The sequence below is a fragment of the Acinetobacter sp. 243_ASPC genome (assembly GCF_001054715.1).
GTDB classification, from domain to species: Bacteria; Pseudomonadota; Gammaproteobacteria; order Pseudomonadales; family Moraxellaceae; genus Acinetobacter; species Acinetobacter soli.
On the sequence record NZ_JVOR01000095.1, the window covers coordinates 113,101 to 170,771 of the forward strand.

General features: G+C 44.6%; 53 protein-coding genes (2 of these 53 only partly in view). 27 read left to right on the forward strand and 26 right to left on the reverse strand.

Annotated elements, in window-relative coordinates; all coding sequences use genetic code 11:
* The 8 genes from ADA42_RS12670 to ADA42_RS12705 form a co-directional block, all read right to left on the reverse strand.
* Window positions 1–286, reverse strand: partial view of a helix-turn-helix domain-containing protein gene (locus tag ADA42_RS12670; RefSeq protein ID WP_004932919.1) — the 5' portion only. Its footprint begins 497 nt before the window's first position; only the first 286 of its 783 coding nucleotides appear in the window; its start codon is at window positions 284–286; its stop codon lies off the left edge, out of view.
* Complete coding sequence (gene pilW, locus ADA42_RS12675; protein WP_048765607.1) at window positions 277–1,035, reverse strand: type IV pilus biogenesis/stability protein PilW; 759 nt, start codon at window positions 1,033–1,035, stop codon at window positions 277–279. Before pilW ends, ADA42_RS12670 begins: the two co-directional genes overlap by 10 nt.
* 59 nt (window positions 1,036–1,094) lie before the next feature.
* Window positions 1,095–2,339, reverse strand: coding sequence for a 23S rRNA (adenine(2503)-C(2))-methyltransferase RlmN (gene rlmN / locus ADA42_RS12680; RefSeq protein WP_004932914.1), 1,245 nt, complete (start codon window positions 2,337–2,339; stop codon window positions 1,095–1,097).
* Window positions 2,340–2,460: 121 nt separating this feature from the next.
* Complete coding sequence (gene ndk, locus ADA42_RS12685; protein WP_004932912.1) at window positions 2,461–2,892, reverse strand: nucleoside-diphosphate kinase; 432 nt, start codon at window positions 2,890–2,892, stop codon at window positions 2,461–2,463.
* Between the two features lie 108 nt (window positions 2,893–3,000).
* The gene (iscX, locus tag ADA42_RS12690; protein ID WP_004932909.1) at window positions 3,001–3,201 is read right to left on the reverse strand and encodes a Fe-S cluster assembly protein IscX; all 201 of its coding nucleotides are present in this window, start codon (window positions 3,199–3,201) and stop codon (window positions 3,001–3,003) included.
* A 71-nt stretch (window positions 3,202–3,272) separates the two neighbouring features.
* Window positions 3,273–3,824 carry a phosphatase PAP2 family protein gene (locus tag ADA42_RS12695; protein ID WP_004943680.1) on the reverse strand — a complete coding sequence of 184 codons (552 nt, stop codon included), beginning with the start codon at window positions 3,822–3,824 and terminating at the stop codon, window positions 3,273–3,275.
* A 25-nt stretch (window positions 3,825–3,849) separates the two neighbouring features.
* Window positions 3,850–5,133, reverse strand: coding sequence for a glycosyltransferase family 4 protein (locus ADA42_RS12700; protein ID WP_048765609.1), 1,284 nt, complete (start codon window positions 5,131–5,133; stop codon window positions 3,850–3,852).
* 160 nt (window positions 5,134–5,293) lie between these two features.
* Entirely contained in the window at window positions 5,294–7,477 is a 2,184-nt protein-coding gene (locus tag ADA42_RS12705) for a carboxy terminal-processing peptidase (RefSeq protein ID WP_048765611.1), read from the reverse strand.
* A gap of 232 nt (window positions 7,478–7,709) precedes the next feature.
* Here ADA42_RS12705 and nagZ point away from each other — a divergent pair, with 232 nt between their 5' ends.
* Both nagZ and ADA42_RS12715 read left to right on the forward strand, forming a co-directional pair.
* The gene (nagZ, locus tag ADA42_RS12710) at window positions 7,710–8,729 is read left to right on the forward strand and encodes a beta-N-acetylhexosaminidase (RefSeq protein WP_048765613.1); all 1,020 of its coding nucleotides are present in this window, start codon (window positions 7,710–7,712) and stop codon (window positions 8,727–8,729) included.
* 108 nt (window positions 8,730–8,837) lie between these two features.
* Window positions 8,838–9,695, forward strand: a complete 858-nt coding sequence (locus ADA42_RS12715; RefSeq protein ID WP_048765616.1) for a class I SAM-dependent methyltransferase — start codon at window positions 8,838–8,840, stop codon at window positions 9,693–9,695.
* On the opposite strand, the gene ADA42_RS12720 is transcribed toward ADA42_RS12715, so the two are convergent.
* Window positions 9,692–11,026, reverse strand: a complete 1,335-nt coding sequence (locus tag ADA42_RS12720; protein ID WP_048765618.1) for an alpha/beta fold hydrolase — start codon at window positions 11,024–11,026, stop codon at window positions 9,692–9,694. The two genes, ADA42_RS12715 and ADA42_RS12720, sit on opposite strands and share 4 nt — an antisense overlap.
* 306 nt (window positions 11,027–11,332) lie before the next feature.
* Between ADA42_RS12720 and ADA42_RS12725 the strand changes: the two genes are divergently transcribed.
* Window positions 11,333–12,598 carry a glutamate-5-semialdehyde dehydrogenase gene (locus ADA42_RS12725; RefSeq protein WP_004932889.1) on the forward strand — a complete coding sequence of 422 codons (1,266 nt, stop codon included), beginning with the start codon at window positions 11,333–11,335 and terminating at the stop codon, window positions 12,596–12,598.
* A gap of 121 nt (window positions 12,599–12,719) precedes the next feature.
* Here ADA42_RS12725 and ADA42_RS12730 read toward each other — a convergent pair whose 3' ends face one another.
* The 5 genes from ADA42_RS12730 to edd all read right to left on the reverse strand — a co-directional run bounded on the left by ADA42_RS12730 (window position 12,720) and on the right by edd (window position 19,055).
* The gene (locus tag ADA42_RS12730) at window positions 12,720–14,345 is read right to left on the reverse strand and encodes an NADP-dependent glyceraldehyde-3-phosphate dehydrogenase (RefSeq protein WP_048765621.1); all 1,626 of its coding nucleotides are present in this window, start codon (window positions 14,343–14,345) and stop codon (window positions 12,720–12,722) included.
* A gap of 149 nt (window positions 14,346–14,494) precedes the next feature.
* A complete protein-coding gene (locus ADA42_RS12735; protein WP_004932877.1) occupies window positions 14,495–15,007 on the reverse strand; it encodes a gluconokinase in 513 nt (170 codons plus the stop codon).
* Window positions 15,008–15,023: 16 nt separating this feature from the next.
* Window positions 15,024–16,382 (reverse strand): gluconate:H+ symporter, encoded by a 1,359-nt coding sequence (locus ADA42_RS12740; RefSeq protein WP_004932875.1) that lies wholly within the window; start codon window positions 16,380–16,382, stop codon window positions 15,024–15,026.
* Between the two features lie 163 nt (window positions 16,383–16,545).
* Window positions 16,546–17,175, reverse strand: coding sequence for a bifunctional 4-hydroxy-2-oxoglutarate aldolase/2-dehydro-3-deoxy-phosphogluconate aldolase (eda, locus tag ADA42_RS12745; RefSeq protein ID WP_004943699.1), 630 nt, complete (start codon window positions 17,173–17,175; stop codon window positions 16,546–16,548).
* A 32-nt stretch (window positions 17,176–17,207) separates the two neighbouring features.
* On the reverse strand, window positions 17,208–19,055 hold the full coding sequence (gene edd / locus ADA42_RS12750; protein ID WP_048765623.1) for a phosphogluconate dehydratase: 1,848 nt from the start codon (window positions 19,053–19,055) through the stop codon (window positions 17,208–17,210).
* Between the two features lie 1,366 nt (window positions 19,056–20,421).
* Here edd and ADA42_RS12755 point away from each other — a divergent pair.
* Window positions 20,422–21,627 carry an acetate/propionate family kinase gene (locus ADA42_RS12755; protein WP_004932868.1) on the forward strand — a complete coding sequence of 402 codons (1,206 nt, stop codon included), beginning with the start codon at window positions 20,422–20,424 and terminating at the stop codon, window positions 21,625–21,627.
* A 41-nt stretch (window positions 21,628–21,668) separates the two neighbouring features.
* The gene (gene pta, locus ADA42_RS12760; RefSeq protein ID WP_004943707.1) at window positions 21,669–23,831 is read left to right on the forward strand and encodes a phosphate acetyltransferase; all 2,163 of its coding nucleotides are present in this window, start codon (window positions 21,669–21,671) and stop codon (window positions 23,829–23,831) included.
* Between the two features lie 68 nt (window positions 23,832–23,899).
* Here the strand turns inward: pta and ADA42_RS12765 are convergent, their stop codons facing one another.
* Entirely contained in the window at window positions 23,900–24,508 is a 609-nt protein-coding gene (locus ADA42_RS12765; RefSeq protein WP_048765624.1) for a class I SAM-dependent methyltransferase, read from the reverse strand.
* Between the two features lie 162 nt (window positions 24,509–24,670).
* Between ADA42_RS12765 and ADA42_RS12770 the strand changes: the two genes are divergently transcribed.
* A complete protein-coding gene (locus ADA42_RS12770; RefSeq protein WP_004943712.1) occupies window positions 24,671–26,197 on the forward strand; it encodes a fumarate hydratase in 1,527 nt (508 codons plus the stop codon).
* A 54-nt stretch (window positions 26,198–26,251) separates the two neighbouring features.
* Here ADA42_RS12770 and ADA42_RS12775 read toward each other — a convergent pair whose 3' ends face one another.
* From ADA42_RS12775 to tig, 4 genes are all read right to left on the reverse strand, one after another.
* Complete coding sequence (locus tag ADA42_RS12775; protein WP_004943714.1) at window positions 26,252–26,965, reverse strand: DUF2846 domain-containing protein; 714 nt, start codon at window positions 26,963–26,965, stop codon at window positions 26,252–26,254.
* Between the two features lie 145 nt (window positions 26,966–27,110).
* Window positions 27,111–28,424 (reverse strand): ATP-dependent Clp protease ATP-binding subunit ClpX, encoded by a 1,314-nt coding sequence (gene clpX, locus ADA42_RS12780; protein ID WP_004943716.1) that lies wholly within the window; start codon window positions 28,422–28,424, stop codon window positions 27,111–27,113.
* Window positions 28,425–28,452: 28 nt separating this feature from the next.
* Window positions 28,453–29,058, reverse strand: a complete 606-nt coding sequence (gene clpP, locus ADA42_RS12785; RefSeq protein ID WP_004932834.1) for an ATP-dependent Clp endopeptidase proteolytic subunit ClpP — start codon at window positions 29,056–29,058, stop codon at window positions 28,453–28,455.
* A gap of 194 nt (window positions 29,059–29,252) precedes the next feature.
* Window positions 29,253–30,587, reverse strand: a complete 1,335-nt coding sequence (gene tig / locus ADA42_RS12790) for a trigger factor (protein ID WP_004932831.1) — start codon at window positions 30,585–30,587, stop codon at window positions 29,253–29,255.
* A gap of 534 nt (window positions 30,588–31,121) precedes the next feature.
* Between tig and ADA42_RS12795 the strand changes: the two genes are divergently transcribed.
* From ADA42_RS12795 to rdgB, 7 genes are all read left to right on the forward strand, one after another.
* Complete coding sequence (locus tag ADA42_RS12795) at window positions 31,122–33,317, forward strand: TonB-dependent receptor (RefSeq protein WP_048765626.1); 2,196 nt, start codon at window positions 31,122–31,124, stop codon at window positions 33,315–33,317.
* Window positions 33,318–33,425: 108 nt separating this feature from the next.
* On the forward strand, window positions 33,426–34,109 hold the full coding sequence (locus tag ADA42_RS12800) for a Fe2+-dependent dioxygenase (RefSeq protein WP_048765628.1): 684 nt from the start codon (window positions 33,426–33,428) through the stop codon (window positions 34,107–34,109).
* A gap of 451 nt (window positions 34,110–34,560) precedes the next feature.
* Window positions 34,561–36,258 carry a 2-isopropylmalate synthase gene (gene leuA / locus ADA42_RS12805; protein ID WP_004943722.1) on the forward strand — a complete coding sequence of 566 codons (1,698 nt, stop codon included), beginning with the start codon at window positions 34,561–34,563 and terminating at the stop codon, window positions 36,256–36,258.
* Between the two features lie 85 nt (window positions 36,259–36,343).
* Window positions 36,344–37,507: a homoserine O-succinyltransferase MetX gene (gene metX / locus ADA42_RS12810; protein WP_048765629.1), complete on the forward strand. Its 1,164-nt coding sequence runs from the start codon at window positions 36,344–36,346 to the stop codon at window positions 37,505–37,507.
* On the forward strand, window positions 37,507–38,100 hold the full coding sequence (gene metW, locus ADA42_RS12815) for a methionine biosynthesis protein MetW (RefSeq protein WP_004932817.1): 594 nt from the start codon (window positions 37,507–37,509) through the stop codon (window positions 38,098–38,100). The genes metX and metW overlap by 1 nt, the downstream gene beginning before the upstream one ends.
* Window positions 38,097–38,684, forward strand: a complete 588-nt coding sequence (locus ADA42_RS12820; protein ID WP_004932816.1) for a tetratricopeptide repeat protein — start codon at window positions 38,097–38,099, stop codon at window positions 38,682–38,684. The genes metW and ADA42_RS12820 overlap by 4 nt, the downstream gene beginning before the upstream one ends.
* 79 nt (window positions 38,685–38,763) lie before the next feature.
* Window positions 38,764–39,396: an RdgB/HAM1 family non-canonical purine NTP pyrophosphatase gene (rdgB, locus tag ADA42_RS12825; protein WP_004932814.1), complete on the forward strand. Its 633-nt coding sequence runs from the start codon at window positions 38,764–38,766 to the stop codon at window positions 39,394–39,396.
* A 30-nt stretch (window positions 39,397–39,426) separates the two neighbouring features.
* Here the strand turns inward: rdgB and ADA42_RS12830 are convergent, their stop codons facing one another.
* Window positions 39,427–40,320 (reverse strand): AEC family transporter, encoded by an 894-nt coding sequence (locus tag ADA42_RS12830; RefSeq protein ID WP_048765631.1) that lies wholly within the window; start codon window positions 40,318–40,320, stop codon window positions 39,427–39,429.
* Window positions 40,321–40,469: 149 nt separating this feature from the next.
* Between ADA42_RS12830 and tatA the strand changes: the two genes are divergently transcribed.
* The 5 genes from tatA (at window position 40,470) to ADA42_RS12855 (ending at window position 46,491) form a co-directional block, all read left to right on the forward strand.
* The gene (tatA, locus tag ADA42_RS12835) at window positions 40,470–40,691 is read left to right on the forward strand and encodes a Sec-independent protein translocase subunit TatA (RefSeq protein ID WP_004932808.1); all 222 of its coding nucleotides are present in this window, start codon (window positions 40,470–40,472) and stop codon (window positions 40,689–40,691) included.
* Between the two features lie 12 nt (window positions 40,692–40,703).
* Entirely contained in the window at window positions 40,704–41,159 is a 456-nt protein-coding gene (gene tatB, locus ADA42_RS12840) for a Sec-independent protein translocase protein TatB (RefSeq protein ID WP_004943731.1), read from the forward strand.
* On the forward strand, window positions 41,156–41,917 hold the full coding sequence (gene tatC / locus ADA42_RS12845) for a twin-arginine translocase subunit TatC (protein ID WP_004932804.1): 762 nt from the start codon (window positions 41,156–41,158) through the stop codon (window positions 41,915–41,917). Before tatB ends, tatC begins: the two co-directional genes overlap by 4 nt.
* A 178-nt stretch (window positions 41,918–42,095) precedes the next feature.
* On the forward strand, window positions 42,096–44,084 hold the full coding sequence (locus ADA42_RS12850) for a PhoX family protein (protein ID WP_048765634.1): 1,989 nt from the start codon (window positions 42,096–42,098) through the stop codon (window positions 44,082–44,084).
* A gap of 220 nt (window positions 44,085–44,304) precedes the next feature.
* Window positions 44,305–46,491, forward strand: a complete 2,187-nt coding sequence (locus ADA42_RS12855) for a PhoX family protein (RefSeq protein WP_048765635.1) — start codon at window positions 44,305–44,307, stop codon at window positions 46,489–46,491.
* A gap of 39 nt (window positions 46,492–46,530) precedes the next feature.
* On the opposite strand, the gene ADA42_RS12860 is transcribed toward ADA42_RS12855, so the two are convergent.
* Window positions 46,531–47,310: an NRDE family protein gene (locus ADA42_RS12860; protein WP_048765637.1), complete on the reverse strand. Its 780-nt coding sequence runs from the start codon at window positions 47,308–47,310 to the stop codon at window positions 46,531–46,533.
* A gap of 92 nt (window positions 47,311–47,402) precedes the next feature.
* Here ADA42_RS12860 and lgt point away from each other — a divergent pair, with 92 nt between their 5' ends.
* The 8 genes from lgt to msrA all read left to right on the forward strand — a co-directional run bounded on the left by lgt (window position 47,403) and on the right by msrA (window position 52,953).
* Complete coding sequence (gene lgt / locus ADA42_RS12865; RefSeq protein WP_004932795.1) at window positions 47,403–48,221, forward strand: prolipoprotein diacylglyceryl transferase; 819 nt, start codon at window positions 47,403–47,405, stop codon at window positions 48,219–48,221.
* A gap of 100 nt (window positions 48,222–48,321) precedes the next feature.
* On the forward strand, window positions 48,322–48,708 hold the full coding sequence (locus ADA42_RS12870) for a hypothetical protein (RefSeq protein WP_004932793.1): 387 nt from the start codon (window positions 48,322–48,324) through the stop codon (window positions 48,706–48,708).
* Window positions 48,701–49,069 (forward strand): hypothetical protein, encoded by a 369-nt coding sequence (locus tag ADA42_RS12875; protein ID WP_048765639.1) that lies wholly within the window; start codon window positions 48,701–48,703, stop codon window positions 49,067–49,069. The genes ADA42_RS12870 and ADA42_RS12875 overlap by 8 nt, the downstream gene beginning before the upstream one ends.
* Window positions 49,070–49,179: 110 nt before the next feature.
* Entirely contained in the window at window positions 49,180–50,022 is an 843-nt protein-coding gene (gene thyA / locus ADA42_RS12880; RefSeq protein ID WP_004932789.1) for a thymidylate synthase, read from the forward strand.
* 12 nt (window positions 50,023–50,034) lie between these two features.
* Complete coding sequence (locus ADA42_RS12885) at window positions 50,035–50,544, forward strand: dihydrofolate reductase (protein WP_004943751.1); 510 nt, start codon at window positions 50,035–50,037, stop codon at window positions 50,542–50,544.
* A 27-nt stretch (window positions 50,545–50,571) separates the two neighbouring features.
* Window positions 50,572–51,630, forward strand: coding sequence for a DUF4105 domain-containing protein (locus tag ADA42_RS12890; RefSeq protein ID WP_048765643.1), 1,059 nt, complete (start codon window positions 50,572–50,574; stop codon window positions 51,628–51,630).
* 206 nt (window positions 51,631–51,836) lie between these two features.
* Window positions 51,837–52,325 carry an META domain-containing protein gene (locus ADA42_RS12895; protein WP_048765644.1) on the forward strand — a complete coding sequence of 163 codons (489 nt, stop codon included), beginning with the start codon at window positions 51,837–51,839 and terminating at the stop codon, window positions 52,323–52,325.
* A 106-nt stretch (window positions 52,326–52,431) separates the two neighbouring features.
* The gene (msrA, locus tag ADA42_RS12900; protein WP_004932778.1) at window positions 52,432–52,953 is read left to right on the forward strand and encodes a peptide-methionine (S)-S-oxide reductase MsrA; all 522 of its coding nucleotides are present in this window, start codon (window positions 52,432–52,434) and stop codon (window positions 52,951–52,953) included.
* A gap of 55 nt (window positions 52,954–53,008) precedes the next feature.
* On the opposite strand, the gene ADA42_RS12905 is transcribed toward msrA, so the two are convergent.
* The 5 genes from ADA42_RS12905 to ADA42_RS12925 all read right to left on the reverse strand — a co-directional run bounded on the left by ADA42_RS12905 (window position 53,009) and on the right by ADA42_RS12925 (window position 56,783).
* A complete protein-coding gene (locus ADA42_RS12905) occupies window positions 53,009–53,413 on the reverse strand; it encodes an ExbD/TolR family protein (protein WP_004932775.1) in 405 nt (134 codons plus the stop codon).
* The gene (locus ADA42_RS12910; protein WP_004943757.1) at window positions 53,413–54,036 is read right to left on the reverse strand and encodes a MotA/TolQ/ExbB proton channel family protein; all 624 of its coding nucleotides are present in this window, start codon (window positions 54,034–54,036) and stop codon (window positions 53,413–53,415) included. The genes ADA42_RS12905 and ADA42_RS12910 overlap by 1 nt, the downstream gene beginning before the upstream one ends.
* Window positions 54,037–54,055: 19 nt before the next feature.
* The gene (locus ADA42_RS12915) at window positions 54,056–54,835 is read right to left on the reverse strand and encodes an energy transducer TonB family protein (RefSeq protein WP_048765646.1); all 780 of its coding nucleotides are present in this window, start codon (window positions 54,833–54,835) and stop codon (window positions 54,056–54,058) included.
* Between the two features lie 307 nt (window positions 54,836–55,142).
* The gene (gene purU / locus ADA42_RS12920) at window positions 55,143–56,009 is read right to left on the reverse strand and encodes a formyltetrahydrofolate deformylase (protein ID WP_004932769.1); all 867 of its coding nucleotides are present in this window, start codon (window positions 56,007–56,009) and stop codon (window positions 55,143–55,145) included.
* 84 nt (window positions 56,010–56,093) lie between these two features.
* On the reverse strand, window positions 56,094–56,783 hold the full coding sequence (locus ADA42_RS12925; RefSeq protein ID WP_004932767.1) for a TetR/AcrR family transcriptional regulator: 690 nt from the start codon (window positions 56,781–56,783) through the stop codon (window positions 56,094–56,096).
* 118 nt (window positions 56,784–56,901) lie between these two features.
* Here ADA42_RS12925 and ADA42_RS12930 point away from each other — a divergent pair, with 118 nt between their 5' ends.
* Window positions 56,902–57,671 carry the 5' portion of a coniferyl aldehyde dehydrogenase gene (locus ADA42_RS12930; protein ID WP_004932763.1) on the forward strand. The gene runs 679 nt beyond the window's last position, so 770 of the gene's 1,449 nt are visible here — the first part of the coding sequence; its start codon is at window positions 56,902–56,904; its stop codon lies off the right edge, out of view.

Sequence of the window (57,671 nt, forward strand, 5' to 3'; positions counted from 1 at the left end):
CATCAAAACGTTGAATAATGATCGATGCATCCGCATTTAAATACTTTGCATACGAACGATAATAACCTTTGATAAACGTGGCCTCTGGTAGCACTTTATAATCATCGTTTTCAAGTGCCGTTAAGGTTTTTACCGGCATTTTCAGCGCGTCCGCAACGTGCTCGAGCTCCAGCTTTTTCGCAATACGGATTTGACGTAAATACTCACCGGGACGTTGTACATTTCCTAATGCAGAAGTGGGTAAACTTGAGCCAGTTGGCTGCTGTGAATTAGGATTTATTTCCATACGGCCTCAGTACTGTACTGTAATTGCATATAACGTTGATATTCTGGACTATCTGGGTAAAAAATACGAAGCTGATTTACCAATACTTGCACCCCAGTCCGGTCGGCATTCGCTCTCGCGACGCGAATTCCCACCCAAAGTGCACGAGCACTCTGATTTTTCTGCCCAACAGTTCGAACATATTGTTCATACATCTCTGTCGAGGCAGGAATTTTGTGTTGCAAATAATAAATTTCTGCTAACTCTAACATTGAAACAGTTGAATCACGGTTTGCCTGAAGTGCCTGTTTGAACATTTTTTCAGCATTCGAAACACCCCCCAGATGCAAATAAATCCGACCTAAATTTTCCAGTGCCAGATAGCGCTGGTCATATCCTAATGTACTACCGGCGCGTGTCAATTGTTGAATTGCATCATGATAACGTTTCATCTGATACAAATAAGCGCCATAGTTGTTTCTGGCCTGAGCATTCTCTGGATCCAGCGCTACAGCACGTGCAAAATATTCATCGGCTTTTTCAAGATTTGGGCGACTGCCCTCTTGCTGCAACAACACCCCCATCATCATGTTGGCATTGCTGTCTCTCGGTTCGACTTTGAGTGCATGATCTAGCGCACGCTTGGCCGCATCAAGATCACCTGTTTTGATATATTCGGCTGCAAGTTGAGTCCGGACTTTCGCGCCTTTTTGCGAATCTTTTTTTATTGAAGTCGTTTGGCATCCAGATAAAAGAAGCGCCGCCAGCATAGTGGCAGCGAATGACTTTCTAATTGTATAGGCCTTACTCAACTTACCACTCCCAATGCTTATCCTTGTGAGCGCATAATCTCTTGTCGCTGCGCAACTTTCTTTTTCCATTGTTCGGCGCGACGTGTACGGTCAGCTACCTGCCCGACTAACTGGCCACATGCCGCATCAATGTCATCACCACGTGTCTGTCGAATCGTACACACAAAACCGGCATCAGACAAAGCTTTTTGAAACGCCATAATACGATTACGGCTTGAGCGACCATACGGCGCGTGCGGAAACGGATTAAACGGAATTAAATTAATTTTACTTGGTAAATTTTTAAGCAGTTTAATCATCTGCTGTGCATGTTCAGGATGATCGTTTACGCCATCGAGCATCACATATTCGATGGTCACGTGCTTACGTGCACTTTCATTGCCATCTTTGGAAATATAACGCTGTGCTGCCGGAATAAGCTGTTCAAGCGGATATTTTTTGTTGATCGGCACCAACTCATCACGCAGTTCGTTATTTGGCGCATGTAAAGAAATCGCGAGGGCGACATCCAACTCTTCAGCCAACTTATCGATCATTGGCACGACACCCGACGTCGACAAAGTCACACGACGCTTCGACATACCGTAGGCAAAGTCATCTAACATGATCGACATCGAATGAACCACAGGCTTGAAGTTCAATAACGGCTCGCCCATGCCCATCATCACCACATTGGTCACCGAACGGGTACGTTCTGCGACGGGTACATCTTCAACATAAGACTGATTGGCCACCCAAAGCTGACCAATAATTTCATCAGGCGTTAAATCACGCTGAAAGCCTTGTTTACCCGTCGAACAAAACGAGCAATCCAATGCACAGCCCACTTGTGAAGAGATACATAGGGTTTTACGTGAACCGGTTTTATCTTCTGCCGGAATCAGAACGGTTTCGACCAGTGAGCCCTCACCATCCCCCACACGAAACACCCACTTACGCGTGCCGTCTTTAGAATAATGACGATGCACCACATGCGGCGCTTTGACTTCACACACTTGCTCAAGTTTGGCGCGCAGTTTGCCCGAAATATTAGTCATTTCGGCAAAATCGGTAACAAAATACTGATGAATCCATTTCATGATCTGACCGGCACGAAATTTCTTTTCGCCAATCTGTTCAAAAAATTGTTCGAGTTCTTTACGCGACATCCCTAAAAGGTTTAATTTCGGCTTCACGACGTCTTTGTCCACAGCCATTTGAGATGTAGATGAAGAATGCGGTGCGTCTGTATTTGGCACTGAAACGCCTACTGCAGATGTCATGAGATTACCTAAACCAAAATAGAGATGAAATTCGATTGTTTAAAAATAAAACAATCACTTCATGAGAGAATAAAAAAACCAGATAAGTATGATACCACTTATCTGGTTTAATTGCTTTTAATTAGCGAGTGCGCGGGAAGATTTCGTCCGCAGCAAAGAAGTACGCAATTTCGCGCTCAGCAGATGCAACTGAGTCAGAACCGTGCGCAGCATTTTCGTCAATGCTTGTTGCAAAGTCTGCACGAATTGTACCAGGAGCCGCTTCTTTCGGGTTAGTTGCACCCAAGATTTCACGGTGAGCAAGTACAGCGTTTTCGCCTTCAAGCGCAGAAACAACCACTGGACCAGAAGTCATGAACGCAACGAGGTCAGCAAAGAAACCGCGTTCTTTGTGCTCAGCGTAGAAGCCTTCAGCTTCAGCTTGAGTCAAGTGCTTGTATTTAACAGCAACTGGCTTCAAACCTGCTTTTTCGAAACGAGCGATGATTTCACCAATGTGATTTTTACCTACAGCATCTGGCTTGATAATAGACAGAGTACGTTCAATTGCCATGAGTGGCTCCTATACGCTTTAAACGTGAAAAAAATTTGCCGCATTATACCGATGTCCGGGCCAATAATCAGCTTCGAATCGGTAAAAGTTTGGTTTTTTCTGTGATTTTTATCGAACTTCGTCAATCCAGGCCATTTGGATGGCCTCTAACAGTCCTTCTGTCGATTTTTGCGGATCATCATTAAAATCGGGTAAGGCGCACACCCATGCGTGTAGGTCGGTAAAACGAATCCATTGCGGATCGACCTCTGGATGTGCTTCTGAAAGCTCAATGGCAATATCAATGGTGTCTGTCCAACGTAGGCCCATTCGAGGTTCCTGTCTGTTTAAGATGAAGTCTGGTTACTGTAGCAAATTTATAAAACAGAGAGAATCGTTTCTCAAAGCACAACGCCCAACATTGGCGCACAAAAAATAATCATGCCAGCGATTGATGCACCAATCAGTGCGCCGACCATCACATCACTTGGATAATGTAAACCCAAAATCATGCGAGATAACGCCACCAGCAAGGTAAACGGCAGCATGAGCGTTACGAGTACAGGCATAACATAACCCAAGCAGATGGTTGCCATGACCGCGTGTAAGGTATGCCCAGACGGAAAGCTGAAATGATCTAGCGGACGCTCTCCCAGCACAATCACTTGATGCACTTGGTAAGGGCGAGGCCGGGTCGTTTTATGCTTCAAAAATTTGTATAGCGCGGTTCCAATTGAGCTGCCCAGCACGAGGTACACGATTTGTATGCCATAAGGCAAACCTTTTGTTATCCAGACCATCGCCAGCATAGCATACCAAAACGAACCGTCACCCAAACGGCTGACCACTTTAAAAAATGTGGCAACACGCTGTGAGTGTGAAAAATGATTTAGATACACACATCCTCTTAAATCGAGGTCCAGTATTCTTATTTTTGCATTCTTAAAATTCATGGTGTGTTCTCCTCACGCTTAACGTTTAGAATGATGTCATGTAGGGCTCCTTGACCACCCGATATAAGGCTTGTTCCATTTGTTGTACGGGAAATTGCCAGCCATCTTGTTCTACGCGCTGCCGCGCGAGACGTCCCATTTGCCGTAGCATCATAGCAGCAGGCAGCTGACGCATGTTGTGAATAAACGTAGCAGGTTGCCCGACAGGGCTCAACCATCCTGTTACACCGTGTTGCACATATTGATGCGCACAGGCGTAATCGTAAGCCACGACAGGCAGACCACTGGCCATGGCTTCGAGCACCACATTACCAAAGGTTTCTACCTGACTTGCAAACACAAATACATCTGCGCTTGCATAAGCTTCTGCAAGATTCCTGCCACTTAAACTTCCCGTAAATATTACGTCACGATTTTGATCAAGTGCCTGCAATCGTGCTCGGTCTGGGCCATCCCCAACAATCACCAGTTTCTGGCGTACCCGCTCGGTACGCTGCATCGCCAGATAATTTTCAATCAGTAGGTCAATCTCTTTTTCAGGAGACAGACGCCCGACATAAAGCATCACGCATGTATCGGGTGCAGCCTGCCAAGATTGCCTTAAAGATTCGTTTCGATGGCTTGGTGAAAAAAAATCTGGATCAACCCCTCGCCCCACAATCGCTAGCGGGCAGGTTACACCAAATGCACGTAAGGCTTTCTCGGTGTCTTTACTGGGCACACAGGTCATTTGGGTATGATTATGAAACCAGCGTAAATAGCTTTGTATGGGTTTGAGTAAAAATGCCAAATCAAAAAAGCGGCTAAAATCCTGAAACGGCGAGTGAAACCCACTGGAAAGCGGGATTTTTCGGGCCTGCGCCGCATATAACGCACAGAGTCCTAATGGCCCTTCCGTTACAATATGCACCACATCAGGTGCAAAGCTTTCTAAAGCTTTAGATACTTTCAGATACTGTGGCCAGCCGAATTGCAGCTCTGGATATTTAGGAATTTTTTGTGCATGCACCAAACATTCACGATGCGGCGTAAATTCAGTACAAGCCCGTTTTTGTTGTGGTCGAATCAGTAGAATTTTATGACCTTGTGCCTGTAAGCCCTTGCAGAGCTGTAGCAAAGACATGGCCACCCCATTGATTTCTGGCGGCCACGTTTCGGTTACGATCGCAATTTTTAAACGTGGGCGAACCAGCTCATTCAGGCAATCCAGATCCCGTGAAAAAGGATTGAAACGACGTTTAAAATAAAATTTAAAACTTTCTGGAATCTGTTGTTGTTTTAGTAGCGTTGTAGCGGGAAAACCGTACATACAAGCGTCCATTGGCGTATTTATCATAGCTCAAAGTTTAAGCAGCCTCTTTGACACTTTCATGATCTTGATATGACAGTTTTCTGACAACCCTATAAAAAAACCTCCTCACCATCCTTATACATTGATCGCGAGAAGGTTTTTTAAAGCATGTTAAGGCTTATTTTCCTTGGAGCTTTGAGTAGTCTAGCAACACATTCATCGCCTCATTCACAAAAGCCTCTTCTTCAGGAAGCGGCGGACGCTGCGTAGCTTTCATTTTGGCACGCGATTCACTGAGCGCATCCAAAGAAGCCTGATAGGTTTCCCAATTAGCATAAGGCTTCAAACCTGTCGCCGCACGGCGTTTATTTTCCGCATCTAGGGTTTGCTTCTCTAATGCCAAAATTTCAGCCTTGCGTTGGTCGATATCGAGCACAGTACGTTTCTGATCTTTGGTTTCTTGTGCAATCGACTTACGTGTTTCCAAGTAGTTAAATTGCGGATCTTTCGAAACACGTTGCGTTGATAACTGCGCCAATTTAGTCACGTAAGGCTGAATTGAACCTTCACGTTTGAATGGTGCGGTTGGAATGGTATCCCACTTCAATGCATTTTTGGCTTTACGCTCACCAAACTCTTCATCGTAAATATCCACCAGCTTAATGTCTGGAATAACCCCTTTATTTTGGGTACTTCCACCGGTCACGCGGTAGAATTTACGCTGTGTCAAGGTCGCCTGACCGTAGGCCAGACTGTCTAACTGCACCTGTGCAGTTCCCTTACCCGTGGTAGTACTACCAATCACCACGCCACGCTCATAGTCTTGTATGGCCGCAGAGTAAATTTCACTCGCCGATGCAGACGCCAGATTCACCAAAATCGCCAGCGGACCTGCGTAGGTCTGTGCGCCACCGTCGTTGTCTTCAAAGACACTGACATTACCGTTACCATCTCGAATTTGAACCACAGGACCAGATTTAATCACTTGCCCAAGCATACGCGCCACTTCTTCAAGCGAACCACCTGGGTTATTACGTAAATCGATGATAATCCCTTCAACATTTTTGGCAGAAAGCGACTTCAAGGCATTGTTGGTATCCTCAGAGACCGAACGATACTCGGTACCGGCACGACGGGCGCGATAATTTAAGTAAAACGATGGAATTTCAATCACACCGAAGACATGCTTTTTACCGTCACGAGTCAGCTCTACAGTACGCGAACGCACACCGGCATCTTCTTCCTGAATGACATCACGTACCAAAGTCACACTGCGGGCCTGACTCATCTGCGCCCCCGGCCCCAACACACGAATCGTGACTTTGGTACCGCGTTTACCGCGAATCAGCCCTACAATTTCCGAACTTGGCCAGCCAATCACGTCGACCATCTTATCGCCATCTTGGGCCACCCCAATGATACGATCACCAGATTTAATTTGACCCGACTTACTTGCCGGACCACCTTCTACAATGGTTTCAATTTTGGTGTAATCTTCATTGCCACGTTCAGGACGAATCGACACCCCAATCCCTTCAAGCTGTAACGTTGTCTGGCGGTTGAGCTCAATGGCATCGATTGGCGGATAATAATTACTATGTGGATCATAGGTCGCCATCATCGCGTTGAGTGTCTTATCAAGCACGTCATCGCTTTTCACCCGCTTCAAACGTTCCAACTGACGTGTGTAACGTTTCACCAAGGTTTGAACAGGGGTTAAATCATCAGCACTGGCCAAGTCCTGCCCATTTGCAAGTGAAGGATTGTCTTTAAGTGCCTTTTGTTTGGCCAGATCCTCTTCTTTGCTGATGGTCATGTTGATCAACTGCGACACCAGCATTTTACGCCAGTAATCTTGCTGCTCGGCAGCCGTTTTAAAATATGGTGCTTTTTCGCGGTCTGTCTCGATATAGACATTTGGCTGTTTGAGATTTTGCGGCTTTTTCAGCTCATTAAGTACAAACTCGTAAAACGCTTTAAGATGTTCACGGTATTGCGCATGAATGGTAAACGGACCAGATAAATCGCCTGCTTTTAAGGCAGCACCGAAGGTCGGTCCGTATTTTTGCTTATATTGAGCCACTTCAGCAGCAAGAAAAATCGAATGATCCGGATCGAGGCTATCGAGATACATGTCTAAGATGCGGTTCGATGTGGTGGCATCCAGACGCATGTTGAGATAATGCTGACGATCCACCAGCGTTGCGAGTTGGCGCGACACCAGCGCTTGTTCTTTGGTAGGTTGAATCGACTGAGAAACAGAAACAGTATCGGTCGCGGCGATTGCCTCATTAATTGCATGGGAGAAGAAAAAACCGCCAGTTGCGAGCGCAACTGCACATGCGAGTACTTGAAGTTTCATAAATTCTTAATACGTCCTGAGCTTTCCATTATCAGGGTGGATTGCCTAGCCGTTGAAAATGCAATTCACCCCACACGCCGAGTCTTCGATCTTTATCGTCGATTCAACATCTTAATCAACTTAATTTGTGTACGTCGTGTAGTTTTATCATATTCTGTGCTGACAAAATGTAGCAAATCATTGCAAAATTCCGTTATCGTTCTTTAATTCACACCCCAAAACGGATTCTTATATGATTGGCGCATTGATGCTCGACATTGCTGGCACAGAGCTTACTCAAGAAGATATTGAACTCTTGCGCGCTCCGCAAGTCGGCGGCATGATTTTATTTTCAAGAAACATCGAATCACCCGCTCAAGTACGCGCCCTGACCGATCACATGCGTCAAATTCGTCCCGACATTTTAATTGCCGTGGATCAAGAAGGCGGACGTGTGCAACGCCTGAGAACCGGTTTTACCGCACTTCCTGCCATGGGTAAATTCGGTGAATATTATCTTGAGCAACCTGAGCAGGCAGTTGCTCTGGCCGAACAATGTGGCTGGCTAATGGCTACCGAAGTACTGGCTGTCGGAATCGACTTTAGTTTCGCGCCAGTACTTGATATCAATGCCATCAGTGATGTGATTGGCGATCGGAGCTTTGCCAACAATCCGCATGATATTACCGTGCTTGCCGCGGCCTTTATGCGTGGAATGAAACAAGCAGGCATGGCGACCACAGGAAAACATTTTCCGGGACACGGCTCGGTCAAAGCCGATTCGCATGTAGCCGCGGCGATTGACTCGCGTCACTACGATGAGATTTATCGGACCGACATGCAGACCTTTATTCAGTTGATGCCTCAACTGGATGCCCTGATGCCTGCACACGTGATTTATGATCAGGTCGATCCACATCCGGCTGGCTTCTCACCGTTTTGGATTCAACAGGTGCTGCGCAAGCAACTTGGTTTTGATGGCGTTTTGTTTTCAGATGACTTGACGATGCAAGCCGCTTGCGTGGCTGGTGGCGCAGATGCACGCTTAAAAGCGGCACTTGATGCAGGCTGTGATATGGGACTAGTCTGTAATGATCGCGCAGCAGCATGTTTGGCGCTGGATGCCATTTCCACTTATGCACTTCCTAATCAAGATCGTTTAAGCCGCATGCGTGGTCAATGCCCTGAACTGAAAATTTCAAGTGCATTATCGCTCGGAGAAACATGGCAAACGACTAAAAATGCTATTGAAGCGTTTAAAAATTCATTTTAACTTGCATAGAGTAGCAAGGATCTAATCTAAACCAGAAGCTGTACGCAGCTTCTGGTAAAACGCGAGAAGCAAAACACAACGATTAAAATAAAAATGAGTCAGGACGATATGAAGCCATCTCTTTCCAAACATCGACATATTTCGTTTACCGCACATTATACCGGTTACATTTGGTACAAAATGGGTATTTCACATCAGGTGTTTGCCACCCGTAAAGGTCGATCGCTGGTCTCTTTGGCGCACCCACTGGAAACTTGGGCAGAAAAATTTGTGGGCGGCAGCATGCGCAGCACACTCAAACAACGCCATCAAATGCTGGATCAGACACTTGAAGCGCTGATTGCACAACATCCAGACCTTCAAGTACTTGAAATTGCTTGTGGCCTATCACCGCGTGGCTGGCGGTTTAGGCAGCAATATCCGAATATTGAGTTTCGCGAACTGGATTTACCAGATATGGCAGCTGTCAAACAGGCAGCTCTTAAACAACTCGACCCAAATAGTCCGGATGTATTATCGGTGGATCTGTTTACACCTGATTTTGCAACAGTATTTGAACTTTTCGATCCTAAAAAACCGTTGGTGATTATCAGTGAAGGATTGATCAATTATTTTAGCAAAGCCCTGCTGGGCGAATTATTAGATGCACTCTCGACCCATGGTCATGAATTTAAACAATTACATTATTTGACCGACTGGTATCCCGAGCCTACACAAAACAAACTGGCTGCTGTAATTTGGCATAGCAGTAAGCTTCTTAAATGGGTGTCACGCAGTGCATTCAGTTTTCACTTCACTACACCGCAAGAAATTCAGCGCTTTTTTAATCAGCACGGATTTGCGCAGGTTCAAATTCTTCAACCTGCACAATTATCTCAATCATTTAATTCAGTGAATCCAGAACAACACGCACATTTAGGTGATTTGGTCTGGATGGTCCATGCACAACACTTGGCGCAATTCTAGACGACCGCTGCAAAGTGCTGCTGACATTGCTTTTGACGCTCGACATAACGCAATAAGCGATCGGCAAGCGTGAAACTACCATGTTTGAAGATCGCTCTAACTCCAGAGGCTTCAGCTTCAAAGATCAAACATTCAATCTGGAAGCCTCCTTCGTCATCATGTAAATGCAGTGCCAAATCACGAGGTGCATCATTGACTGCATTTAAATCCGTCAACTGCTCTAATCGAAAAAATACCCCAAAAAAACTCAGATCGACAATTTGCACATTAATCGAATGATCGTGTAATCGATGGGTCAGCTTCGTTTTAGACGGATTAACCTGAATGCGAATTTCACCGCGACGCTCCATCATCTGCATCTGATCGCGAGTCATCGGTAAAATTCCGTCTAACTGATGAATTGAACGACCACTTAAAAATGCCTCAAACAGACGCATGGTTTCCTTACGGCGCTGAAGCTGGGGAACATGATCGGCATTGGCAATAAGCGCAAATTGCATATTCGGACATTGCAGTGCAAAGTTGGCATTTTCATAAGGCAAGGTAAAACTATCGAACTGCCCTGCCGCGACCAGTGTTTCGCATGTTGGTACGGGTACATCGGTTAGACGTAGCAAACGCTCACAGTTGATTTGATAGCGTAGTCGTTCAGTGGCATTAAACTCTGACATTTGCTGAAAAAACAAACGTTTTGCTGTAGGTGACATTCGGGTCTGATCTAGCTTGGCATGATTGACCAAATATAAAATCACCGCCTGACCAAATTCAGACATACGGTCTTCTTGCATGAGTTTGAGCGACTCTTCCAAAATCATGCGCCAGCTTTTTCGCGTTTTTTGCATAACTCCCATCAGCACCAAGCGCTCGACCATATCGGGGCGTAAGTCTGCAAAGCAAGAAGCGATCACCGAGCCCAAAGACATTCCCATGACCGAAATTTTACTCAGTTGAACCTGTTCAAGCCACTGTACAAGAATTCGCGCCAGATCAGGCAGCTCCAAGGTTGCCGCCGATACACCGCTGTCACGGTTGGTAATTTGCTGATTTGCGCCCATCGATGGCAGATCGATTAAAATCACAGGGCCGCACTGGAATAACTGTTCGACACAATATTTATAGGAGTTAAAGTTTTGAAAGGCACCGCCAACAATTAAAATCGGCGTTTGATGCGCGGTTTCTGGTGTGGCAATCGCCATGTATTCGACTTTCCAGCCTGCGATCCAAGTTTCTCTTGCTGGCTGTTTAAAGCTATCTCGGTGGTATAAATCAAAAAAACCTGATGACATCCCTTCACGATGAACATCCTCATCCATGCGGATAATGGAATTCATGTTCTCCCTCCTGCTTGCATTGGATTTTTATTTCTACAAGCTATGTTCAACCATTCATTAAAATTTGAGTTTTACAGATAACGCTGTTATTTCACTAAAAAAAAGAGTTAAGTGACCGTGTTTTCATTCTATACAGATGCAGGATTTTTAAGCAATACATTTCACCGCCACTTATCCAGATTCATTTTCAAATAGATTACAAAATATATCGCGCGCTTTTTATGCACGCTTTTTGCATCGCAAGCATTCATTGTTTGTAAATTGCCTGTTACTATGGAAAGTCCAAGAATAATTCTTTGAAAGCGTATGCAAGATTCAATTGAACATTATATGCAGACAGTAGGTCAGCAGGCACGTCGTGCATCTCGACTGCTCTCAAGCGCATCTACGTCCGTCAAAAACCATGCACTGTCGTCGATTTATACAGCTTTGGCAGACCGTCAGAACGAGATTCTTGCGGCCAATGCCATTGATATGAAAAAAGGCCAAGAACAGCATCTTGACAGCGCATTACTGGATCGATTGGAACTTACCCCCACACGCTTTAAAGGAATGCTGCAAGGCTTAAACGATGTCATCGCATTGGTCGACCCCATTGGCGAAATTACCGATCTGGCCTATCGTCCATCTGGTATTCAAATTGGCAAGATGCGTGTTCCGCTTGGTGTAGTGGGCATGATTTATGAGTCTCGTCCTAACGTGACACTAGAAGCTGCTGCACTAGCCCTAAAATCGGGTAATGCGATTATTTTGCGTGGCGGCTCTGAGGCTTTTGAATCGAATAAAGCCATTGCAGCAGCCATCCAGCACGGTCTCAAACGTGCGGGCCTACCAGAAGCAGCCATTCAGGTGATTGAAACCACTGACCGCGCAGCCGTAGGTCAACTCATTACCATGTCTGAATATGTAGATGTGATTGTGCCACGTGGTGGAAAAAGCCTGATCGAACGCATCACCAACGAGGCCCGTATTCCAGTCATCAAGCATCTCGATGGCAATTGTCATGTGTTTGTGGATGTTGAAGCTGATTTGCATAAAGCCTTACCCATCGCACTCAATGCCAAAACACATCGTTATGGCGTATGTAATGCCATGGAAACCTTACTGGTTCATGAGGAAATTGCCGAAGAATTCTTGCCTGGCATTGCCGAACTATATGCAGAAAAACATGTCGAGCTGCGCGGCTGTCATGCAACGCGTAAAATCCTCGGTAGCGGTGTAAAAACAGCGACTGAAGAAGACTGGTATACCGAATATTTGGCCCCTATCTTGGCCATTAAAGTGGTTGCCAATATTGATGAAGCCATTGAACACATTAATAAATATGGCTCGCATCATACCGATGCCATCGTGACCGAAAATTACAGTAAAGTCCGTAAGTTTCTGGCCGAAGTCGATTCAAGCTCAGTGATGATCAATGCCTCTACACGCTTTGCCGACGGATTTGAATATGGTTTAGGTGCTGAAATTGGTATCTCGACAGATAAAATTCACGCACGTGGTCCGGTTGGTTTGGAAGGATTAACCTCACAAAAATGGATTGTGTTTGGCGATGGTCAAATTCGCCATTAAGCCTATAAACCATTTATAACTTTCAATCAAAGCGTCTGATCAATCTCAGGCGCTTTTATTTTTATCTTTAAATGTTTAAATAAAAAAACCAGCCCTCAGGCTGGTTTTTTATATTTAGTGCTTAGAAAATAAAGTCGGTATTTACAAACTTCGAGTAATGCTCAGACACCATAGAAGCCAACATGCCTTTATTGTCGTCGGTTTGTTTGGTTGCAATCATTGAGCGGATAGAGAAGGCACGCAAGGCATCATGCACAGACAAGGTTCCTTCCGCAGAATCTTTACGGCCGCCAAACGGGAATACATCCGGACCACGCTGACACTGGCTGTTAATATTGACACGGCAAACCTGATGCACCAATGGATCGACCAAATGACCAATCTGCTCAGGATCACTACCAAAAATACTCACCTGCTGACCGTGATCAGAAGTTGTGACATAGTCCAGTACTGTTTCAACATCATCATACACACAGATCGGCACAACTGGACCAAATTGCTCTTCACGATACAGTCGCATCTCTTCTGTCACTGGATACACCACGGCCGGATAGAACATGGTTTTACAGTGCTCGCCGCCCTCTGGATTGATTACCTTCGCCCCTTTGGCTTCAGCATCTTCGATCACTTCGGACATATAGGCTGTGCGATGCATACCTGGTAATGGCGTAATAAATACACCTGGTTCCCATGGCATACCGACTTTAAGCTTGCCTAGTTCAGCCGTTAAACGCTGTGCAAATTCATCGGCAATCGAGCGATGTACCATCAACATTTTAAGCGCCGTACAACGCTGACCATTAAACGACAATGCTCCGAGCAAGCACTCTTTCACTGTCAGGTCTAAATCTGCATCTGGCAAAATAATCGCTGCATTTTTGGCATCTAGTCCTAAAATTGAGCGTAGACGATGTGATTTTGGATGTTGTTTTTTCAAGTAATCTGCAACTTTACTCGAACCAATTAAAGCCAGCACATTGATTTTACCCGATGCCAGCAAATGAGGAACCACCAATGAGCCAGGCGCATAGATGGTATTGATCACGCCTTTCGGGAATGAATCACGAAATGCCTCTAACAGTGGTTCGAACAATAAAGTACCAAATTGAGGTGGCTTAAATACAATGGTGTTACCCATCAGCATAGCCGGAATCAAGGTTGCAAAGGTTTCATTGAGCGGATAGTTGTATGGTCCCATACACAACACAACACCCAATGGCGTACGACGGATCTGCCCGATGGTTCCTTCGGCCATCACAAAACGTGAGTTGGCGTTGTCCAGATCTTTTAAGGCATCAATGGTCTGACGCATGTAGGTCACAGTACGATCAAATTCTTTTTCAGAATCTGCCAAGCTTTTGCCAATCTCCCACATGATCAGCTTCACAATCAAGTCACGCTGTTTCACCATACGCTGAATGAAGTTTTGCATGCACACAATGCGCTCGGCCACTTTCATCATTGGCCATTCACCACGGCCATTGCTGTAAGCACGTACGGCTGCGTCTAGTGCTTCATCACTTTCTTTTTCACCCATTAACGGATAGCTACCTAGCTCAACTTGCTGTAGGCTGCCATCTGGCTGCTGTGTCCAGATCGGAGACAATGTGGTCTTGGTTGCTCCTGCCCATGTCTTGAGTTCACCATCGACCAGTGAAACACGTTGATGAATCTGAGGTAGACGCATATTTTCAGGAACGCCGTCTACTGTAGGGAACTTCTGCTGCAAATGATTTGATAAGCCCATTGTTGTTATCTCCAATTAATTATATGTCTAAACCTGATCAATAACGGTCAGATTTAGCTCCTGTAAATACCAGCATTGCAGCTGGTATGGATCTTGGCTTGTACCATAGGGGTCACAAGCCTTCGAGAATTGCATATTTCTAAAAACTACTACCCGCGACAGACACTGTTGCTTATGCCTAATTTTTGGGTCACTTGTTCGATAATTTGTCTCGGTGAAAGCGTGATATCCACAACAATCGCTTCACCGACACTCGGCTCTTCGAGTGTATCTAGCTGGGTTTGCAACAACGATGGATCAAAGAAGTGATCCGCTCGTTCAGCAAGTCGCTTTTGCAAAACCTCGAACGAACCTTTTAAATAGACGAACCGCACATCTTGATCATTCGCGCGCAAGATCTCGCGATATGCATGTTTAAGCGAAGAACAAGTAAACACTGCGGTCTGGCCCATCTGCTGTTTTTGCTCGATTGCCTGACGAATGGCGTGTAACCACGGCAACCGATCTTCATCGGTGAGCGGAATCCCTTGGCTCATCTTGCTTTTATTGGCAGCCGAATGCAGCGTATCGCCATCAAGAAAATCACAAGACAACCGCTCGGACAATAACTTGCCAATTAACGACTTACCTGTTCCACAGACACCCATTGCGATCACAATCATGGCGATTCACCTTTAACTATATGAGGACGCTGAGTAACAGCGTAAAAGCCAAACCCAACACCGAAATAATGGTTTCCAATACAGACCAAGTTTTAAGTGTCTGCCCCACCGTCATACCGAAATATTCTTTGATCAGCCAAAAGCCTGCATCATTGACATGTGAAAACACCAATGAGCCTGAACCTGTAGCAAGAACCAACAGTTCCGGTCTAACTTCAACGCCCGCTGTGGCCGCAATCGGCGCGACAATACCGCAGGCTGTCGCCATTGCAACAGTAGCGGAACCCGTTGCCAGACGAATCAAGGCTGCAACAAACCAGCCTAAGAGTAATGGTGATAAATTTGCTTTTAATGCTGTAGAGACAATTTCATTCGAAATCCCGCTATCACGCAAAATGCCACCAAAACCACCACCCGCGCCAACGATCAACATAATGCCGGCAATCGAAGCCAAACAGCCGCCACAGAATTTTTCAATTTGTACGCGGGTGAAACCTTGCATGGTGCCAAAGGTAATAAAGCTCACCAATACTGCAATTAATAATGCAATATCAGAGGTTCCAATAAAACGCAGCAAATCGTTGGCAAAAGTTTTAGGTGCAAAAAATAGATCCGCCCAGCTACCTACCAGCATCAACGCCACAGGCAACATAATGGTGAAGATCGTGATACCAAAGCTTGGTAATTCCCGTGTTCTGTTGCTGTCTGCATCAATAAACTGCTGAGCCAAAGGGTTATGTTCAGGCAATTTGACATATTTGTTGATCCAGAGCGCATACACAGGCCCCGCAACAATCGCGGTAGGCACACCGACTAAAAGTGCATAAGCAATGGTTTTGCCAATATCAGCATTGTAGGCCTGCACCGCGAGTAGTGCTGCTGGATGTGGCGGAATCAAGCCATGCACCACAGATAAGCCTGCCAGCATAGGTAAACCCACAATCAGTAACGACTTACCCGTACGCTTGGCAATATTAAAAACAATCGGAATGAGCAGTACAAATCCGACTTCAAAAAACACAGGTAAACCCACCACAAGACCAATCACCATCATGGCCCAATGGATATTTTTCTCGCCAAACCATTGAATCAGTGTAATCGCAATGCGTTCTGCACCGCCCGACTCGGCCATCATCTTACCGAGCATGGTACCGAGTGCGATCACGATCGCAAGGTGGCCCAAAGTTTTACCAGTACCAGCTTCATATGATTTAACAATGTCACCCATTGGCATACCAACAGCTAAGGCCAAACCGAGTGAAACAATAATCAGCACCAGAAACGGGTAAATTCTGAACTTCGCGATCATGACCACTAAGGCAATAATCGCAACTATGGTGTAAATAAGTAACATGCCACCCTGTACGGTCTCCATGTGACACTTCTCCTTGATTTAATTCAATTTGAGCAAACCACCCAAACGAGTGTCTTCAATCGATTAATTTCCTGCGACTGAGACACTATTTTTTATCTTTAAGTATGATCAATATCAGATGATCACGTTCATGCAATATCTAAAAACTAATTAAAATTGATGCTTATTCAGTACGTAACTGACTTGCGGCTTGCGCCAAACGCGTAATTTCAGCCCAGTCTTGCGCCGCTACTACCTTTTTAGGTGTTAACCACGAGCCACCCACACACACAACATTCGGTTGCTTTAAGAAATCTGGAGCGGTCTCAACTGTGATGCCACCGGTTGGACAAAAGCGTAAATTTGGAAATGGGCCATAAAATGCCTGAAGCATTGCCACACCACCCGCTTGCTGGGCTGGGAAAAACTTAACCATGTCATAGCCGAGCTCAATCGCCTGAATCAAATCGCTTGGCGTCATCACACCAGGTAATAGCGGCAAACCGGCGTCTTGTGCTGCCAGATGCAAGTCTTTAGTCAAACCCGGCGACACACCAAATTGTGCACCTGCCTTTTTGGCTTGGGCGCAGTGTTCCGGTTTGGTGATGGTACCGACACCAACCACAATGTCATCAGCCAACTGACTTGCCCGCTCGATTGCAGCCAACCCGGCAGCCGTGCGCAAGGTGATTTCAAGCACTTTCACACCGCCAGCATGCAATGCACGAGATACATGCTCACCTTGTTCCGCCGAATCAAATGCCAGTACTGGAATCACAGGGCCTAACTGAACAACATCTTCCATCTTGATCATGATTTTTTGTTCCTATTCTTTATTCTTCAACGTTAAACTTGAACGTCTTCGCCGACCAAGGCACCAAATACAGAAGCACCATGCTCGGCAGGTGCGGCCGCCGAGCGAAATACACCAAATAACTCACGACCAAAACCAACTTCGTTTTCAGCCTGATGCGCTGGCTGTGCAACAGGACGTGATTGCCAAACCTCCTCATCAAGCTCCACATCAAGTACGCCAGCCTCGGCATCGATGATCAGCATATCGCCGGTTTGTACCTTGGCAATCGGACCATTGAGTAAGGCTTCTGGAGACAGATGAATCACGGCTGGAACTTTGCCCGATGCACCCGACATGCGCCCATCGGTGACCAAAGCAACATGAAAACCCTGATCTTGTAATACACCCAGCAAAGGTGTTAAACGATGTAGTTCTGGCATTCCGTTGGCGCGTGCACCTTGAAAGCGAACCACTGCGATAAAATCACGATGCAACTCACCACGATCAAATGCAGCTTGCACCGCCTCTTGTGAATCAAACACAATGGCAGGCGCTTTGACTTTACGGTGCTCTGGTGCAACCGCAGAAATCTTGATCACACCCCGACCTAAGCGGCCCTGCATTAAACGCAAACCACCATCAGGCTGAAACGGCGCATCAATGCTACGCAATACTTTTTCATCTAAACTTTGCGCGACTGCATCCACCCAAGTCAGCTTACCGTCTATAAGTTTTGGCTCTTTGGTATAGTGCTGCAAACCTTTACCAGCTACCGTGTTGACATCGTTGTGCAACAACCCAGCCTCAAGCAAATTACGAATGAGGAAGGCAACACCACCGGCAGCTTGGAAGTGATTGACATCGGCCTTGCCATTTGGATAAATCTTCGCAAGCAATGGCACAACAGCAGACAACTCATCGAAGTCATCCCAGTCAATTAAAACGCCTGCCGCACGGGCAATGGCAATCAGATGCAAGGTATGGTTGGTTGATCCACCTGTGGCCAGTAAGGCCACAATGCCATTGATAATTGATTTTTCATCTACAACATGGCCAATTGGCGTATAGTTGCCGCGTTCAACAGTTAAATCGAGCACACGAATTGCTGCTTCTGCCGTCAGCGCATCGCGCAACGGCGTATGAGGATGAACAAATGCCGCACTCGGCAAATGCAAGCCCATCACTTCCATCAGCATTTGGTTGCTGTTCGCGGTACCGTAAAATGTACAGGTCCCTTGACCATGGTAAGCAGCAGACTCAGCCTCTAACAACACGTCACGCCCGACTTCACCTGTTGCAAACTGTTGGCGGATTTTGGCCTTGTCGTCATTCGACAAACCACTGGTCATTGGGCCAGCAGGCACAAAAATGGTCGGTAAATAGCCAAATTGTAACGCACCAATCAATAAGCCCGGTACGATCTTGTCGCAAACACCCAGACACAATGCCGCATCAAACATATTGTGAGACAGCGCAATGGCAGTACTCATCGCAATCGTTTCACGAGAAAATAACGACAGTTCCATACCAGCATTACCTTGCGTAATGCCATCACACATTGCGGGTACACCGCCAGCAAATTGTGCTACACCGCCATTTTCTCGCGCTGCTGTTTTAATTAAATCTGGAAATGATTTATAGGGTGCATGCGCCGAGAGCATTTCATTATAAGAAGATACAATGCCGATATTGGGTTCGCGTCCGACTTTAATAATGAGTTTTTCTGAATCGTCCATGCTGGCAAAACCATGTGCCAGATTGGCACATGAAAGCGCACCACGAGCAGGAAATTTGCCTTGCGCATCTTCAATACGCTGTAAGTATGCAGCACGGGTTTTTTGGCTACGTGCAATCACACGCTCGGTCACTTTTACTAATATCGGATTCGGCAAGTCCATGCTGGGCGCTCCTTTTACAACCGGATAAGCTGGCAAAAAAATAAACCAAATGATTCTAAGATCATTTGAAAAAATAAATAATAGTATTGGGGTAAAAAGCCACGTGCTATCTCAGTGAATACTAATTCGACAGTCCGTATACATACTTTAAATGGTATAGAGAAATTAGATTTTTAAAATCAGAAGCTCTTAAAAAAGCCTATATATCATTACACTCAAAACCGGTTTTTAAAACTACAGCAAGATTATCTCAATATCAATACCAAGAAATACATTTAAATACACACCATCCAATGACTGTATAAAATAAAATCATATTACAAATTAAATATTTGATTTTTATGTTTTTATTTTGATTATTTCTTTTAATTATACAAGAAATTTAATAGAAAAATTTCATTATATTTTTAAAATTAATAGTAGTATTTCTATTTTTTATATCAATTCATGATTACCAATTTTAATAGTACATATACTTATCTGTATACCTTGTTAAGTTAATACAGCTTATTTATATTCTGAATGGAAAGAATTTATTCAAATAAATCTAAAGGTATTTAAAAAATTAATTGTATGAGCCATAAATTATTTATGTACAAAAAAACCGAACTATTCACTGCTGTGAAAATAAACACATCGATTAAAATATGGACGAAATTAAGATTAGTGAGAAATGGTTTGAAGAAGATTATTCTGAGTGATTAATACTTAATATATATAAATCTTAAAGTGTATTAATTAGGCACCAAGCTTATTTATTTCAATTTTTATAAAAAACCAAACTGCCTTTCTGTTCGTAATGGCTTCTTAGTGATGCTTCATTTTTATCAGCGAATATTCTTTTCGCTTCATCTATCCCTATTGATGCTGGCTTATAGTTTGCATCGCGCAGTTTAGATTCACATCAATCAAATATCCGAAAAAATAAAAACAACTTAAAATAATGATTTTTAATCATTTATTTAAAAATTTAAACCATTTTTTAAATAAAATTATCTTACCAAAAGCCAAATTTTTATACAGGAGGTTCGCCCCTATAGAGTTCCAGATCACACGATTTTCATCAATCATTTAGCTGACAGACAGTCTAATTCGCTATGATCAAAGCTCGGCATGGATCTTGTGCGTGGTGCAATTCCTTACAACCAATATCGTGCTCTTTTTTCAATGCCAGTGTGATTGGTGCTTGGCAGTAGGCTATAAATTGTTTAATCGTCGATAGTGCTTAAGTCTAATCTGCTAAAGTCTATCTTGGACATAAAAACAACACATGTTAAAACATTAAGTATGCGCTAACCTTCGAATCGTTCATGAATTTGAATTTCAAGTGAACAAATAATTTACAACAGCAATCGGGTAACCTATCGTGTCTACATCAGTATTAGTTATTAACTGCGGTTCTTCCTCTATCAAATATGCGTTGGTTTCTGAACGTCGTGAAGATCGGATCTATGGGCTGGCAGAGAATTTGGGTGGTGCAGATGCGCGTATCAAAGGTATTACCGTTGGAGGCGAGCCGCTTGAACTCTCTATTCCATATGCAGATCACGAAAAAGCACTAGAAACCTTATTGGCTCGACTCGCCAATTACAAACCGCAAGCCATCGGGCATCGCGTCGTTCATGGCGGCAGCTTAACCAAAGCCGAACTCCTCACGCCAGAAATTATTGATCGAATCCGCGCTGCCACACCGCTGGCTCCGCTACACAATCCAGCACATTTAATTGGTATTGACGCCACCATGCGTTTGTTCCCAGAATTGCCACAAGTGGCTGTATTCGACACGGCGTTTCATCAAACCATGCCGGCACATGCATACCGCTATGCTGTACCTAAATTTTTGTTTACCGAACACAATGTTCGCCGCTATGGTTTCCACGGTACCAGTCACGCTTATGTATCAGAGCGTGGAAGTCAGTTGGCAGGGCAAGTTAAACAAGGGGGTTGGTTAACTGCTCATTTAGGTAATGGGAGCTCGACCTGCGCCATTTGGAACGGCGAAAGCCAAGATACGTCGATGGGCATGACCCCACTTGAAGGTGTTGTTATGGGCACACGTAGTGGTGATATTGACCCTAGTCTTCATAGCTTTTTAGCCAGCAATCTAGGTTGGGATATTGCCAAGATCGACACCATGCTCAACAAAGAAAGTGGCTTACTGGGGCTTTCAGATCAACTCTCCAATGATATGCGCACGCTGATTGAGGCCGCAGATACAGGGCATGAAGATGCCCAACTTGCAATTGAAGTGTTCTGCTATCGTTTAGCCAAATCGCTGGCTGCATTAAGCTGCGCACTTCCACGCCTTGACGGTTTATTCTTCACAGGTGGAATTGGGGAAAACTCAGCATATATTCGTGAAAAAACCATGGCATATTTGCCACACTTTGGTTTTGCGCTCGACAAAACACGCAATAACGGCTTAAAACGTGGTACGGAAGGTCGAATCGACAATGGCACTGGACCTCAAATCTGGGTTATTCCAACCGATGAAGAAGGCCGGATTGCCAAAGAAACCGAACAGGTCGTCGAACAGGCTAAAACTGCTGATGTGCATGTGCAAATGGCGTAAGCATTCAATGATTTCTATAATTCTTTTTTGATAAGGCGGTTATGAATACTCTTTTACTGATTCCTACCGGGGAAGGCGTTGGCCTGACTTCAGCCTGTTTAGGCCTGATTTATGCACTCGATTGCAACGGTATTAAGGCCGGATTTTTAAAGCCATTTTCACAGGAACTCCCGAATCAGGTGGATCGAACCACCTCCTTATTCAGCCATCTTTTCCAAGGCACCACCGTGACCTCGATTGCACACGAAAAAGTGCTACAACGCTGGGCACTCGGTGAGCGCGACGAACTACTCGAAGAAGCAGTGAGTCTACATCGAAATGTTGCAGCCAATTATGACGTGATCATTGTGGAAGGCCTTTTGCCCACTGCTCAAGATCATTTTGCGACTGAACTGAATGCGGCGTTGGCTCAAGCACTCGATGCAAAGGTAGTGCTGGTGAGTACAGCAGATGTGCAAAATCCGCGTCGTACAGCAGAGAAAGTTGAAGCACATCTACATCAGTTTGGCGGTACATCCTCAAATCGTACCGCTGGTGTGCTGTTTATGCGTACCCGTGGCTTACCTGAAGAAACTGCGCATATTCCACTGACCATTGATCCATCATTGCGCCTAGATAATGAAATTGCAGACTTTAGCAAAGAGCTACAACGTTATAATCGACATCTTGGCTCACCAACCTTGCCAATTATTGGCATGGTGCCTTTTAGCAATACCTTAAGTGTACCGCGCACGCTCGATATTGCCTCTGTGGTTGAAGGTGACTGGATTCATCAAGGTGATGCCAAACATCGTCGTATTTTGCATTCGAGTCTAATTGCGTCCAGTATCGAATATGAGCTGAATAAGTTTATTGCGGGTGAACTGATTATCAGTGCATCGGAGCGCACAGATGTCCTGTTGGCCAGTAGCTTAGCCACCAGTAACGGTATTCCACTGGCAGGCTTGGTGCTCACCGAACGCAAAGCGCCGAATCCACAAATTCTGGATTTTTGTCAGCATGCCATCAAGCAAGGCTTACCGATTTTACACACCCAACTCAATACACTGGAAACTGCACAACGACTGGCCGATTTTGGAAACGAGATCCCTACCGACGACACCGAACGTGCAGAACAAGTCACGCGTTTTGTCTCAAGTCATATCGATGTGACTTGGCTTCAAGCCCAGATTAATACAGGGGTTCAGCCCCGTTTATCTCCATCGGCATTTCGTCATGAGCTGGTACAAAAATCAATTGCAGCCAAAAAGCGCATTGTACTGCCAGAAGGCGATGAACCACGCACCGTTCAGGCCGCTGCCATTTGCCAGTCTCGCGGGATTGCGCACTGTATCTTGTTGGCCAAACCAGAAACTGTGGTGGAGGTAGCCAAAGCACGAGGAATTGAATTGCCCGATGATCTGGAAATTATTGATCCCGATCTGATTCGCAATCAGTACATCGCACCAATGGTGGAGCTACGTAAAGGAAAGCTGAGCGATCTTCAAGCCAAAGAGCAGCTTCAAGATACCGTAGTTTTAGGCACCATGATGCTGGCACTCGATCAGGTGGATGGATTGGTTTCTGGTGCAATTCATACCACCGCCAATACAGTTCGCCCCGCTTTTCAATTGATTAAGACAGCACCCAACTATTCTTTAGTTTCCTCTGTCTTTTTCATGCTGCTTCCAGATGAAGTTTATGTGTATGGTGATTGCGCAATTAATCCAGACCCAGATGCCGATCAACTGGCCGAGATTGCCATTCAATCGGCAGATTCTGCAAAAGCCTTTGGCATTGAACCGCGCATTGCCATGATCAGTTACTCTACCGGCACCTCAGGTACAGGTGCAGACGTAGAAAAAGTGGTCCGTGCCACTGAAATTGCCAAACAACGTCGCCCAGACTTACTGATTGATGGACCACTGCAATACGATGCCGCCTCGGTTGAAAGTGTTGGCCGACAAAAAGCACCAGATTCAAAAGTCGCTGGCCGCGCCAATGTGTTTATTTTTCCAGACTTAAATACGGGTAATACCACCTATAAAGCAGTTCAGCGCTCGGCAAACGTGGTGAGTGTTGGCCCGATGTTGCAAGGTCTAAATAAACCGGTTAATGATTTATCACGTGGCGCATTGGTCGATGACATCGTGTTTACCATTGCGCTGACCGCTATTCAGGCCGAGCAGCAACTTGAAGCAAAAGCTGCTGCGCTAGCCTCATAATCACTTTTAATCGCTCTTTAAAAAGCCATTTGCCACGATCAAGTGGCTTTTTAAATTGATTACCAGTGTTACTTCTTTTGAGCCAACCATACCGTATGTCCAGTACATTCTGGATCTTCTGCAATCATTTTGATGATTTTAAAGCCATATCGAGCCAGTAAGTTCCGATATTCTGCGGCATCTAAACTGGCATGATAAAGTGGCTCACCAAACATATCACCAATCGCCTCCCCATCGCTTGGCCCACTGGTAAACATAAGCACACCACCTGATGCAGCATGCATTGAAAACTGTGCAAGCATCTGGCGCTGATCTTCAGGGTTAAGATGAAAAAAACTATCCCACGCCAAGATACCATCAAAGGTTTGCTCAGCACGAAACTGACGAATATCGGCATTTATCCATATCTGTTCAGGAAAATTTTGCTGTGCCATATCTAGCATGACTGTGGACGCATCAACTCCCGTCAATTGACAACCCTGTTCAATCAAATATTTTGCAATGGGTATCCCCGAACCACATCCCAAATCAACTACCTTTGCAGACATGGGTAATAGACCTAAAAAACGATCAAGCCATATTTTTTCGTGTAGAAAATCGCCTCTTAACTGTGTCCAATCACGACCATGTTTTTGATAAATTTCAATAATACTTTTTGCTAAATCACTATACTGCATTAGGATCTTCTCTGTATTAAAAGCACAATTTCCTGCTCTGAATCGCAATCTATGTATCCCTTCGACCTTTAGCCAAAATCTCGCCAAAACTCCCCACAGCCTGATCGTTTTATCATATAATTTAGCCCGCTAGCTAACTGCCCGCTCAAGAGATTTTTTGGTATGACCACAATTATCAAACAAGAAGACTTGATCACTTCGGTCAAGGACGCCCTTCAGTTCATTTCCTACTATCATCCGCAAGATTTCATTCAGGCCATGAGCCGCGCGTATGACCGTGAAGCGAACCAAGCTGCAAAGGATGCAATCGCGCAAATTCTCATCAACTCTCGTATGTGTGCAGAAGGCCATCGCCCAATCTGTCAAGATACGGGGATCGTCAACGTTTTTGTTGATGTAGGTCTAGACGTTAAGTTTGATCTGAGCATGAGCCTAGACGATGCAATCAATGAAGGTGTACGCCAAGGTTATCTTGAAAATACCAACGTACTGCGTGCTTCAGTGCTTGCAGATCCGGCTTTTGGTCGTAAAAATACCAAAGACAATACACCTGCCGTGATTCACTATAAGCTCGTTCCGGGCAACAAAGTTGACATTACTGTTGCAGCAAAAGGTGGCGGTTCTGAAAACAAATCTAAACTTGCCATGCTCAATCCATCAGATTCGATTGTAGACTGGGTACTCAAAACAGTTCCAACCATGGGTGCTGGCTGGTGTCCGCCAGGTATGCTCGGTATCGGGATTGGCGGTACTGCTGAAAAAGCCATGATGCTTGCCAAAGAAGCATTGATGGAAGAAATCAACATGGACGAGCTACTTCGCCGTGGGCCAGAAAACAAAATCGAAGAACTTCGTATCGAAATCTTTGAAAAAGTAAATGCGCTCGGGATTGGTGCACAAGGTTTGGGCGGCTTAACCACAGTCCTCGATATTAAAATTAAAGATTATCCATGTCATGCAGCAGGTAAGCCTGTTGGTATGATTCCAAACTGCGCCGCAACTCGTCATGCCCACTTTCAGCTAGATGGTTCAGGCCCAGCGCATATTCAAGCCCCTAAACTTGAAGATTACCCAGAAGTGACGTGGGATGCGTCTAAATCAAAACGCGTGAATCTCGACACTATCACCCAAGAAGAAATGAACTCTTGGCAGCCGGGCGATACCTTGTTGCTTAGTGGCACCATGTATACTGGCCGTGATGCAGCGCATAAACGCTTAGTCGAAATGATCGACAACGGCGAAGAGCTTCCTGTCGACTTAAAAGGTAAATTTATTTACTACGTTGGTCCGGTTGATCCTGTACGTGACGAAGTGGTTGGACCTGCTGGCCCAACAACCGCAACGCGTATGGACAAATTCACACGTAAAGTGCTTGAGCACACGGGTCTGTTTGGCATGATTGGTAAAGCAGACCGTGGCCCAACAGCCATTGAAGCGATTAAAGACAATCAAGCCACTTACCTGATGGCTGTCGGTGGTGCAGCGTATTTGGTTTCAAAAGCAGTTCGTGAAGCCGAAGTGGTTGCCTTTGCAGATTTGGGGATGGAAGCCATCTACAAATTTGTAGTTGAAGATATGCCGGTTTCCGTTGCAGTTGATGTAAACGGTACATCGGTACATGCCATTGCACCTAAAATCTGGCAAGAAAAAATTGGCAAAATCCCTGTGATTGATGCTACTGCGGGTTAATCAAAAGAGAAAGCGCCTTCGGGCGCTTTTTTATTCTTCAGATTTTGTGTTCACTCACCATGTGAGTGGATTCCACAGTTTAAACGGCTTGACCAACAATACATCACTCTTTTCATCGTACTTTGCCGGTTTAAGCTCTTGCGCTTTACTTCGAATTTTACCGTTTTGATCTTGCGCAACAAAATTATAACTCGATGATTTTAGGCGGGTAAATGCAATCTGATTACGCCCAGTTTTTTCAGGCACGATTAAAAATGGTCCAGAGCGCTCTTTGCGCCCTGGATTTTCTTCATCGTATTTCACGTAATAGCTTTGTCCAGCCTCAACACTCATGTCGATATATTTAGGGTCTTGAAAATGAAACACTGTAAGTGGACGACTGCTCGACAGTCGATAGGTACCCGCGGGAAGCTCAATCCAGTAATAATGATTGTTTAACAAGCTTGGAATACGTTTACCATTGATAAATAAATTGGCTGCCGCAATTTCCTGCTGATTCCAGCGCGTGTCGGGTCGATATAGATACACCACGGCCGCTTGTGGATTTTGTGGCTGAATGGGTTGAAAGTATTGACCCAGTTTTTGATTGACCCACCCTCCCACGCTAAATTTCCCGACATGATACTGATCGGTAATTCCGGGTTTCTGCGTCACATCGACAGGCGGTAAAGTCGAGCGCAGTGCTTGCACATCAGACGATTGAGGCACACTATGCTGACATCCTGTAAGCAACCCCACACCACATAATAAAAAACATAGATTACGCATGACATCCCTCGAAGCGCTTTTTTTGAATTATTTTTGAGCAATCACTTTGCATCTTTTGTTTTTTTAGATTAACACCAGCCGTTTTTAAAGCCAATAAAAAAGCATGAAATGCGTAAACAAATCATGCTTTTTCAGACGAAACAAATTAAGCCGATTTTGAATCAATCACCTTTAGGTCTGAAGCACTTTGCTCTTGACCAGATGTTTTGGCTAAATGTTCCTTCTTGTAAACAGGCGCAGCTTTGCCCTGAATCACCTCTTCATTGACAATCACAGTACCCACATCTTGACGGCTTGGTAGGTCGTACATGGTTTCAAGCAATACATTTTCCATGATCGAACGTAAACCACGTGCACCGGTATTACGCTCTAATGCCTTTTTGGCAATGGCTCGTAAAGCCGACTCTTCAAATACCAAATCTACATTTTCCATCTGGAATAAAGATTCGTATTGACGCGTTAATGCATTTTTTGGCTCAGTCAAAATTTGCATAAGTGCTGCTTCGTCTAGCTCTTCGAGCGTTGCAATCACTGGCAAACGGCCAATAAATTCAGGAATCAAACCAAATTTAACCAAATCGGTTGGCTCAACCTGACGGAAAAGCTCAGCCAGCTTTTTGCTTTCGTCTTTCTTTTTGACTTCAGCATTAAAGCCGATACCACCTTTTTCATGGCGCTGCTGTACAATTTTTTCCAGACCAGAAAAAGCACCACCACAAATAAACAGGATATTTGAAGTATCAATCTGGATGAATTCCTGCTGTGGATGCTTGCGACCACCTTGAGGCGGGATAGAAGCCACAGTGCCTTCAATCATTTTAAGCAAGGCTTGCTGCACACCTTCACCCGAAACATCGCGTGTGATAGATGGGTTTTCAGACTTACGGGTAATTTTATCGATCTCGTCGATATAAATAATCCCTTTTTGCGCCTTCTCGACATCGTAATCTGCTTTTTGAAGCAGCTTCTGTACGATATTTTCCACATCCTCACCCACATAACCTGCTTCGGTAAGGGTGGTGGCATCGGCCATTGCAAACGGTACATCCAGCAAACGTGCCAGTGTTTGTGCCAGTAAAGTTTTACCAGAACCCGTTGGTCCAATCAGCAAAATATTACTTTTTGCAATTTCGACTGCATGTTGCTTGTTGGCCTGCCCAGACTGCCCTGCTTTTAAACGCTTGTAATGGTTATATACCGCAACAGATAAGGTTTTCTTTGCCAGATCTTGACCAATCACATACTGATCGAGTGCCGCCCGAATCTCATGAGGTTTTGGCAAATCACGACTTGCCCAATCTCCTGCTTCAACTTGCTGGCTCGTTTGAACAAGATCCAAGCACACATCCACACATTCATTACAGATATAGGCGTTCTCGCCTGCGATTAGTTTCCCAACCTCAGACTGAGACTTGCCACAGAATGAACAGTGTTTTTGTCCTTGAGGATGTTCGGACATATCTACTCCACAACTTAAATCTTAAAAATTAGGGACGTTTAGAGAGCACTGCATCGACTAAACCGTATTCTTTTGCCGCTTGCGCAGTCATGAAATTATCACGATCGGTATCACGTGCGACACGCTCATAGTCTTGGCCACTGTGCTCTGCCATCAGACGATTTAAGCGCTCTTTGATAAATAGAATTTCACGTGCGTGAATTTCGATATCCGATGCCTGACCACGGAATCCACCTAAAGGTTGGTGAATCATAACACGTGCATTTTCAAGGCAATAACGTTTGCCCTTGGCACCCGCATTCAGCAAGAAAGCACCCATAGATGCAGCCTGACCCATACAGTAAGTCACGACATCAGGCTTGATAAACTGCATGGTATCATAAATTGCCATACCCGCTGTCACCGACCCACCTGGTGAGTTGATGTAAAGGTGGATGTCTTTATCTGGGTTCTCTGCTTCTAAAAACAACATCTGAGCAACAATTAAGTTTGCCATATTGTCTTCGACTTCACCCGTCAAAAAGATGACTCGCTCACGTAAAAGACGTGAAAAAATATCAAATGAACGCTCGCCGCGTGATGATTGTTCAACTACAACAGGAACTAAAGCATTTTCAATCGTTGGAACATACATACGTTTATTTATTCCTAAATTTTTTGTAACTTAACCCATAATCACAATATGAGGGATAATTACTGAAATTGCAAAAAGATTCCAAAGGAAATATCAGATAATTTCAGCTGAAGATAGCGGATTTGGTTGAAACACAACAAAATCACTACAACCATAAAAAAAGGCGCTTGCGCGCCCTTTTTTATCAACAACAATTAACGCGCTTGGCGAGCTTGCTGTTCTTTTAACAACTCTTCGTAAGATACCGCTGTATCTGTTACTTTCGCAGCAGCCAAGATGTGGTCCACTACTTGATCTTCAAGCACAACAGCTTCGATTTGAGCACGTTGTTGCTGATCATTTTTGAAGTATTCAACGACTTCTGTTGGATCTTCGTAAGAAGATGCCATTTCGTCGATGTAGGCATCAACACGCGCTTGATCAACTTCAAGTTTCGCATCAGCAAGTACTTTGCTTACAAGTACGCCAAGTTTCACTGATTTTTCAGCTTGTTCCTTGAACAATTCGTCTGGAAGCATGCTCTTGTCAAATGATTGAGCGCCTGCACCACCAAACTGCTGCGTGAACTGCTGAATCATTTGCTGACGCTGACGATCAATTTCTTGTGCAACCATTGCTTCAGGCACTTCGATTTCGTTCGCTGCAACAAGTGCATCAAAAGTCGCTTGTTTCACTTGGTTACGAAGACCGTTACGTACTTCGCGCTCCATGTTTTTGCGTACATCTGATTTTAGCTTTTCTACGCCTTCTTCTTCAGTAAGACCGAAGATTTTTAAGAATTCTGCATCGATTTCTGGAAGCTTTGGTTTTTCAACTTGCTTCACAGTGATTTTGAATTTCGCTGCTTTACCTGCGAGGTTAGCTGCTTGGTAATCTTCTGGGAAAGTCACATCGATAACTTTCTCTTCACCCGCTTTCATGCCCACGATACCGTCTTCAAAGCCCGGAATCATACGGCCAGAACCCAAGACCAATTTAAAGTCTTCAGCAGAACCGCCTTCAAACTTCTCACCGTCTACTTCGCCTTCGAAGTCAAAAGTTACTTGCATGTCTTTTTTCGCCATGCCTTTGGTCACAGCCCAAGTTTGACGTTGTTTTTGCAAGTTTTCGATCATGACATCAACGTCTTTGTCGTTGATTTCAGTCGCTTTACGCTCAACTTCTAATGCATCAAACGCGTTTACTTCAACTTCTGGGTACACTTCGACAGTTGCTTCGTACACCAAAGCATCATCTTTATGTTCAACTTTTTCAATGTTTGGCATGCCAACAGCATTGATTTTTTCTTGTTGAATCGCTTCAAATACGGTGTCACGAATGATGTCATTGACCACTTCTTGGTAAATGCCAGCACCGAAATCTGAACGAACGCGAGACAAAGGCACTTTTCCAGGACGGAAGCCGTTGATTTTCACAGTTTTGGCAGTGCGTTTTAAACGAGCTTCAAATTGCTCATTAATACGGCTCGTCGGTACAGAAACATTTAAACGACGGGCAACGCCCGAAACCGCTTCAGTCGTTACTTGCATGGCTTCCTCGATAATTTGGTTAGGTAGTAACAATTTTTAAAGTGCCACATTATATGACAACTTTACCGATATACAAAACGGATCATGAAATTGCAACTTTTTTATTCATTTTTCAAGGTAAAGTTGGCTGAAATAGGTCTGATGAAGCGATCAAATCAGATTTGTAGCATCTTTACAGCACAGATTGCGCTAGATCACCACTTTATCGTGATGAATTGAATAGCTGAAAGAAAGTCTCAGCGCATTTACCTAAATGATGTAAAGTCTTTTAGTCATTACTACTAAAAAAATTTATTGAAATCTTAAAAAAGTCTTAAAAAAGTTATAAAAAAATGATTTTTTCTCTTCTTAAAATTTAATTACTTTAAAAAATATAAATTAAAACAATAACCTATACTAAAATAGAAAATTTGGTATCGTTTAAATTCCATAATTTCTCCATTTTTAATAATTAAATCCAATTACATTCGACTACAAATTTTAATAATAATCATTATTATTCGCATACTGTTTCTTATTGATACTGAGACTTCTATGGCGTTTATCACCACTCGAAAGAAGATAGTTTCTTCTGCTATTGCCTCTTCCCTCGCTGTTATGGCCACTCCCGTTATTGCGCAAGACGAGGTCTCTCACCTTGCGACCATTCGTGCACAAGCAGAACAAACAGAAAGCTTAAAAGTTGATACATCTGCCAACAAAAAATATGTCGCGCCGCTACTCGATACCCCAAAATCCGTTGCGATCGTTTCACAAAAATTACTACAGGACACTGGTGCAACTTCTTTAACCCAAGCACTGCAAAATGTACCAGGCATTACCTTTGCAGCCGGTGAAGGCGGTACACCATTTGGTGATACGCCTTATATCCGTGGATATAGCGCGCAGTCTTCCATTTATGTAGATGGCGTAAGAAATGCCACCACACAAAATCGTGATAACTTTGCAGTCGAACAAATTGAAGTCACCAAAGGCTCAAGCTCTACTCTTTCAGGTGGTGGCGGTGTGGGTGGTAGTATCAATCTGATCACCAAACAGGCACACCAAGGCGATGAATACCAAGGGACTGTTGCTGGCGGCACAGATAATTACCGTCATATTCAACTCGATGCCAACAAAGACTTTGGTAACGGTGTTGCAGGCCGTGTGGTCGTGATGGGACATCAAAATGAAAAGCCGGGCCAAAGCAATGGTGCCGAATACAATCGTGTCGGTTTAGCCCCGAGTATTGCGTGGGGGCTGGGTACTGCAACACGTGGTTTGCTCAGTTATTACTACCTACAAAGCTACGATGAACCAGATGCAGGTATTCCATTTCCAACCACAGGCGGCAAGCCGATTTCGGTAAAGCAAGGCACTTACTACGGCTGGAAAAATCGTGATTTTGATAAACGCGAAAACCACATTGGTACGTTCAAGCTTGAACACGATTTAAGTGATAATCTCACTGTATCGAATGTAGCCACCTATACCAAATCCAAAACTGACTACATTTATACTAATGCTGACGATTCAAAAGGTAATGTGGCCAATGGCACCGTATGGCGTGGTCATTCGTTGAGTCGTATCTCAAATACCGATGCCTTTGCAGATCAACTTGCTCTGACTGGTAAATTTAATACTGGCATGCTCAAGCACAGTTTTAATACTGGTATTGAATACAGCGATCAAAGCACTGATCTTGGTCTATATATCACACCTGCCACAAGTAGCACTTGTACCAGCACCAACTATCAATGCACAGATCTCTATAACCCAAGTAATCCGGCATACACGGGTACCATTACACCTTATGCCAATATGTATACCACACGCAGTAAAACAACTTCATTGTACGCACTGGATAGCATTGAATTCACGCCACAATGGTTACTGAATTTAGGCGTGCGTTGGGACAAATTTGATACCAGTGTGAAATATCATAAAGCCGCGATGACCTATGCTGGTGTCGCATCTACAGGTGTCGATGTAGACAGTGACAGTGACTTTTTCTCTTATCAAGCTGGTCTAACTTTTAAGCCAACAGAAAATGGTAGCATCTATGTAAGCTATGCCACATCTGCAAACCCTGTGGGAATTGGTCAAGGAGACAGCAGCGAATCCAGTGTGAGTACCTCGATTGCAGATCTTTCACCTGAAAAAGCACGTACTGCCGAATTGGGCACTAAATGGGATTTATTTGATAAGCGTGCTAATTTAACAGCTGCCATTTTCCGTACCGAAAAGCAAAATACACGTATTCAGGACGCATCTGGTCTATATTCAAATGTAGGTGACAGCAAAGTTGATGGTTTTGAGCTGGAGTTAAACGGTCATATCACACAAAAATGGGATATTTCTGCCGGCTATAGCTACCTCGATAGCGAACTGAAAAATGGTGGCTATTCACGTGGTGTAGCCCTACCATCAGGCGGTCCAATTCCATTTGTAGCCAAAAACAGTGCGACGCTTTGGTCAACTTATAAAGTGATGCCAAAACTCACCCTCGGTGCAGGCGCGCAGTACAAAGATAAAGTCTTTGTTAACTCAAGTACAACAGCAGAGAAATACTTGCCGGCTTATACCATTTATAATGCCATGGCCAAGTACGATATTAATCCGAATGTGAATCTACAGCTCAACATTAACAATATTTCGGACAAACGCTATTTCACTAGCGCACATGCGGCACATTATGCTTTTGAAGGTGACGGTCGCAATGCAGTGTTGGCAATCAACTTTAAATACTAATCGATATTCAGCTCAACCTCGTTGAGATTGATGCTTGATCATTTAAAATAGCCTCAGCATGGGGCTATTTTTTTAATTTTGAATCCACTGAACAGACAGGTTTTACACGTGATCCATCATATTCCAAATGTTCTCAGTAAAGAACAAGTTGCCGAATTTCGTATCCTTATGGACAGTGCCAACTGGGTCAATGGAAAAGTTACCGCGGGAACACTGTCTGCCTCTGTAAAAAACAATCAACAACTTTCAGAGCAAGACCCGCTGACCCACGAGTTAAGTGAACTTGTCATGAAAGCCATCTGGAATCATCCGATGTTTCAGGCAGTTGCACTTCCGCATCAAATGATCCCCCCCCTGTTTAACCGTTACGATGTTCAAGAAAGCTTTGGCTTTCATGTCGACAACTCGATTCGGTTAATTCGAGGCACACAGCAGCAAATGCGTACTGACCTTTCATGTACGCTATTTTTGAGTGAACCAGACGAATACGATGGCGGTGAACTCGTGATTGAAGACACTTACGGCTATCATGAAGTCAAACTTCCTGCCGGAGATGTTGTACTGTATCCCGCGACCAGCCTACACGAAGTGAGCAGCATTACTCGCGGGACACGTTTTGCCTCTTTTTTCTGGGTGCAAAGCTTAATTCGTGATGACAGTAAACGTCATTTGTTGTTTAACTTAGATGAAAGTGTTCGTAGTCTTCGCATGCAGCATGGCGATGGTTATGCTGAAGTGGTTAAGCTAACCAACATCTACCACAACCTCATGCGCATGTGGTCTGAGCTGTAATAAGCAGATACTTACAATATTCGGAAAATGTTTTAGAGATAATAATTTTTATCGAATTAAGAATTTTAAGTGGGAAAAATTTCCACTTAATTTAAATTATATGCAAAACTCAGGGAAATATTTTCCAGTTTTTCAAATTAAAATCTACACTATAATTTTGCATGCCTGTGGTTTTTCGCCTAGACTCAAATGATCAACAATGGTATTGAGTGAATTGAAATACCTCAGCATTTAACTCATGGTATATGGAAATGAAACACGTTTTTGCTTGTCCCTCGCTCACCACATCCATCATGGCTCTCCTGATGCTGCGCCTCGCGCGCGTATAAACCTTATGCCGTAATCGGCAGCCTTAATTTTTGACTTTCACTTTTTTATTGAATTCCCATATAAGAGCAGTGTGCAACGCCAATAACACGACAGCATGCACACTGCAACAAGGAGCACTCTCATGATGTTAGCAGATCCAAGCAAGAAATATCGTCGTATGTACCAACGTGTCGATTTGCCTGATCGCCAGTGGCCAAATAACGAAATCACCAAAGCGCCGATCTGGATGAGTACGGATTTACGCGATGGCAACCAAGCCATTTTTGAGCCGATGAGCATTGAACAGAAATTTAAAATGTTTCAAATGTTGGTCAAAATCGGCTTCAAACATATTGAAATTGGCTTTCCATCGGCATCACAAATCGATTTTGATTTCACCCGTAAACTCATCGAAGAAAATCATATTCCAGATGATGTGTACATTGAGGTATTGGTTCAGGCACGTGATCACTTGATCGAACGTACGTTTGAGTCTTTGGTGGGTGCCAAGCGTGCAATTGTGCACATTTACAATGCGAACTCTCCAACTTTCCGCCAAAAAGTGTTGAATGTTGGCGTTGAGGGTGCCAAAAAATTGGCCATCAATGCTGCTGAAAAAGTAAAAGAATACGCTGCACAATACCCTCAGACCGACTGGATTTTTCAATACAGCCCAGAATGTTTCTCTGCCACTGAATTAGAAGTGGCCAAAGATGTCTGTGATGCTGTCACCGAAATCTGGGAAGCCTCACCTGAAAACAAAGTGATTTTAAACTTACCGGCTACAGTCGAAGTTTCTACACCGAATGTATATGCCGACCAAATCGAGTGGATGCATCGCAATCTTGCTCGTCGTGACGGTGTGATTATTTCGGTGCATTGCCATAATGACCGTGGCTGTGGTATTGCGGCATCTGAACTTGCCATTATGGCTGGTGCAGACCGTGTGGAAGGCTGCGTGTTTGGAAACGGCGAGCGTACCGGAAATGTCGATGTGGCTGCGATTGCATTAAACATGTACACCCAAGGCGTTGCACCTGAGCTAGATTTTTCTAATATTAATGAAATCATTGCGACAGTTGAAGAATGTACTGGCTTGCCTGTGCATCCACGTCATCCATATGCGGGTGATTTGGTCTTCACTGCATTTTCAGGCTCACACCAAGATGCCATTAAAAAAGGCTTTGAGTTCCAGAAAAACGAAGACATCTGGGATATGCCATACTTGCCAATCGATCCAAAAGATTTGGGCCGCGACTACGATGCCGTGATTCGTGTGAACAGCCAATCTGGTAAAGGCGGTATTGCTTACTTGCTCGAATCGAATTACAACGTGGTGTTGCCTCGTCGTTTACAGATCGAGTTTTCACAGATTGTACAGCAGCGTACCGACGAAAATGGAACCGAAATCAGTGCATCTGATATCTGGACCTTGTTCCAAGACACTTATGTGAAAGTGAAAGAGCAGCACTATACTGCCAAAAACTATCGTCTTTCAGATATTAATGGTACTCAAATTATTGAGTTAGATGTGGATATCGACGGTGAAGTCCAGCAGCTTCGCGGTGAAGGCAATGGACCAATTTCGGCCTTTATGAATGCGCTTCAATTGCCAATTGATGTTTTGAACTACGAAGAACGCAGTATTAGTTCGGGTGCCAATGCAAAAGCCCTCACGTTGATTGAAATTCAGGTTAAAGGAACCGGCAAGAGTGCATTTGGTGCAGGCGTACACGACAATACAGTCACTTCATCTATTGAAGCGATTTTAGCCTGTACCAACCGCTTGATTGAGCAAGGCGTGCTCAGTACGGATCAAGTGGCCGCCGCGGCAGTTTAATCTCGCTAAAACCCTCTTTTTGAAAGGATACCTATGGTATCCTTTCTTTTATTATTGATTTAAAGATAAAAGGCGAATTGCTCCCGTGTCTTTTCCATCTGACTCAGTGGGGTTGGTTACTCCGCAAAAATTCCAATTTGAAGATCCTTTGCATTTAGAATGTGGACGTATCTTGCCGCGTTTCGAACTTATGGTTGAAACCTACGGTACACTCAATGCCGATCATACGAATGCCATCTTGATTTGCCATGCCCTATCTGGTCATCATCATGCAGCAGGTTATCATCATCAAGACGATAAAAAAGCAGGCTGGTGGGATGCATGCATAGGCCCCGGCAAAGCGATTGATACTAATTTATTTTTTGTGGTGGCCTTAAACAACATTGGCGGATGTAACGGATCGACAGGCCCGACTTCTCCTAATCCTGAAAATGAAAACCGTCCTTATGGTCCTGACTTTCCACTGGTGACGGTGCGTGACTGGGTCAAAACACAAGCATTACTCTCAGATCGTCTAAAAATTGATGCATGGTATGCCGTGATTGGTGGCTCTTTGGGCGGAATGCAGGCACTGCAATGGTCGGTCGATTATCCAGATCGCCTCAAAAACTGTGTGATTATTGCCAGTGCGCCAAAGCTTTCTGCACAAAATATTGCCTTTAATGAGGTTGCCCGCCAATCGATTCTTTCCGACCCCGACTTCTATCACGGTCGTTATTTAGAACATGACAGTTACCCAAAACGTGGTCTGATTTTGGCACGTATGGTGGGGCATATTACCTATTTATCAGAAGAAGCCATGAAGCAAAAATTTGGCCGAGATTTAAAATCGGGTAAATTTATGTATGGCTTTGATGTTGAGTTTCAGGTCGAAAGTTATTTACGTTATCAAGGCGAGCAATTTAGCCGAAACTTTGATGCCAATACGTATTTAATCATGACCAAGGCACTCGACTACTTTGATCCGTCACGTGAATACGAGCAGTCGCTGACCCGCGCCATGGCCAAAACACAATGTCGCTTTTTAGTGGTGTCTTTTACCACCGACTGGCGTTTTGCACCTGAGCGTTCACAAGAAATTGTAGATGCGCTGATTACCAATCATAAACCTGTGACTTATCTCGATATCGATGCCGAGCAAGGTCACGATTCATTTTTGTTTCCGATTCCACTTTACGTCAAAACGCTTCGCGCATTTTTAGGTGGTGAGGCACATCTCAAATCGACACCAAATCTGGAGGCGATCTAATGCGTATTGACCAACAACTGGCAGAAACATGGATTAAACCGGGTACAAGTGTGCTGGATTTGGGCTGTGGCGATGGTGAATTATTGGCCCATATGAGCAAAAAACATCAAATTCGTGCCTATGGACTAGAAATTGATCAAGAAAAGATTGCAATTGCGGTCAGTCGCGGGTTAAATATTATTCAACAGGATTTGAACTTGGGCTTGAGCCGTTTTGCCGACCAGTCTTTTGACTCGGTGGTGATGGCACAAGCACTGCAAGCCGTCGATGCACCAGACGTGTTATTACGCGATATGGTGCGTGTAGGGAAACAAGCCATTATTACCTTTCCAAACTTTGCGCACTGGAAAACGCGCTCTTTTTTAGCCTTGAAAGGAATGATGCCTGTTTCAGATGCGCTGCCGTATATGTGGTATAACACACCCAATATCCACCTGTGTACATTTAAGGATTTTGAAGCACTCTGTGCTGAAAATGATATTCAAATTATTAATCGACTTGCCGTGAATGGGAATCAGCAAGGGAGCCTTCTGAGTAAGCATGTCCCGAATTTGTTTGGTGAAGTCGCAATTTATCGAGTGAGCGCTCTATGAAAAAAGCACTGTTTGGCACACTAGTAATTGGACTTTTAAGTTTTCAAGCACATGCCGATTACGTTCCACAACCCCAATCGATTGCTGCACAAGCTGCACGTTATTCAGTGATGAGTATCAGCGAATTGACTCAAGCTGCACGAGCTGGTCAGGCAGGTGCTCAGTTTTATCTGGGCGCACATTACCAACATGGTAAAGATGTTGCCAAAGATGATAAGCAAGCGTTTACCTGGTTTAAAGCAGCAGCAGATCAAGGCTTATCCCCTGCTCAGTTAAATGTAGGCCGTATGTATGCAGATGGCGTGGGTGTAGCTAAAAACGAAAGCATGGCGCGTAAGTACTTTGAAAAAGCGGCCAGCAATGGTGATAACCGTGCCAGCTACAATCTGGCAATGATGGAAGAGCAAAAGAAAAACTATCAGGGTGCTTATCAGTGGTACGAACTGTCCACCCGCGATGGCATGCTTGACAATAAAGTCATCAATATGTCGCAAAGCAAAAAAACAGCTTTGGCAGCAAACCTGACCCAAGATCAGATTCGTCAAGCGGTTGACCGTGCAGACAAATGGATTCAAGCGCAGTAAATTTTTTTAGCATTAAGAGCACCTTCGGGTGCTTTTTCTTTTGTTAAAATCACCTCAAAATTTTGTTCGAGCATTTGTTATGTCCAATTCAGCATGGTTAAATCAAGGCACACTGGTCTTAGCCAGTAACAATAAAGGGAAGATTAGTGAGTTTGAAAAACTGTTTGCCGAACTCAAACTTCCTGTTAATGTCATTCCGCAAGGTCAGCTCAATATTCCCGATGCCATTGAAGATGGTTTAAGCTTTATCGAAAATGCCATTATCAAGGCGCGCCATGCCGCCAAGATTTCAGGTAAACCCGCTATTGCAGATGACTCGGGCCTGTGCGTACCTGTTTTGGGCGGTGCGCCGGGTATTTATTCAGCACGATATGCGGGCGATCATGGCAATGATGCCGCCAATAACGCAAAGCTTTTAGAGGATTTACGCCCTTATCGACAGCACAATCAGCCGATTGCCGGTATGTTTGTCTGTGTATTGGCTTTTGTGGAACATGCTGATGATCCACTACCACGTATTTTTGAAGGTTTCTGGCATGGCGAGATTCTTAATGCACCGCAAGGTGAGCACGGTTTCGGCTATGATCCGCTGTTTTGGCTACCTCAACTCGGTATGAGTAGCGCCGAAATGCCAAAAGAACAAAAAAATAAAATCAGTCACCGTGGTAAAGCCATGCAGCTTTTCCGCGACAGTCTTTCGACATCGGTTTAATCACGCCTCGAAGTGGATGTGAGGCTCGCCTTACATCCAACTCAGCAAAGATGTTGTATGAATTATCAGTGCATAGAGTGCAATCAATATACAGCTCATGATTGTACCTGATGCAATATATTTAGCCGATACACCGGTACCTTGATAATGTGTTTCCAGTGCCACAATATTCGCCGCGGGTGGCAAGCAAAACAGTAAAAACATTACGCCAATCGATTGCTGCATATTGGCAATCGGTAAATAAAAATAAGCTGCTGTGCAGAGCACAACACCGCAGATCACTTTTAAACCTAAAATGGCAGCACTACGTTTTAAATCCTGAACATGCACTTTTGTATGTCGTAACCACATGCCGAGCACACACATGCCAGCAAAGCTCATCCCTATTTTCGCAGCGCTGTAAATAAGCTCAAATATGTGAGGATCGTGAATATTTTGTATCCCGACCAAACGGCATAGCCCAGCCAGAATGAGCGCAATACATGGCGGAGACTGTACGACCTTTTGCACAATGGTCCGCATGGACTGCGGCGCATCAGAAACAGCTGTGACCGCCCAAATATTGCCAAAAATAGAACCGCCAATATAAAGCGCCACCATGGCCGAACTGATTTGAGGGCCAAAAATCGCAATTGCAAAAGGAAAGCCCAGCCACGCCATATTGACATAACTAAAGCACAGTGCGCCCAGTCGCTCTTTAAACAAGGCCATATAGACAGCAAACAAGATTAAAGAGACAACGAAGCTAAACAGCATTAAGGCAAGGCTTCCCGCCTGATAAAACACCATGTTGTAAATAATGACAACTGGGATAAATACACGGGCAAGCACAGTGGCAAGCCATGGCTTGAGTCGCTCACTGTATGTTCCTTGTGCCAGCAAAAGCCCAACAATAAATGCCACGACGGGCAAAATTAAATTCACAACATCGCCTTAATATATTTAATAAACTCATTCAACTTGAGTCTAACAGCACTCGCTTAAAATACGCTTGTCTTAAAACTGAAATAAATCAGTCACATTCCTGTCATGCCTTCTTGCTCAAATATCTGCAAAACATTGGAGTAGAAAAAATGGCAGGTTTATCGATTTGGCACGTGATTATCTTTTTAGTGGTGGTGGTGCTGTTATTTGGTACGTCAAAACTAAAAAATCTGGGTAAAGATGTCGGCGGCGCGGTTAAAGACTTTAAAAAATCAATGCGCGATGAAACAGAAGAAAATGCACAATTACACACCCCGCGCACGATTGATGCAGAAGTGAAGACGGCTGAACGTTCTTCTGCTAAAAGCTAAGAGTACGTTGCTATGTTAGATGTCGGTTTTGGTGAACTCTTTTGCTTTGGGATAATTGCCCTGCTGGTACTAGGCCCAGATAAACTTCCGGTTGCCGCACGCTTTGCTGGCCGCTGGTATGCCAGAGCCAAACGTTACATTTCCAATATACAAAACAAGATTGATCGTGAGCTCAAGCTGTCTGAATTTAGAAAAGAAATGCAAGATGAGCTAGACCGTTTACATTCGTTAGAACAAAGTATGCAGGCCCGTTTAAAAGAAATCGAAAAAGCCTCTCAAGAACAACGAATCCATCTCGCAGAGCAACCTGAAGCCGCTTGTGCACCCCAGCTAAAAACAACTTACATCTTGTGTCATGTGCCACAGCACGTTGTACCGTTTTGTACACATCAACAACTTCGAAGATGTGAACGCCAAAATGATGTGATTCCTCAACATTCTTCTGTCGAGTTAAAGATTGCCGTATGAGCCAGCTTCCTTCAAATGACATCATGCCTGCACCAGAGTCTCTGGAGCAGATGCCTATTACTCAACATTTGATTGCTTTAAGACGTCATCTTTTTAAGATTGTGGGCGTGACACTGCTTTTGTTTTTTATTTTATTGCCTTTTCGAAACACCACCTATCAGTGGCTGTCTGAGCCTCTGCGTCGCCAGATGCCAAGTACATCGTCGATGATTGCCACCGACGTTACCGCTACATTTATGGCGCCGTTCAAGCTCAATCTATGTGTTGCACTCATGTTGGCAATGCCGTTTATCCTATTTCAGCTTTGGACCTTTATTAAGCCCGCGCTATACGCAAAGGAAAGACATCTGGCTATTCCGCTACTTGTAGGCAGTATTGTGCTTTTTTATACCGGCATTGCATTTGCATACTTTATTGCCCTGCCCGGTATCTTGCATTTCTTTATGAGTGTTTCACCAGAAACAGTTGCCCCGATGACTGACATCAACAGTTATCTGGACTTTTGTTTAAAGTTATTTCTGGTTTTTGGATTTACCTTTGAAATTCCAATCGCCACCTTGCTGCTTATTTTAATCGGCATTGTGAGCACTCAGAGCTTGATTGAAAAGCGACGCTTTATTGTGGTGGGATGCTTTTTTATCTCAATGTTTATTACACCACCCGATGCGATTTCGATGATCATGCTCGCGGTACCAATGTGGCTATTGTTCGAATTGGGACTTCTGTTTGGAAAAATGCTGGAAAAACGTAGAGCTTAATCTCTGCGTTTTTTTATGCGCTATTTTCGTATTTTTAAGCACCATCAGTTTCATAAATTCATATAAGCCATTCATCACACTGTCTTCAATCTGACACCAAAGTGCAAAAAAAGCGTCATTAAGCTTTTCTAAAATCAGTGCTGTTTTCCTTCTCACATATAATGAACACGGATCTCTCATGACAACGACACCGGCAAATCAACATCCTACCCGTCGCGATCTACTCAAATGGTTTACTGGTCTTCCTTTTTTACCACTCGGGGCTATGGCAACAGCCGCGACACTGGCAGGCTGCAATGACAGTGATAATGGCACCACTACGATGCCAACCAAAACCGTTAATTTAAAAACGGCAACCTTTACCTCAATGGATGCCCCTTCACTTGCCAATCCTGCTGCAATGGCCACCACAACGGTCAACTCGAAACTGAGCGTAAGCTGGGACGACGGCTCACAAACTGACTATCAGTTGGCCTATAAGCCATTCTTCAAAACAGGCGACTCTGTGCCTAACCTGAGTGGTGGAACCATCATTGCAGGGGGTTATGTCGATGCAAAAGGCAACCCAATTGTCGATAAGTCGGTGGCGGGTAAAGAGCGTCAATTCTTTTCTGACTGTCCAGATGGTTCTTCATTAATTACGGTACCCAATGCCAGTGTCGCAGGTGTCACCAATCCGGTTTTTCATGTAGTGCAATTTGAATACACCACTAAAGATCAGGCAGGTGCCAGCATGTATGGCAAGCTGCCTTCTCCGATTGCGATTTTGACACTCGATCAAGACCAAAAAACCGGTCATTTAGAGCTGAAGAAATATTACAACGTTGATATGTCGAGTGCCTACGGACTCTGGATCACCTGTGGTGCCAGCATGTCACCGTGGGGAACACATCTGTCGAGCGAAGAATACGAGCCAGACGCCTTTGATCAGGGTATTGGTACAGCGTTGAGTACCGTGACCGCATATAGCCAAAACTATTTTGGTGATAGCACGACTGCCAATCCGTACAACTATGGTCACTTGCCTGAAATTACAGTCAATAAAGACGGTACAGGCAGCGTGAAGAAGCATTTCTGTTTGGGGCGTATTTCTCATGAACTGGTGCAAGTAATGCCAGACAACCGTACCTTAATTATGGGTGATGACTATACCAACGGTGGCTTTTTCATGTTTGTTGCAGACAAAGAAAAAGACTTATCTGCAGGTACACTGTATGTCGCCAAATACACCAGTGTATTTTCTGAAAATACCATTGCCCCAATTCAATGGATTAATTTAGGTCACGCCACCAGCCAAGAGATTTCAGACCTGATTAACGTTCGCAAAATCAAGCCAAGCGATATCATGGAGAGTCTGACCACTCAACCTGCCGATCTAACTGGTTACACCAAGATTATCCTCAATGCCAAAACCCTCTGGGTAAAAGTTAAATCGGGAATGGAAAAAGCTGCGGCGTTTCTTGAAACACACCGTTATGCAGCACTTAAAGGCGGTAGTATGGCCTTTACCAAACTTGAAGGAACAACCGTCAATATCAAAGATAAAGTGGCTTACTCTGCCGTATCGTATTTACAAAAATCGATGGTCAAAAATGGCGCTGGCTGGACAGAATCTAATAACGTGTCATTTAGTGCTGCAATCAATTCAGGCGCTGTGGTTGCCCACGACATGAAAGGCGGTCAAATCGACTCGACGGGTGCGGTCATCAATAGTGACTGGGTTGCGTATCAATCGCGTGTCTTGATTACTGGTGAAGATCTTGCATCGCCAGATGCACTAGGCAATACGGCAAATCCGAATAAAATTGCCAATCCAGACAACCTGAAGTTTTCGGAAAGTTTGCGCACCTTATTTATTGGCGAAGACAGCGGCATGCATGTCAATAATTTCTTGTGGGCGTATAACGTTGATACCAAAGTACTCTCGCGTATTTTGTCGACGCCATCAGGCGCTGAATCGACTGGTTTGCATGCGGTAGATTCGATTAATGGCTGGACCTATATCATGAGCAACTTCCAGCATCCGGGTGACTGGGAAGGCATTCACTCAAATGTAAAAGGTACTTTACAAAGTTATATCAATGCCAATTACAGCAACGGTTATGCTGCGGCTGTCGGCTATATCACCGCAGACCCAATTGCGCCGTCGAGTGTAAAAAAATCTTAATCTAGATGGCTTGAACCATAAAAAATTGAGCTCGCAACCGCAGGCTCAATTTTTTGATCAGTATAAACTGCAGGTATACATCCAGCATTTTTCAATTCAGTGTAAGCTTAAAACTTGCTTAAATTCATCGAATTGCAATCAGAGTGTAAAGACACCGTCATATTAAAACTCTACTTTGAATGGAAAATTTTGATATCCATTTATTGTTTGGGGAAAATACATGACACAGCCAACGCCATATCATGAAGATCAAGAGTTAGACAACAATACATCTGACAACATTCATTTTCGCGATATTTTAGAACAATCGATGTCTCGCCGTTCACTCATTGCAAAAACGGCAAGCGGTGCCGTTGCACTGGCCTTGGCTTCTACATTGACCGGTTGTAACGATAGCAATGATGACAATAACAACTCTACCCCTGCGGTTGATCCAAACAAACGCCCTGAAAAGCTCAACTTCAAACCTGTTGCAAAAAACTTAAACGATATCGTGACAGTACCAGAAGGCTATCAGGCCACAGTACTCTACGCGCTCGGCGATTCAATTAATCCGCGTGTTGGTGCGTGGGACGACAACAATATTCCATCAGGTCCGAGCTTCCAGTTCCGTTCTGGAGACTGCCACGACGGCATGCATTATTTTGGTTTAAACACGAGCAGCAACCGATTTGATGACAACGTCTCGACACAGGGATTGCTGGTGATGAACCATGAGTACATCAATCCAACCTTTTTGCACCCGAAAGGCCCAACCAAAGTCGATAATCGCCGACCAGAAGATGAAGTACTCCGTGAAATGAACGCACACGGTGTGTCGATTATCCACATTAAAAAAGACGCCACCACGCAAAAAGTCGAATTCATTCAAAGTTCGGTGTTTAACCGTCGTATTACAGCCTCGACCGTGATGGATTTTGCGGGTGCGGCAGCCGGTGCTGATCTGCTGGTGACCAGCTACTCGCCAAGCGGTAAACAAACCCGAGGAACCCACAACAACTGTGGCAATGGTTACACACCTTGGGGCACGTATTTAACCACCGAAGAAAACTTTATTGGCTATTTTCAGCGTTCGAGCAGCGATGACCTGAAACGTCAACCGCATGAAATTATCGCACTCAACCGTTACGGCCTCAAAGCGGGTTCAAGCTCGCGTTACGGCTGGGAAACGGCGATTGGTCAAATTGAAGCACAAGACCTTTATAGCCGCTGGAATGCCGATGTCAATGCAGCACAGGCAGCGCAGGATTATCGTAATGGCCCGAATACCTTTGGCTGGATGGTCGAAATCGATCCGTTTGATGTGCGCCAAAACCCTGTAAAACGGACTTCACTGGGGCGTTTTGCTCATGAAGACAGCGCATGCCGCGTGGTTGCCGGTCAGCCACTGGCCTTTTATATGGGCGATGACTCACGTGGTGAATACATCTATAAGTTTGTGAGTACGGCAAACTGGGATGTTAAAGATATCAATGGCGGCTATACCGCAGGTGATAAATATCTCAACAGCGGTATTTTGTATGTGGCCAAATTTAACAATGACGGCACTGGTCAGTGGATCGAGTTAAGCTATGGTAAAAATGGCCTCGATGCCAGCAACAAAACCTATCCGTTTCGTCATCAGGCCGATGTCGTAACCTTCGCGCGTCTGGCCGCAGACAGTGTTGGTGCCACGAAAATGGATCGCCCAGAATGGTGTACGGTGCATCCAGAAAATGGTGAAGTGTACGTCACCCTCACCAACAACTCGAACCGAGGCAGCAGCTACCCAACCGATGCCGCCAATCCGCGTAACTATGAAGACACCTACGCGGGCAGCAAAACCAACAAAGGTAACGTCAACGGTCATATCATCCGTTTCAAAGAAACCGACAACAAAACCACGGCTACGACCTTCAAATGGGACATTTACCTGTTTGGCGCAGAAGCTAAAATGGCAGCAAATATTAACCTGTCGGGTTTAAATGACAACAACGACTTTTCAAGCCCGGATGGTATGTGGTTCGATGCACGCGGCGTCTTGTGGATTCAAACCGATGATGGCGCTTATACCGATGTGACCAACTGCATGATGTTGGCGGCTTTACCGGGAACCCTTGGTGACGGTACGACAGCCACGACATCAAATGGACAGCAAACCATTGTGGGCGCGAAAGTAACCGATGAAAATCTACGCCGCTTCTTGGTGGGACCAAAAGAATGTGAGATTACCGGCATTGCTATGACGCCAGACAATAAAGCCATCTTTATTAATGTTCAGCATCCAGGTGAAGATTCTAGCAGTTACGACAAGCCAAGCAGTCACTGGCCTGCAACCCAAACTGACCCAAGCAATACGACAGCTCGCCCTCGCTCGGCGACCGTGGTCATCACGCGTAAAGATGGTGGCGTGATTGCAGGTACCTAAACCCGCATACAATAAAAAAACTGGCTTCGGCCAGTTTTTTTATTGCTGTCGTTCAATCTTGATCTCGGTGATCTGACCCTGCTGCTCACCTTGCTGAATTTTTTCACGCCACTGCCAGTGATGATCATCAAGCGCCAGAAAATTTGAGCAGCGTGTGCCGTATACGGGGCTTTGAATAAAGGTCGAAGAGAGCAGCTCTTCCATCTCAAGACTAATACCGGTTTCGGGTAGCCGTGCAGGAATCACCTTGCGTTCATCTTCCAATATATCCCACGCGGCATGCTCTAAAGTTGCCGCGGGTGTATGCACCTGCATCATAGGTAAAAACTCTTGGGTAAAGCGCTTACGTAAATGTGCTGTTTTTTCCCAGTGCTCCGACATTAAACCGTTGGAGACCACATAAACGCCTTTGGCCAAAACTTGTGGTGCTTCACCGCGGTTGCTCATATAGACTGCCTGCGTTGCATCACCTAAAAATAGATTAAATCCCGCATATGCCTGCTGATGTTGCTCAAGGGTCTTCGCAAAACGGATCGGCGACAGATCTGAGTGTAGAAAATCGGCAATCAATGCCCCACGTGATGTGGGATAGTGCTGCTGATCTTTGCCATCACGAAAATTGGTCACCACCGCCCAGCGTCCAGATGCTGTAATGCCCATCCATGTCCCACCCGATTGCAGATCTTGACCCGCAATAATCGGACTATCGGGCCATTGCTTTAAAGACGCAGTGGGACGCGCGTAAAACTCATCACGATTTGAAAGTAAACAGACAGGCGTGTGGTAGAGCACCTGCCATGCCAAGGCAACAATACACATGATCTTTTCTCGTCATCTTTACACATTGAATGTACAACATTTTTCTGACATTCCGTTAAAATCTCTGGCAAAGATAAAAGCAAGGTACAGGTATGCTCACCTATCCCAATATAGACCCGGTTGCTGTTTCGCTTGGTCCGCTCAAGGTCCATTGGTATGGACTGATGTATTTACTGGCATTTTTATGTGCTTGGGGGCTCGCGTCCTATCGTGCAAAACAACGTGATGGCTGGACCTCGGAAATGGTTTCCGATCTGGTCTTTTACGGCGCTCTCGGCGTGGTGCTGGGTGGACGTGTCGGCTATGTACTGTTTTACGAGTTCGACAAATTTCTTGCCAATCCGATCTGGCTGTTTCAGGTCTGGACAGGCGGTATGAGTTTTCACGGCGGCTTTATCGGCGTGATGTTGGCCATGATCTTGTGGTGCCGCAAATACCAGAAAACTTGGTTTGAAACATTGGATTTTATTGCACCCTGCGTCCCAACCGGTTTGATGTTTGGCCGTATTGGTAATTTTATTGGGGGCGAGCTGTATGGTCGCGAAGTCCAAGATCCGAACTATCCTTTCGGGATGATCTTCCCAACCGATCCGTTTCATCTGGTGCGTCACCCTTCCCAGATCTATCAAGCCATTTGTGAAGGTTTGTTGCTGTTTATCTTGTTGTGGTGGTTCAGCTCAAAACCGCGACCACGTATGGCAGTGTCTGCCTTGTTCCTAATGGGATACGGTGTAGCACGCTTTGTGATCGAATTCTTCCGTGAGCCCGATGCAGATCAAGGCTTTATTTTATTTGGATGGATGACCAAAGGTCAGATTCTGACTGTGCCGATGTTACTGATTGGCTTGTGGATGATGTGGTACGCCTACCGCCGTAAACTTTACGACTGGGGACCACTCAAAACCCGATAACATCTTTCGCTTTAATTTTAAAGGCGGGTCAAGTCAAGCTTTTCCCGCCTTTGATTTTTTGTGGTAAATTCTGCCTATTCTTTTTGAATGATACCTGCACATGCTTGAATTCTGGTTTGACCCGAACATTTCTCGGATTCAAAAATTTTTCATTCTTCTTCTCACCCTCATCGTGGCGATTGCACTGTTTTATCATCAACCTTTACCACTCGACGTGGTGCTGATGTTTACAGGAACAGGCATAATCTTTCTGATATGTCGCTACCTAAAGCTGCATTTTGCTGCGCAAAAGCCAACTGGTTTACTGTATCGTCTGCTGACCTGGATTCCAATTGCACTGATCTTTGCACTGTTGTTTGTAAAAACCATGAACAATCTGATGTGGTGGGGTATTCAAGGGATCGCCTTTATGGCGCTGGCGGTGTTTATTTTTTCACCGCAGTTTTTATTTAGATCTTCAAATTCAGGCGTGAATCCCGATGCTTGAGTTTTGGTATTCCGAGCGTATCACCCGTCCGATACGTTTTGGATTTTGTATTGCGTTATGCGCAGTGATTTACTGGCTCTCGCACATACAGCCGCTTAGCCCGAAATATGTCGTGATCAGCGTTTTGATTGGAATAGTGACGCATATCATTCGCCATAAACGACAACAGATTCATCATGATAATCCTTACCGCGAAGGCTTTAATATTTTAGCCAACGTGTTTCCAATTATAGCCCTCATCATCACCATTTCGCTGCTGCCCGACTCATCAAAATGGATACCGGGCCTGCAAGTATTGGGCTTTAGCGTGCTCGGATTATGCTTGGCCTCTACCGCCCATTATCGTGAGCCACGTAAATAACGCAGGCAAGATTGTTTGCTGTTCTTTGAAGACAAAAACGGCTAAAATTTGCAGTCGATTGAAACTTGTTGTCGCTTAGTCAAGCGGCGACTATACGATTAGAGAGAACCATGCGCACCTACTTAAACCTTTTACAACATATCCTAGACAATGGCGGCGATAAAGGTGACCGTACAGGGACAGGAACACGTTCTGTATTTGGTCATCAGATGCGCTTTGACCTCAGCCAAGGCTTTCCTCTGCTCACCACCAAAAAAGTACACTTTCGTTCAATTGTGATTGAACTGTTGTGGTTTCTAAAAGGTGATACCAACGTACAGTACCTCAAGGACAACAAAGTCAGCATTTGGGACGAATGGGCGACAGCTGAGCAAACCGCGCGTTTCGGTCGCCCAGAAGGCGAGCTTGGCCCGGTGTATGGTCATCAGTGGCGTAATTTTGGCGCCAGCAAAAATGCAGATGGCAGCTATAACCAAGACGGATTTGATCAGATTTCATGGTTAGTCAATGAAATTAAAACCAATCCGAACTCACGCCGCTTGATTGTATCTGGCTGGAATCCAAATGAAGCTGGACAGGTCGCACTGCCACCGTGCCACACGTTGTTTCAGTTTTTTGTACAAGACAATAAATTGTCGTGTCAGTTATATCAGCGCAGTGCCGACGTATTTTTGGGTGTGCCGTTTAATATTGCCAGTTATGCACTCCTCACCCACATGATTGCGCAAGTCTGTGGCCTCGGTGTGGGAGATTTTGTCTGGACAGGTGGCGATACACATTTATATGCCAACCATTTTGAACAGGCCAAACTGCAACTCACCCGTGAACCGTTACCACTTTGTCAGCTTAAATTAAACCCTGAAATTACCGACCTGTTTGATTTTAAATTTGAAGATATCGAGATTGTTGACTACCAGTCTCATCCTGCAATCAAAGCACCTGTCGCTGTATAAGGAAAGCAATTAATGGCATTTCAAGGCTTAGAAGTGGTTCACGTGGTGGCCATGGATCAAAAACAGTGTATTGGTCAAGGTAATGCATTGCCGTGGCATATTCCTGCCGATCTCAAGCACTTTAAAGCAATTACCCAAGGTGGCGTGGTGGTTATGGGGCGTAAGACACTTGAATCGATGGGGCGCGCATTGCCCAACCGCAGTAATTGGGTGATTACCCGCGATGTAAACTGGTCATTCGCAGGTACGCACGTGGCACATAGTATTGAAGCTGCTTTAGAAGGTGCTGCGCAAGAGGCAAAAGCCGCGAATCAGCGTGCGCTCTTTATTATTGGCGGGGGAGAAATCTTTAGTCAGACACTGGATATTGCCGACTGGCTTGAGCTGACGCATGTCGAGCTTGATGTGCAAGGTGATGCATTTTATCCAGACCGACCTGCTGCCTTTAAAAAAATTGCCAGTGAATCACATATTGATGACAAAACAGGTATTGCGTTTGAGTTCGCAAGTTACCGAAAATAAAGACAATCCCTAGCTGATTGTTGGTTTATGCATACAACTGGAAAAAAAGAATTTTTACATGCCCTAGGGATGGGGCTTTTACATATGATTTTCAGTGTTTTTGTGATCTGCTCAAGTATTTGGGTGTGTGCGGCACTCTGGATTCAGCAACCTTTTGGATGGCTAGGTAGTCGAATTCTCATCGGGATCTGGATTGTTTTTGCCCTCAGCGTATTGGGGATTTATATCAGTCAGCATATTTTGGGGCGCGGTAAAGATATCGTGCTGTACATGCTGGCATTCTTAGTTGCACTTCTGTGGTATTTTTCACTGGCGCCCGCGCAAAATCGTGATTGGGACCCAGAGGTCGCTCGGCTACTAGATTACCAACGCCAAGGAGATCAGATTACCCTGCACAATGTACGAAATTTTGACTGGCAACCTGATGGTCAGTATACCGAACGCTGGGAAACTCGTCATTACAACCTGAATCAGCTTCGAGGGGTCAATATCATTACCTCATACTGGATGGGCCCGCAAATTGCCCATACCTTGGTGAGCTTTGATTTCGAACAGCAAAAACCGCTGGTGTTTTCCATCGAAATCCGTAAAGAAAAAAATGAGAATTTTTCGGCAATTGGTGGTTTTTTTCGGCAGTTTGAATTAAGCCTAGTCGCAGCCGATGAAAAAGATATTGTGTATACCCGCAGCAATGCTCGCCATGAACAGGTCTATCTGTTTCCTGTTCAGGTATCTAAAGAGCAAGCCAAGGCTTTATTTTTGGAATACCTTAAAACCTCAGATGAACTACGGGCAACACCAAAATGGTACAACACCCTGACCAGTAACTGCACCACCTTGGTTTTTGATATGGCACAAGCCATCAATCCAGATGAACTTCCTAAAGATTATCGCTTACTGGCGTCGGGATACCTACCAAACTACTTATATGACTTAAATGTACTCAGTCATGACTACAGCATTGCCAAGTGGTATCAGATGGCTTACATCAATGAACGGGCAGCCGAGTATGAGAAATTCAAACACCAAAACAGTCTAAATTTCTCAGAAGTGATTCGTTATGGTATTCCACAGCCGAAGCAGTGACACCTCAATCTTCGAGGATTACCCCGTTCTTCAACCCGATTATGCTGTATATTTTTTCTTAATGATCGAGAATCGATCGGGTTAGATCTTGTCTCATCATCTCGTAAAATAAGCTTACACAATCACACGCTTTTCTACTCGATGTATCTACATTGATTTGTTTTGCTACTGCTCAAGAACAAGTTGTGAAGCAAAGAGACATCAACATGATCAAAACATGGCTAACAGGGACTTGCCTGTGTGCAAGCGTGCTTTTTACCGGATGTGCGGTAACCCCTTCGACATCATCAACTGATTCTACGACCAAAACAGCTGTAACCTCTAGCAGTAGCGCCAATGCGAGCACGGCCAATGCACTGCTTGATCGCAACTGGACGGCTACTGAAATTAATGGCTTTCAAATTAGCACTCAGGTCGCGAATAAACCGAGTTTGAAATTTGATTCAAAAACACAGCGATTTAGCGGTACAGATGGATGTAATCGTATGATGGGAAGTTTTAAGGCAGACGCCGAATCACTTCAATTGGGCGCTGCGGCATCGACCAAGATGATGTGTCCAAATACGGATCAAAACATCAGTGTGCAATATCAGCAAGCACTTACAAACGTATCGCGTTACCGAGCAAGCCCTGAACATCTCATTCTGATGGATCAAAGCGGACGTATTGTGATGGCTCTCGATGCATCAAAATAAAGACATTGTGCCTTATGGTCTTTTAATTGAGCAGGTCGCCTCAATATAGATTGTACGTAAACGAAAAAACGTGATATTAAAACCCTTTGCTATTTCGAGGAAAACCATGCAACAGGCATTATTTGGCGGCGGATGTTTCTGGTGTACTGAAGCAGTATTCTTACAAATCCGTGGCATCGAAAAAGTTGTCAGCGGTTATGCAGGCGGTGATACACAAAATCCGACCTACGAACAAGTCTGCACAGGTGAGACCAATCACGCAGAAGTGATTTTGGTGGACTTTGACGAAACACAGGTCAGCTACGACGATTTACTGCACGTGTTTTTTGCTATCCACGATCCAACCACGCTGAACCGTCAAGGCAACGATATCGGTACGCAGTATCGTTCTGTCATTTATTATTTTGACGAGCAACAAAAAGCAGATGCAGAAAAACTCATTCAAGAGTTAAAAGCCGAAGGCATGAATGTAGTCACCGAGCTCAGCCCAGTACCTACTTTTTATGCGGCTGAAGATTATCATCAAGATTTCTACACCAAGAATCCGTCTCAAGGCTTTTGTAATTTTGCAATTCCTCCAAAAATTGCTAAATTACGTAGCAAATTTCAGTCTTTACTTAAGGCCTGAACAAAAAAAAGCAACTCGATCGAGTTGCTTTTTTATTGCGCTCAATCTAGAGCGTTTAATTTTCACTGACAAAAGCAATATCGCTGAGTCCGGCTCCACTCGCACGAGACATCACTTGTGCGACAGTATCATAACGTGATGCTTTATCGGCTTTTAGCATAACTGTCGGCTTTTGCGCCTGCTGGCCTGCCTCTTGAAAACGCTGATTAAGCTCATCTAGCGTAATGGTTTCTTGCCCCCAAGAGACATCACCATTGGCATTGATGCTAATGGTAATCTCTTTCGGTGGCGGTGGCTGAATCTCAGCCGTGGTTTTTGGCAAACTTAATGGTACCGATGGGTTTGCAACCGTTGCTGTGACCAAAAAGATGATCATCAGTACCAACATGATGTCAATTAACGGAATGAGATTCATCTCATTCATGCCACTGTCGTGGTCTTCACCCAATTGAAATGCCATTAAGCCTGACCTCCAGCAAAGCTTTGTTGCGCTGCCTTCACTTCAGTTTTGTGTTCAGCAGATTCTTGCTGCAACATGGTATCGATCAGCAAGCTATGAGCCTGATCTTGTAAATCATGTGCTAAACCGCGGTTGTAACGTACACAGATGTTGTATGCCAATACCGCAGGAATCGCAACAGCCAGACCTAAACCGGTCATGATCAGCGCTTCACCTACCGGTGTCGCAACTTGTGCCAATCCTGCTTGTCCGCTTTTACCTACTGCTACCAGCGCATGGAAGATTCCCCAAACCGTACCAAACAGACCGACAAACGGTGCCAAAGAGGCAATGGTACCGAGTACTGCAACGCCTTTTTCTGCACTGGATTTTTCTGCAGAAATCTGACGCAGTAACGCCTGCTCTGCCACTGCCTTACGCTGCTCGAAAGTCAAGTGAACAAACTTGGCTTTCAGACTACTCAGTGCTTTAGCGAGTTGAGCATAAGCTTGTTGTTTTAATTGGCGGGTTCCCATCAAACGTAAGATAAGAATCGTCCAGGTTGCAATCGACATTGCCAAAAGCACGAAGTACAGTGTTTTGCTGACTGCATCTGCATGTTGCCAATAAACTGAAAAGTTCATACTCGAACTCCTGAAAGTGTTAGCCGTTAGGATTTAATGTTAAGTCAAAGGGTTGCTCAGCACGAATAGGGTAAGCAACACCATTTTCTTTATACGGTTTAAATTTTGCACTACGTACCGCACGCAGAATCTTGTCATCAAGCGCAGGCACACCACTACTACGGGTAATCCGCGCATTGATAATCTTGCCAGTTTCATCCGCCTCAATCATCACCACAATACTGCGTGTTTGACCTTGCAAATCACGGTTGGTATATGAAGGACGCGGCGTACGACTCCACTGCACCCCAGCACCGCCAATCGATACACTCTTTGGTGACGGGTCGCGGTTCACCTGCGGCTGTGCAGCAGGTTGAGGCTTGGCTTTTTCAACAACCTTTTCCGTAACGGTGGTGGTTGTCGTCACTGGCTTGAAGTCTACCTGTGGCTCAGTTTTCACCACTTGTTTTGGCGTTTCTGCTTGCTTGACCTGTTGAACCTTTTCGACTTTTTTCGGTGGTGCAACTTTCTCTACCACCTTGACTTCCTTCACCTCTTTTTTCGGCTTAGGTTGCTCTTTTTTCGATTCAGGCTTTGGTTCAGGTGGGCGCGGCGGCGGTGCTTGAATTTTTACAAAGCGCACATTGAGTGGTTTTTGTTCAATGGGTTTGAGTTCTGGGCTTTTCATCTGGTTGACAGCCCATAACACTCCCGCATGACCAATCACAACCGCGACAAGTGCAGTGATGACTTTTTTCTTCATCGGATTGGGAGAATTCGGAGGTGTAGAATTCATCGATAGTGCAGGAGATTGACTCATAAGAATCTAATTACCTATTTGAGAAGCAATTCACAATCACAACATGTCATCGCGATACAGCTTATCGGTTCAAACAATTAAAGTATCGCAATAATAAATGAGAAGTGTTTTCATTTTCAACTGTTTTTTTTCACATTCAAAAGATCTACTGAAATTTCAATATTTCTCATTTGATTGGAAAATGCGATACACCCTCTTTATATCAAGATGCATGACTGGTACACACCCTTTAAATGAAATGCTATATCATAACATTAATAAGATTAAAAAAAAGTATGCGGCATGCATACTTTTTTAGGAAATAAACTTATTGGAACACGACAGTTTTGTTGCCATCGACAATAATTCGATCTTCTAAGTGCCATTTGACTGCACGTGCCAGTACGTTACGCTCGACGTCCTGGCCTAGCTCGCGTAATTGCTCAACAGTAAAGTCATGATTGACACGCTCGACATCTTGTTCAATGATCGGCCCCTGATCCAAATCCGCAGTCACGTAGTGAGCAGTTGCACCAATCAGCTTCACCCCCTTTTCATGCGCTTGCTTGTACGGATTTGCCCCTACAAATGCAGGCAAGAACGAGTGATGAATATTAATAATTTTCATCTCCCAGTTTTCAACAAAAGTCTCATCTAGGATTTGCATGTAACGTGCAAGGACTAACAAGTCATTGCCCTGCATCAATTCATCAATTTTGGCGTACGCTTCGCGTTTGTTTTCCTTGTTGACGGGTACCACTTCAAATGGAATACCAAAGTTTTCCACGGCCTCACGTAAATCTTCGTGATTTGAAATGACTTTGGTAATTTCACACGGTAAACCACCGCGCGCATGACGCCAAAGCAATTCAAGTAAGGCATGATCCACTTTCGATACCAAAACACCCACTTTTTTCAGATCGTTGACAAATGCCAAACGCCATTGCATGTTGTAGCGCTCTGCAACATTGGCCGAAAAAGTCTGAATCAAGGTATCCTTACGACTTTGTAAATGTTCTAACTCAAACTCAACACGCATGAAGTAACGTCCGCCTTGAGCCTCTGTAGCGTATTGATCAAGTGCGGTAATATTTGCTCCCTGATGATACAAAAAGCTCGATACAGCTTGCACGATCCCGGGCCTGTCTTCACAAGTAATCAGTAGACGTGCTGTATTGGCAGTAGTGGTGTTCATTTGATTAATATCACTATAGGTCAGTTTAAAAACAAGCGGGCTATTCTAGCGCGTTTTTATCGCAGACTGAATAGGGTCTGACAATTACTCGGTTTTCGAGGAAATGCGCGCAAACAAATCAGATGGACCAAAGCTTTCAAGCAAACGCTCGTAGGTTTCGCGGCTTTCTCCCATCAAATATGGTCCTTCTAAAAATACCATTTGACGAAGCGCCTGCCACACCCATTTCTCTTCCAGATGATTACTGTCGCTAATATGGCCCGACATATACAAAAAGTTGGTCCAGTTGGTCAGCACAATCCATAAATTGATGATCAGGGCTTCAATTTCAGAAGCCGTCATTTTCATCAAACCCGCGTCGACGAAAGCCTGATAAATTTTTTGCCCCTGCTGCATCACCTGCCCAGCAAATTTTGGATAGATCTTTTTAAAGTCATCATTGTTTTCAATTAAATGATAAACATCCCGATGCAAAAAACGGTATTCCCATAACTGACTACTGAGCACTTGAAAATAACGAATCTTGTCATTGGCATTGAGCAATCGATCTTTGGGCAAGGCCAGCATATCCAGTGTTTCACGCTGGTACTGCTCCATAAGCTCCTTAATAATCTCTTGCTTGTTGCGAAAGTGATAATACAAATTACCCGGGCTAATGCCCAATTCAGAGGCAATATGATTGGTGGTGACAGACCGCTCACCACGCTCATTAAACAGTTGCAAGCTGGTATGCAAAATACGATCTTTCGTTTTGACTGTTTTCGATGCGGACATTGTTTACAACCGTTGATATCTAATGCATTAGAAAACTAACACAGAAACCTTCTTGACTCTTTAGAGTATTTACTCTAAAAATTATATATAGCTCAGTTCCACACTATGGTAACGCGTCATGAACAGTCAAACAAAAACAACTTCGATGACTCCACATTCACTTGATGTTCATCACTTACACGATGTCCTAGAGCAGCAAAAACGTGCCTATGAGCGTTATCCTGTTCCATCTGCAAAAGATCGTATTGATCGATTGGCTCGTCTGAAACGTATTTTGGTCAAATATCAGGACCAGTTTGCAGAGGCCATTAATCGCGATTATGGCAACCGTTCGATTGGTGAAACCAAAATCGGTGAACTACTCACCTGTCTTGAACATATTGGCTATTATAGCAAGCATTTGACACAGTGGATGAAACCGTCCAAACGCCATATCAGTATTTTGCATCAACCGGCCAAAGGCTGGGTCGAGTATCAACCGCTCGGTGTAATTGGGATTATTACGCCTTGGAACTATCCATTGCTGTTGTCTGTAGGGCCACTTATTTGTGCGCTGGCCGCTGGCAACCACGCCATGATTAAAATTTCCAGTGCCTCAAGTCAATTTGGTCAAGTCCTTGAAAATGCCCTTTCAGAAGCTTTCCCGCAAGAGTTGGTTACCGTTATTAATGGCGGTGGTGCCATCTCGGATGCCTTTAGTCACCTTCCCTTCGACAAGATGATTTTTACCGGCTCAACTGCAGTGGGTAAAACGGTGATGGCGGCTGCGGCAGAAAATCTGGTACCGGTGATTTTAGAGCTGGGTGGAAAATCCCCAGCCATTGTCCATCCATCAATGGACATGAAAGAGGCTGCGCAGCGTCTTGCGGTGGGTAAACTCTGGAATGC

Bases quoted from the DNA above. Each gene is read 5' to 3' on its own strand.
- pilW (WP_048765607.1), bottom strand. From the start codon at position 1,035: ATGCTGGCGGCGCTTCTTTTATCTGGATGCCAAACGACTTCAATAAAA.
- rlmN (WP_004932914.1), bottom strand. From the start codon at position 2,339: ATGACATCTGCAGTAGGCGTTTCAGTGCCAAATACAGACGCACCGCAT.
- ndk (WP_004932912.1), bottom strand. From the start codon at position 2,892: ATGGCAATTGAACGTACTCTGTCTATTATCAAGCCAGATGCTGTAGGT.
- iscX (WP_004932909.1), bottom strand. From the start codon at position 3,201: ATGGGCCTACGTTGGACAGACACCATTGATATTGCCATTGAGCTTTCA.
- ADA42_RS12695 (WP_004943680.1), bottom strand. From the start codon at position 3,824: ATGAATTTTAAGAATGCAAAAATAAGAATACTGGACCTCGATTTAAGA.
- ADA42_RS12700 (WP_048765609.1), bottom strand. From the start codon at position 5,133: ATGTACGGTTTTCCCGCTACAACGCTACTAAAACAACAACAGATTCCA.
- ADA42_RS12705 (WP_048765611.1), bottom strand. From the start codon at position 7,477: ATGAAACTTCAAGTACTCGCATGTGCAGTTGCGCTCGCAACTGGCGGT.
- nagZ (WP_048765613.1), top strand. From the start codon at position 7,710: ATGATTGGCGCATTGATGCTCGACATTGCTGGCACAGAGCTTACTCAA.
- ADA42_RS12715 (WP_048765616.1), top strand. From the start codon at position 8,838: ATGAAGCCATCTCTTTCCAAACATCGACATATTTCGTTTACCGCACAT.
- ADA42_RS12720 (WP_048765618.1), bottom strand. From the start codon at position 11,026: ATGAATTCCATTATCCGCATGGATGAGGATGTTCATCGTGAAGGGATG.
- ADA42_RS12725 (WP_004932889.1), top strand. From the start codon at position 11,333: ATGCAAGATTCAATTGAACATTATATGCAGACAGTAGGTCAGCAGGCA.
- ADA42_RS12730 (WP_048765621.1), bottom strand. From the start codon at position 14,345: ATGGGCTTATCAAATCATTTGCAGCAGAAGTTCCCTACAGTAGACGGC.
- ADA42_RS12735 (WP_004932877.1), bottom strand. From the start codon at position 15,007: ATGATTGTGATCGCAATGGGTGTCTGTGGAACAGGTAAGTCGTTAATT.
- ADA42_RS12740 (WP_004932875.1), bottom strand. From the start codon at position 16,382: ATGGAGACCGTACAGGGTGGCATGTTACTTATTTACACCATAGTTGCG.
- eda (WP_004943699.1), bottom strand. From the start codon at position 17,175: ATGATCAAGATGGAAGATGTTGTTCAGTTAGGCCCTGTGATTCCAGTA.
- edd (WP_048765623.1), bottom strand. From the start codon at position 19,055: ATGGACTTGCCGAATCCGATATTAGTAAAAGTGACCGAGCGTGTGATT.
- pta (WP_004943707.1), top strand. From the start codon at position 21,669: ATGAATACTCTTTTACTGATTCCTACCGGGGAAGGCGTTGGCCTGACT.
- ADA42_RS12765 (WP_048765624.1), bottom strand. From the start codon at position 24,508: ATGCAGTATAGTGATTTAGCAAAAAGTATTATTGAAATTTATCAAAAA.
- ADA42_RS12770 (WP_004943712.1), top strand. From the start codon at position 24,671: ATGACCACAATTATCAAACAAGAAGACTTGATCACTTCGGTCAAGGAC.
- ADA42_RS12775 (WP_004943714.1), bottom strand. From the start codon at position 26,965: ATGCGTAATCTATGTTTTTTATTATGTGGTGTGGGGTTGCTTACAGGA.
- clpX (WP_004943716.1), bottom strand. From the start codon at position 28,424: ATGTCCGAACATCCTCAAGGACAAAAACACTGTTCATTCTGTGGCAAG.
- clpP (WP_004932834.1), bottom strand. From the start codon at position 29,058: ATGTATGTTCCAACGATTGAAAATGCTTTAGTTCCTGTTGTAGTTGAA.
- tig (WP_004932831.1), bottom strand. From the start codon at position 30,587: ATGCAAGTAACGACTGAAGCGGTTTCGGGCGTTGCCCGTCGTTTAAAT.
- ADA42_RS12795 (WP_048765626.1), top strand. From the start codon at position 31,122: ATGGCGTTTATCACCACTCGAAAGAAGATAGTTTCTTCTGCTATTGCC.
- leuA (WP_004943722.1), top strand. From the start codon at position 34,561: ATGATGTTAGCAGATCCAAGCAAGAAATATCGTCGTATGTACCAACGT.
- metW (WP_004932817.1), top strand. From the start codon at position 37,507: ATGCGTATTGACCAACAACTGGCAGAAACATGGATTAAACCGGGTACA.
- ADA42_RS12820 (WP_004932816.1), top strand. From the start codon at position 38,097: ATGAAAAAAGCACTGTTTGGCACACTAGTAATTGGACTTTTAAGTTTT.
- rdgB (WP_004932814.1), top strand. From the start codon at position 38,764: ATGTCCAATTCAGCATGGTTAAATCAAGGCACACTGGTCTTAGCCAGT.
- tatA (WP_004932808.1), top strand. From the start codon at position 40,470: ATGGCAGGTTTATCGATTTGGCACGTGATTATCTTTTTAGTGGTGGTG.
- tatB (WP_004943731.1), top strand. From the start codon at position 40,704: ATGTTAGATGTCGGTTTTGGTGAACTCTTTTGCTTTGGGATAATTGCC.
- tatC (WP_004932804.1), top strand. From the start codon at position 41,156: ATGAGCCAGCTTCCTTCAAATGACATCATGCCTGCACCAGAGTCTCTG.
- ADA42_RS12850 (WP_048765634.1), top strand. From the start codon at position 42,096: ATGACAACGACACCGGCAAATCAACATCCTACCCGTCGCGATCTACTC.
- ADA42_RS12855 (WP_048765635.1), top strand. From the start codon at position 44,305: ATGACACAGCCAACGCCATATCATGAAGATCAAGAGTTAGACAACAAT.
- ADA42_RS12860 (WP_048765637.1), bottom strand. From the start codon at position 47,310: ATGTGTATTGTTGCCTTGGCATGGCAGGTGCTCTACCACACGCCTGTC.
- lgt (WP_004932795.1), top strand. From the start codon at position 47,403: ATGCTCACCTATCCCAATATAGACCCGGTTGCTGTTTCGCTTGGTCCG.
- ADA42_RS12870 (WP_004932793.1), top strand. From the start codon at position 48,322: ATGCTTGAATTCTGGTTTGACCCGAACATTTCTCGGATTCAAAAATTT.
- ADA42_RS12875 (WP_048765639.1), top strand. From the start codon at position 48,701: ATGCTTGAGTTTTGGTATTCCGAGCGTATCACCCGTCCGATACGTTTT.
- thyA (WP_004932789.1), top strand. From the start codon at position 49,180: ATGCGCACCTACTTAAACCTTTTACAACATATCCTAGACAATGGCGGC.
- ADA42_RS12885 (WP_004943751.1), top strand. From the start codon at position 50,035: ATGGCATTTCAAGGCTTAGAAGTGGTTCACGTGGTGGCCATGGATCAA.
- ADA42_RS12890 (WP_048765643.1), top strand. From the start codon at position 50,572: ATGCATACAACTGGAAAAAAAGAATTTTTACATGCCCTAGGGATGGGG.
- ADA42_RS12895 (WP_048765644.1), top strand. From the start codon at position 51,837: ATGATCAAAACATGGCTAACAGGGACTTGCCTGTGTGCAAGCGTGCTT.
- msrA (WP_004932778.1), top strand. From the start codon at position 52,432: ATGCAACAGGCATTATTTGGCGGCGGATGTTTCTGGTGTACTGAAGCA.
- ADA42_RS12905 (WP_004932775.1), bottom strand. From the start codon at position 53,413: ATGGCATTTCAATTGGGTGAAGACCACGACAGTGGCATGAATGAGATG.
- ADA42_RS12910 (WP_004943757.1), bottom strand. From the start codon at position 54,036: ATGAACTTTTCAGTTTATTGGCAACATGCAGATGCAGTCAGCAAAACA.
- ADA42_RS12915 (WP_048765646.1), bottom strand. From the start codon at position 54,835: ATGAGTCAATCTCCTGCACTATCGATGAATTCTACACCTCCGAATTCT.
- purU (WP_004932769.1), bottom strand. From the start codon at position 56,009: ATGAACACCACTACTGCCAATACAGCACGTCTACTGATTACTTGTGAA.
- ADA42_RS12925 (WP_004932767.1), bottom strand. From the start codon at position 56,783: ATGTCCGCATCGAAAACAGTCAAAACGAAAGATCGTATTTTGCATACC.